The 48,026-nt window shown below is 30.1% G+C and carries 41 protein-coding genes; 23 read left to right on the plus strand and 18 right to left on the minus strand.

Going from position 1 to position 48,026, the window contains the following annotated elements; all coding sequences use genetic code 11:
• Window positions 1-31: 31 nt before the first annotated feature.
• Both N5D46_RS10995 and N5D46_RS11000 read left to right on the plus strand, forming a co-directional pair.
• Entirely contained in the window at window positions 32-1,006 is a 975-nt protein-coding gene (locus tag N5D46_RS10995; RefSeq protein WP_115002064.1) for a bile acid:sodium symporter family protein, read from the plus strand.
• Complete coding sequence (locus N5D46_RS11000) at window positions 987-2,078, plus strand: DUF3810 family protein (RefSeq protein WP_125350350.1); 1,092 nt, start codon at window positions 987-989, stop codon at window positions 2,076-2,078. The genes N5D46_RS10995 and N5D46_RS11000 overlap by 20 nt, the downstream gene beginning before the upstream one ends.
• 33 nt (window positions 2,079-2,111) lie before the next feature.
• On the opposite strand, the gene N5D46_RS11005 is transcribed toward N5D46_RS11000, so the two are convergent.
• Window positions 2,112-2,780, minus strand: coding sequence for a head GIN domain-containing protein (locus N5D46_RS11005; RefSeq protein ID WP_038331627.1), 669 nt, complete (start codon window positions 2,778-2,780; stop codon window positions 2,112-2,114).
• Between the two features lie 88 nt (window positions 2,781-2,868).
• The gene (pepT, locus tag N5D46_RS11010) at window positions 2,869-4,110 is read right to left on the minus strand and encodes a peptidase T (RefSeq protein WP_115000674.1); all 1,242 of its coding nucleotides are present in this window, start codon (window positions 4,108-4,110) and stop codon (window positions 2,869-2,871) included.
• A gap of 64 nt (window positions 4,111-4,174) precedes the next feature.
• Here pepT and N5D46_RS11015 point away from each other — a divergent pair, with 64 nt between their 5' ends.
• Window positions 4,175-5,041: a hydroxymethylglutaryl-CoA lyase gene (locus N5D46_RS11015; RefSeq protein WP_280049968.1), complete on the plus strand. Its 867-nt coding sequence runs from the start codon at window positions 4,175-4,177 to the stop codon at window positions 5,039-5,041.
• Between the two features lie 137 nt (window positions 5,042-5,178).
• Window positions 5,179-6,549 (plus strand): peptidylprolyl isomerase, encoded by a 1,371-nt coding sequence (locus N5D46_RS11020; RefSeq protein WP_244958045.1) that lies wholly within the window; start codon window positions 5,179-5,181, stop codon window positions 6,547-6,549.
• 58 nt (window positions 6,550-6,607) lie between these two features.
• On the opposite strand, the gene N5D46_RS11025 is transcribed toward N5D46_RS11020, so the two are convergent.
• Window positions 6,608-7,150: a lipocalin family protein gene (locus N5D46_RS11025; RefSeq protein WP_038331617.1), complete on the minus strand. Its 543-nt coding sequence runs from the start codon at window positions 7,148-7,150 to the stop codon at window positions 6,608-6,610.
• Window positions 7,151-7,273: 123 nt separating this feature from the next.
• Between N5D46_RS11025 and N5D46_RS11030 the strand changes: the two genes are divergently transcribed.
• The 3 genes from N5D46_RS11030 to N5D46_RS11040 all read left to right on the plus strand — a co-directional run bounded on the left by N5D46_RS11030 (window position 7,274) and on the right by N5D46_RS11040 (window position 8,822).
• The gene (locus N5D46_RS11030) at window positions 7,274-7,639 is read left to right on the plus strand and encodes a hypothetical protein (protein ID WP_280037575.1); all 366 of its coding nucleotides are present in this window, start codon (window positions 7,274-7,276) and stop codon (window positions 7,637-7,639) included.
• Between the two features lie 63 nt (window positions 7,640-7,702).
• A complete protein-coding gene (locus tag N5D46_RS11035; RefSeq protein WP_280037574.1) occupies window positions 7,703-8,065 on the plus strand; it encodes a DUF2147 domain-containing protein in 363 nt (120 codons plus the stop codon).
• 49 nt (window positions 8,066-8,114) lie between these two features.
• A complete protein-coding gene (locus N5D46_RS11040) occupies window positions 8,115-8,822 on the plus strand; it encodes an alpha/beta hydrolase (RefSeq protein WP_280049969.1) in 708 nt (235 codons plus the stop codon).
• Window positions 8,823-8,865: 43 nt separating this feature from the next.
• Here the strand turns inward: N5D46_RS11040 and N5D46_RS11045 are convergent, their stop codons facing one another.
• From N5D46_RS11045 to N5D46_RS11095, 11 genes are all read right to left on the minus strand, one after another.
• Window positions 8,866-9,312, minus strand: a complete 447-nt coding sequence (locus tag N5D46_RS11045) for a hypothetical protein (RefSeq protein WP_038331602.1) — start codon at window positions 9,310-9,312, stop codon at window positions 8,866-8,868.
• Window positions 9,313-9,602: 290 nt separating this feature from the next.
• The gene (locus tag N5D46_RS11050) at window positions 9,603-10,454 is read right to left on the minus strand and encodes a carboxylesterase family protein (protein ID WP_219034585.1); all 852 of its coding nucleotides are present in this window, start codon (window positions 10,452-10,454) and stop codon (window positions 9,603-9,605) included.
• Window positions 10,455-10,557: 103 nt separating this feature from the next.
• Window positions 10,558-12,012 (minus strand): glycoside hydrolase family 30 protein, encoded by a 1,455-nt coding sequence (locus N5D46_RS11055; protein ID WP_280049970.1) that lies wholly within the window; start codon window positions 12,010-12,012, stop codon window positions 10,558-10,560.
• Window positions 12,013-12,017: 5 nt separating this feature from the next.
• Window positions 12,018-12,857 (minus strand): endonuclease/exonuclease/phosphatase family protein, encoded by an 840-nt coding sequence (locus N5D46_RS11060; RefSeq protein WP_280037569.1) that lies wholly within the window; start codon window positions 12,855-12,857, stop codon window positions 12,018-12,020.
• Between the two features lie 88 nt (window positions 12,858-12,945).
• Window positions 12,946-15,192: a glycoside hydrolase family 3 N-terminal domain-containing protein gene (locus N5D46_RS11065; RefSeq protein WP_280049971.1), complete on the minus strand. Its 2,247-nt coding sequence runs from the start codon at window positions 15,190-15,192 to the stop codon at window positions 12,946-12,948.
• A 10-nt stretch (window positions 15,193-15,202) separates the two neighbouring features.
• Window positions 15,203-16,543: a glucoamylase family protein gene (locus tag N5D46_RS11070; protein ID WP_280049972.1), complete on the minus strand. Its 1,341-nt coding sequence runs from the start codon at window positions 16,541-16,543 to the stop codon at window positions 15,203-15,205.
• A complete protein-coding gene (locus N5D46_RS11075; RefSeq protein WP_280049973.1) occupies window positions 16,543-17,976 on the minus strand; it encodes a RagB/SusD family nutrient uptake outer membrane protein in 1,434 nt (477 codons plus the stop codon). The genes N5D46_RS11070 and N5D46_RS11075 overlap by 1 nt, the downstream gene beginning before the upstream one ends.
• A gap of 19 nt (window positions 17,977-17,995) precedes the next feature.
• Complete coding sequence (locus tag N5D46_RS11080) at window positions 17,996-20,926, minus strand: SusC/RagA family TonB-linked outer membrane protein (RefSeq protein WP_280049974.1); 2,931 nt, start codon at window positions 20,924-20,926, stop codon at window positions 17,996-17,998.
• A gap of 178 nt (window positions 20,927-21,104) precedes the next feature.
• Window positions 21,105-23,822 carry a hypothetical protein gene (locus N5D46_RS11085; protein WP_219034577.1) on the minus strand — a complete coding sequence of 906 codons (2,718 nt, stop codon included), beginning with the start codon at window positions 23,820-23,822 and terminating at the stop codon, window positions 21,105-21,107.
• Window positions 23,823-23,882: 60 nt separating this feature from the next.
• The gene (gene lipB, locus N5D46_RS11090) at window positions 23,883-24,596 is read right to left on the minus strand and encodes a lipoyl(octanoyl) transferase LipB (protein WP_280049975.1); all 714 of its coding nucleotides are present in this window, start codon (window positions 24,594-24,596) and stop codon (window positions 23,883-23,885) included.
• A 51-nt stretch (window positions 24,597-24,647) separates the two neighbouring features.
• Window positions 24,648-25,490, minus strand: a complete 843-nt coding sequence (locus N5D46_RS11095; protein ID WP_280037564.1) for a hypothetical protein — start codon at window positions 25,488-25,490, stop codon at window positions 24,648-24,650.
• Window positions 25,491-25,654: 164 nt separating this feature from the next.
• On the opposite strand from N5D46_RS11095, the gene N5D46_RS11100 reads away from it, so the two are divergent.
• Both N5D46_RS11100 and N5D46_RS11105 read left to right on the plus strand, forming a co-directional pair.
• On the plus strand, window positions 25,655-27,823 hold the full coding sequence (locus tag N5D46_RS11100; RefSeq protein ID WP_280049976.1) for a S46 family peptidase: 2,169 nt from the start codon (window positions 25,655-25,657) through the stop codon (window positions 27,821-27,823).
• A 145-nt stretch (window positions 27,824-27,968) separates the two neighbouring features.
• On the plus strand, window positions 27,969-29,117 hold the full coding sequence (locus tag N5D46_RS11105; protein WP_280049977.1) for an AI-2E family transporter: 1,149 nt from the start codon (window positions 27,969-27,971) through the stop codon (window positions 29,115-29,117).
• Window positions 29,118-29,221: 104 nt separating this feature from the next.
• Here N5D46_RS11105 and N5D46_RS11110 read toward each other — a convergent pair whose 3' ends face one another.
• The 4 genes from N5D46_RS11110 to N5D46_RS11125 all read right to left on the minus strand — a co-directional run bounded on the left by N5D46_RS11110 (window position 29,222) and on the right by N5D46_RS11125 (window position 34,329).
• Window positions 29,222-29,797, minus strand: a complete 576-nt coding sequence (locus N5D46_RS11110; protein WP_280049978.1) for a phosphatase PAP2 family protein — start codon at window positions 29,795-29,797, stop codon at window positions 29,222-29,224.
• Window positions 29,797-30,351, minus strand: coding sequence for a twin-arginine translocase TatA/TatE family subunit (locus tag N5D46_RS11115; protein WP_236688155.1), 555 nt, complete (start codon window positions 30,349-30,351; stop codon window positions 29,797-29,799). Before N5D46_RS11115 ends, N5D46_RS11110 begins: the two co-directional genes overlap by 1 nt.
• A 92-nt stretch (window positions 30,352-30,443) precedes the next feature.
• Window positions 30,444-33,359 (minus strand): protein translocase subunit SecD, encoded by a 2,916-nt coding sequence (gene secD / locus N5D46_RS11120; protein ID WP_280049979.1) that lies wholly within the window; start codon window positions 33,357-33,359, stop codon window positions 30,444-30,446.
• A gap of 121 nt (window positions 33,360-33,480) precedes the next feature.
• A complete protein-coding gene (locus N5D46_RS11125; protein ID WP_280049980.1) occupies window positions 33,481-34,329 on the minus strand; it encodes a hypothetical protein in 849 nt (282 codons plus the stop codon).
• A 124-nt stretch (window positions 34,330-34,453) separates the two neighbouring features.
• Between N5D46_RS11125 and N5D46_RS11130 the strand changes: the two genes are divergently transcribed.
• The 14 genes from N5D46_RS11130 to N5D46_RS11195 form a co-directional block, all read left to right on the plus strand.
• A complete protein-coding gene (locus N5D46_RS11130; RefSeq protein WP_280049981.1) occupies window positions 34,454-35,671 on the plus strand; it encodes an MFS transporter in 1,218 nt (405 codons plus the stop codon).
• A gap of 37 nt (window positions 35,672-35,708) precedes the next feature.
• Window positions 35,709-36,275, plus strand: a complete 567-nt coding sequence (locus N5D46_RS11135) for a cob(I)yrinic acid a,c-diamide adenosyltransferase (RefSeq protein WP_125350685.1) — start codon at window positions 35,709-35,711, stop codon at window positions 36,273-36,275.
• Complete coding sequence (locus N5D46_RS11140) at window positions 36,268-36,900, plus strand: thiamine diphosphokinase (protein ID WP_280049982.1); 633 nt, start codon at window positions 36,268-36,270, stop codon at window positions 36,898-36,900. The genes N5D46_RS11135 and N5D46_RS11140 overlap by 8 nt, the downstream gene beginning before the upstream one ends.
• A gap of 65 nt (window positions 36,901-36,965) precedes the next feature.
• Window positions 36,966-37,700, plus strand: a complete 735-nt coding sequence (locus N5D46_RS11145) for an SIMPL domain-containing protein (RefSeq protein WP_280049983.1) — start codon at window positions 36,966-36,968, stop codon at window positions 37,698-37,700.
• Window positions 37,701-38,165: 465 nt separating this feature from the next.
• The gene (gene mnmE / locus N5D46_RS11150) at window positions 38,166-39,563 is read left to right on the plus strand and encodes a tRNA uridine-5-carboxymethylaminomethyl(34) synthesis GTPase MnmE (RefSeq protein WP_115000468.1); all 1,398 of its coding nucleotides are present in this window, start codon (window positions 38,166-38,168) and stop codon (window positions 39,561-39,563) included.
• A 268-nt stretch (window positions 39,564-39,831) separates the two neighbouring features.
• Window positions 39,832-40,212 carry a helix-turn-helix domain-containing protein gene (locus N5D46_RS11155; RefSeq protein ID WP_280049984.1) on the plus strand — a complete coding sequence of 127 codons (381 nt, stop codon included), beginning with the start codon at window positions 39,832-39,834 and terminating at the stop codon, window positions 40,210-40,212.
• A 44-nt stretch (window positions 40,213-40,256) separates the two neighbouring features.
• Window positions 40,257-41,390: a site-specific integrase gene (locus tag N5D46_RS11160; protein ID WP_280049985.1), complete on the plus strand. Its 1,134-nt coding sequence runs from the start codon at window positions 40,257-40,259 to the stop codon at window positions 41,388-41,390.
• Window positions 41,387-42,406 carry a hypothetical protein gene (locus tag N5D46_RS11165; protein WP_280049986.1) on the plus strand — a complete coding sequence of 340 codons (1,020 nt, stop codon included), beginning with the start codon at window positions 41,387-41,389 and terminating at the stop codon, window positions 42,404-42,406. The genes N5D46_RS11160 and N5D46_RS11165 overlap by 4 nt, the downstream gene beginning before the upstream one ends.
• A 67-nt stretch (window positions 42,407-42,473) precedes the next feature.
• Window positions 42,474-42,830: a helix-turn-helix domain-containing protein gene (locus tag N5D46_RS11170; RefSeq protein ID WP_280049987.1), complete on the plus strand. Its 357-nt coding sequence runs from the start codon at window positions 42,474-42,476 to the stop codon at window positions 42,828-42,830.
• Window positions 42,830-44,425 carry a phage/plasmid primase, P4 family gene (locus N5D46_RS11175; protein WP_280049988.1) on the plus strand — a complete coding sequence of 532 codons (1,596 nt, stop codon included), beginning with the start codon at window positions 42,830-42,832 and terminating at the stop codon, window positions 44,423-44,425. Before N5D46_RS11170 ends, N5D46_RS11175 begins: the two co-directional genes overlap by 1 nt.
• Window positions 44,425-45,441 carry a DUF6371 domain-containing protein gene (locus N5D46_RS11180; RefSeq protein ID WP_280049989.1) on the plus strand — a complete coding sequence of 339 codons (1,017 nt, stop codon included), beginning with the start codon at window positions 44,425-44,427 and terminating at the stop codon, window positions 45,439-45,441. Before N5D46_RS11175 ends, N5D46_RS11180 begins: the two co-directional genes overlap by 1 nt.
• A gap of 137 nt (window positions 45,442-45,578) precedes the next feature.
• The gene (locus tag N5D46_RS11185) at window positions 45,579-45,788 is read left to right on the plus strand and encodes a hypothetical protein (protein ID WP_280049990.1); all 210 of its coding nucleotides are present in this window, start codon (window positions 45,579-45,581) and stop codon (window positions 45,786-45,788) included.
• Entirely contained in the window at window positions 45,772-46,866 is a 1,095-nt protein-coding gene (locus N5D46_RS11190) for a heavy metal-binding domain-containing protein (RefSeq protein WP_280049991.1), read from the plus strand. The genes N5D46_RS11185 and N5D46_RS11190 overlap by 17 nt, the downstream gene beginning before the upstream one ends.
• Window positions 46,867-46,869: 3 nt before the next feature.
• Window positions 46,870-48,026, plus strand: a 1,157-nt coding sequence (locus N5D46_RS11195) for a hypothetical protein (protein WP_280049992.1), incomplete at its 3' end; no start/stop codon positions are given.

A 48,026-nucleotide genomic window follows, 5' to 3' on the forward strand; every position in this document is an offset into this window, starting at 1 on the left:
ATTTATTATTTTTGTTTAAATTTTATTGATTTTGAAAATTCTAAATAAATTACCCGACCCTTTTATTCTGTTTTTATTCGTTGCCATTGTTGTCGCATATTTTTTCCCAGATATTAGTTTGTGGTCTTACAAGGATTTCAATCTGAATACAATAATTGATATTGGAGTTATCTTAGTATTCTTTTTTTATGGATTAAAACTTAATTGGAAAGAAGTTTTTAAAGATTTAGCAAATTGGAAAATGCATGTCTTGATTCAATCCATCACATTTATATTTTTTCCATTATTAGTCTTGTGTTTCTATCCTTTCATAAAAAATTACCCAATTTATTTTACTCTGTATGTCGCAATATTTTATTTAGCCGCGTTACCAAGTACAGTTTCTTCGTCAGTTGTAATGGTTTCTATTGCGAAAGGAAATATACCAAGTGCTATCTTTAACGCAAGTATTTCTGGACTAATAGGTATTGTTGTTACACCGCTTTGGATGAGTTTGTTTTTATCAAAAAGTAATGGTGAATTTGATTTATTAGGAACTTTTTTGGATTTAGTTCTTAAAATTATTTTACCTGTTTTTATCGGAGCTCTTCTTCAACCTTATTTAGGGTTCTTTTACAATAAATATAAAAAGCAATTCGGTAATTTAGATAAACTAACCATTGTACTTATTGTTTACAACAGTTTTAGTCATACTTTTTTGGATGGATTATTTACAAAATTAGGCGTTCTTCCGTTGTTGGCAGTTTTCATAATTGTAGTTGCGTTATTCTTTTTCTTTTTCAAACTTTCAAAATGGATTGGTAAGAAAATGAATTTTAATCGAGAAGATGATATCACAATTCAATTTTGTTCGACTAAAAAATCATTGGTTCATGGCTCGGTAATTGCAGCAGTTATTTTTACGGGAGATATCGGTATTTATTTGATTCCGGTTATGCTTTACCACACTTTTCAGTTAATTTATATCAGTTATATCGCTAATCAATATGCTAAAGAAGTTGAATAAAACTTATCGAAGTATCCTTATTTTTCTATTTCAAATTATTTTATTTTCGATACTATTTTCAATCGAAAGCGTTGATGATTTCATCGTCAATCATCTTACATTTCCAATTTCAGGATTTATTGCAAAAATTACGAATTCAGTTCATTTTCCTGTTGGAGAATTGTTTTATTTAATCATTGGAATAATCGGTTTTGTATTGATTTTTAAATTGATTCGAAGTTTTTTCAAATCGAAAGAAAAAGTTTCGCATTCAATTTATTGCATTATGATTTTTGTAAACTGTATCTATTTTATTTACACGTTTGCTTGGAGCGTGATGTACAAAAAACAAACGTTAACTATTGACAAAGAAAAAATCATTATTCAACCTAAAATTCTGAAAGAAATCTATTGCTACGAGCTTGATAAAGCAATATCAGCAAGAAATTTAATCGAACACAATGATTCAACAACAACGATAAAATTCAAATCTAATTTAAAAGATTATAATCAAGAATTTTTTGCTTTACAACACCAAGTAAATAATGTAAAATGGTTAAAAAATTATCGATTATTAAAAGATACACAATACAAATTATCTTGGATTTCGGAAATGCAAAATTATATGGGTATTTTGGGATACTATAACCCTTTTACGGCAGAAGCAAATCTGAACAGATACAATACAAATTTGAAACAACCTGCAACACTTTTCCACGAATATGGACACCAAATGGGATTTGCATCAGAAAGTGAAGCTAATTTTTTAGCTTATTATTTAGGTACAAAATCTAGAAATCCTGAAATTAATTATTCGTTTTATTATAAAAGTATTTATACGCTTTTAGGTGCTATTTACAAATCTGATCCGTATTTTGTGAAAATGGAATTGGATAATATGCATTCTAAAATAAAGCAAGACAGAAAAGCCGAATTAAAACATTATTTGAAATATGAAGGTGTTACGAGCGATACTTTTTCTGAGTTAAATAATCAGTTTTTGAAGGCTAATAATCAAGAAGGAACTATAAGTTATAGCAAATATGTCGAATTGATTTATTTGTTATATCAGACAAAAAAAGCAACGAATTAATCGTTGCTTTTATATTATTGTTAAAGTTCTAAATCATTTAAAATTAATTTTTCCACCAGCTAATTTTTTCTGATTACGTTGCGTTGGATTACCATAAATATCAATCACTCCTCCTGCTCTAGTTTTTGCATCTACAGATTTCTCCGCTCTCGCTTCTATTACTCCTCCTGCATTTGTTGTTAAACTTGCTGTATCAGAATTTAATGTTTTCGAATAATATTTCCCTCCAGAATTTGCAATTACAGTCTGAAATTCAGTATCACCAGTTAAAATTACTTCAGCACCAGAATTTATTTTGACTTCTAATTTTGATGTTTCGATTGGTAATTTGATAGATGAACCTTCGTTAGATGTCAAATACAATGCTTGTGATTTTACAACATCATCAGAATAAATGCGAGAACCTTGACTTGCCTGAATTTCGTATAATGATTTGTAATAAACCTTAACCGTTGCTTCTCCTCCTTGCATCAATTTGGTTCCTGTCATTTTCAATTTCAGTTCACCTTTGTTATTCTCAACTTGAACATCACTCGCATTAACTCCATCTATTTTTACTAAGTTTTCGTTTGATGAAATTAATTCAACTGGAATTTTATCATAAACTTTTAAGATATTAAAATCTCCAACATTTATCTCTTCTTGCGCAAATGCAAAAGTTGAACAAAATATAGCGGCTGCTGATAATACGATATTTTTCATAAAAAAAGTTTTCTAATATGATTTGAAATTATGCAAAATTTAAACCAAAAAAGAAAACTTAAGTTATTTTTAAGATATATTGTAAGAATTATTTCGCTCCTTCAGCTGTTAATTCTGCAATACGTACAATAATTTCTGTTGCTTTTTCCATAGATTCTACCGGAACATATTCGTAAGGTCCGTGGAAATTATGACCTCCAGCAAAGATATTAGGACAAGGTAATCCCATAAAAGATAAACGAGCACCATCTGTACCTCCACGAATTGGTTTGATGTTTGGCGTAACTCCACAATCTTTCAAAGCTTGTTCAGCAATTTCAACAGATTGGAATTTCTCTTTTACTTTCTCAATCATATTAAAATATTGATCAGAAACTTCTGCTGTAATTACTTCATGATCAAAACGCTCTTGAATATCAGCAGCAATTTGTAAAAATAAAGCTTTACGCGCTTCATATTGCTCCATATCGTGGTCACGGATAATGTAAACCATTTTTGCTTCAGATACATTTCCTGTAATTTTAGCTAAATGAAAGAATCCTTCGCGACCATCAGTTAATTCAGGAACTTCGTCGTTTGGTAATTGCGCAGCAAACTCCATTGCAATATTAGATGCATTAATCATCTTATCTTTTGCATAACCTGGGTGAACAGATTTACCTTTGATTGTAACAATTCCAGATGCAGCATTAAAGTTTTCGTACTCTAATTCTCCAATTTCAGAACCATCCATTGTGTAACCCCATTCAGCACCAAATTTCTCTACATTAAAGAAATCTGCACCGCGACCAACCTCTTCGTCAGGTGTAAATCCAATAGCAATACGTCCATGTTTAATTTCTGGATGAGCAATCAAATATTCTGCAGCTGTTACAATTTCAGCAACACCAGCTTTATCATCAGCACCTAATAATGTTGTACCATCAGTTGTAATGATTGTTTGACCTTTATATTGAGATAATTCAGGGAACTCGTTTGGTGATAAAATCATTGATTCGTTCAATTTGATATCTCCACCATCGTAATTTTCCCAAATTTGAGGTTGTACATTTTCTCCAGAAAAATCTGGCGATGTATCCATATGAGAAACAAAACCAATAGTAGGCACTTCGTGATCAACTGTAGAAGGAACATATCCAAAAACATACCCGTTTTCATCTATTGAAACATCTTCTAAACCGATTTGTTTTAACTCTTCAACCAAATAATTTGCTAAATCCCATTGACGGTCTGTACTTGGAAATTTATCTAAAAAAGCTTCACTTTCAGTGTAAGTTTTAACATATTTCAAAAAGCGTGTTACCAACTTTTCTCTCCATTCTGTTTGCATTGCGTTTTAATTTTTGTCAAAATTACTAAATTATCTACCTTTAAGGCGCAAATAAACCAAAAAAATGAGTGAGCTAACTTTTAAAATTATTGAATGTCCTCGTGATGCAATGCAAGGACGCAAAGATTTTATTCCAACTGATAAGAAAATCGATTACTTAAATCGTTTATTGACTGTTGGTTTTGAAGCGATAGATTGTGGAAGTTTTGTTTCGCCAAAAGCGATTCCACAGATGGCGGACACAAAAGAAGTTTTAGATAATATTGATAAAACCAATTCAAAATCGAAATTATCTGTTGTTGTTGCCAATAAAAGTGGCGCAATGAAAGCTGCAGAACACGAAAAAGTGAATATTATTGGATTTCCTTTTTCTATTTCAGAGAATTTTCAACAATTCAACACGAATAAAAGTCGTGAAGAAGCGTTTGAAATGGTGAAAGAAATCAACCAAATCTCAAATGATAATGGTAAACATATGTTAATTTATCTTTCGATGGCGTTTGGAAACCCTTATGGAGAAACTTGGAATGAAGAAATCGTAAAAGAATGGTCTAAAAAAATGGCGGATATCGGAATTTCTTCAATCAATTTATCAGATACAATTGGTGTTGCAGACGAAAAAACAATTGTTGATTTGTTCCAAAATTTGATTCCTCATTATCCAGAAATTGAATTTGGCGCACATTTTCATACCGTTTATACCGAATGGCATTCCAAAGTACAAGCCGCTTATGATAATGGTTGTCGTCGTTTTGATGGCGCTATAAAAGGTTTGGGCGGATGTCCAATGTCAAAAAGTGATATGGTCGGAAATATGCCAACTGAGAAGTTAATTAGTTTCGCAAATGAGCACAAAGAAAAACATGGTTTGAATCTTTTTGATTTCGAATCTGCTTGGAATGTTTCTTTGCGTACATTTGGCTTAGTTTAATCTTAACAATAAACTAAAAAATCAATTCTTTTGTTAAAGGAAATTAAAATATGTTGGACTTTAACAAAAAAAGTTAAATTTGCTCATCGGTAAGTTTTTTTATCGAGCTTAGAATAATAAAAATGAAATTAAAGTATATGAAATTTAAATCGAGTATGATGTTGCTAATTGCAGCATTATTTACGGTAAATACTTTTGCACAAACAGCAAAACCAACACCAAAACGTCTTGCTAAAGTAGATGGTATAGCTGCTGTTGTCGGAGATCAGATTGTTTTAGAGTCTGATGTAGATCGAGATTATTTAATGTCAAAACAACAAGGGATGCAAGTCGAAGACAAATGCGATTTCCTAAACGACATTATGTTAGACAAAATGTTGGTTGATCGTGCAAAACAAGATACTTTAATCAAAGTGACACAAGATGAGGTAACTCGTCAATTAAATAGCCAAATCGAAGGTTGGATTGCTCAAGCTGGAGGAGAAAAACAAATTTTAGACTATTTCGGATTCCGTACAATGGCGGAAATGAAAAACGAAACTAAATATATCGTTGAAGATAATATTTATGCGCGTAACAAAAGAGAAATGGTTGTAAAAGGTGCTGATGCAACACCAGAAGAAGTTCGTATGTTTTTCGAAAAACACCAAGGTGAATTACCAGACGTGAAAGACGAAGTTTCGATTAGCCATATTGTAACTTATCCTGAAGTTTCACAAGAAAATCAACAAAAGATTATCGATCAATTAAAAGAAATCAAAAAAGAAATTGAAGAAGGTGCCTCTTTTGCAACGAAAGCAATTTTATATTCAGAAGATCCAGGTTCCGCAAGTAACGGAGGTGAATACAAAAAAGTTTCTCGTGGTAAAATGGTAAAAGAGTTTGATGCGGTTGCGTTTAACTTACAAGAAGGTGAAATTTCTGATCCATTCAAAACTGATTTTGGATATCATATTATTAAGTTAGAAAAACGTCGTGGACAAGAATTAGATTTGCGTCATATCTTGATTACGTTGAAACCAACGGAAGAAGAAATAAAAAAGGCTTATAATAAATTAGATTCGATTCGAGTTTTAATTAACGACGGAAAAATGACATTTAAAGATGCTGCATTAAGATTTTCTGATGATAAATACACAAAATTTAACTCAGGAAATATCATGAACCAAAATTCTGGTGACGATCGTTTCGAGAAAATGGCTTTACCTCTACCAATGTTTACAGCGATTGCAACATTGAATGAAGGAGATATTTCTCAAGTTTTCGAAGATGATTTTGATAACAGAAAAGCTTTAAGAATCTTAAAAATCAATAAATTTTATCCAGAGCATAAAATCAATTACCAAGATGATTACTATAGAATTCAAAAATTTGCAGTTCAAGATAAAGAACGTACATTGTTGATGGATTGGGTAAAACGTCAAGTTGGTGATGCTTACATTAAAATTGGAAAAGAATACCAAAGTTGTAATTTCCCGATCGATTGGGAAAAGAAAAACCAAAAATAATAGAACAAAAAACCTCGAGAATTTCTCGAGGTTTTTTTATGTCTAAAAATAAATAATCTTATTTCGCAATCGGAACTTGAGAAGGCCAAATTAATTTACTTGGATCAAACCCTACTTTCTTTGCCGAATCAGAAAATCTGTCTTTTACCTTATCCGAAATCTCTTTCTTACGTGATAGAATCCATAACTTTTTATAATCTTCACTTGCAACTAATACATTATTGTAATCTTTATCAAAATCGATAACATATAATTTCTTTGCAAAAATTGGTAAAAACGTAGTCGAGAACAACCCAACATTTTCGATGTCTTGCGTTGCAATTCCTTCAATCTTTTCCCACCCTTTTTTCTTTGCATTATATCCTCGCACAATTACTTCTAACTGTCCATTTTCTTCGTTCAAATTAAAACGATGCGTCACATTTGTTTGTCCTTTTTGCGCTTTATTTTCTAAACGTGCAATTTCGTACCAACGTCCTAAAAATCCACCTAAATCAAAATTTTGAGCAGGTTTGTATTTTACATTTTTCTTATTGTGATTAACGATATATGCTGTTGTCCCTAACGCCAATGCTGCAAGGGCTAATTTCTTAAAATTCATTTTACTAAAACTTAGGTTGCAAATGTATCAATAATATTAAAGTTGAAAAAATATGATTTCAAATTTTGAATTAATTAAACTTTCATTTAACTTTATTAAAATTAATTTTAATATTATAAAAAAATGAAAAATGTACTATTGTTACTTTCGGTGTTCTTTGTAAGCATTGGAACTTTTGCACAAGAAAAAACAACAGAAGAAAAGGCTACTGAGTTAACAGAAAGAATGAAGGAACAAATTGGGTTTAGCGATGAAACTAAAGAAAAAGTTCAGAGCGTCAACTTAGATTTTGTAAAAAAGACAGAAGAAATAAAAGCAGGAAGCTCTAGTAAACTGACTAAAGTTAAGGAATTAAAAACTGCTGATGAAGAACGAGATGCCAAGTTGAAAGAAGTCTTAACCGAAGAAGAATATAAGAAGTTCAAAGACAAAAAGACGGATAACAGAAAAGAAATGAAAGAGCGTTTTATAGCGAATCGAAGTAAATAAGTTTAGTTAGTAAACACCTTGTTTAAAAAGCAAGGTGTTTTTCAGTTTTTAAATCCAGTAGTAATGAGAGTAATTATCATTTTTATTGCATTTTTGTTCTTAGGTTTCGGTTCTGGTAATTTAGATGCTATCATCGGACAATGGGAAAATCCTGATGGAACTAGAAGAGTCGAGATTTTTAAAAGTAAAGACTGTTATTTGGGGAAAATTGTATGGTTAAAAGTTAAAGAGCCTAAAGCAAAACCAGGAGACATCATTTTTAAAGATATTCAATTTAAAAACCCGCATTGGAATGGTAAAATCACACTGCCAACAGAGAGCCGGATTTTTGATATGGAGCTTCGGTTAGTCTCTGAAAATAAATTAGAAATAAAAGCTTCTTATAAAAATATGAGTCGCAAAAAAGTTTGGAAGCGAGTATTTTAGACTTGTTTTTTAGGCGAAAAATAGTATATTTGTTAGTAAAGTTTTAGCCATGAAAAATTCTACTTTTTTAAGACCAAGTTTAGTTGTCATTGGGATTGCATCTATTCGCTATGACAAAAGAGGAATCGGAGAAAGTTCTATTGCTAATTTGGACGAGTCTAAACTTACATTTGATGATTACGTTGAGGACGCAAGTAATTGGGTAACTTTCTTAAAAAAAGATAAAAGATTTGGTTCTATTTCAATAGCTGGACACAGCGAAGGTTCATTAATTGGAATGCTTGCATCTTCAAAAAATATCGACAAATTCATCTCGATTTCTGGTGCAGGAGAATCTATTGACCAAATACTTAAGAAACAATTAAATCTACTTCCTGAACAATTAAAAACCGAATCGTATGCTATTATAGATTCTTTGAAAAATGGAAATACTGTAAATAATATTAATCCTAATTTATCTTCATTATTTCGTAAAAGTGTACAACCTTATTTAATTTCTTGGATTAAATATAATCCTGTAAATGAAATCAATAAATTAACTATTCCTTTTTTAGTGATTCAAGGTGATATGGATATTCAAGTTGATACGGAGAACGCTAAAAACCTATCTCCTAAATCTGCTGTTATTATCAAAGTGATGAATCACGTTTTAAAAAACGTAACATCAAAAGAAGATTTATCTTCTTACAATAACCCAGAACTTCCAATAAATACAGAATTAGTCGAAGTCATTTCTAATTTTATCTTCAAAAAATAACCATAAAAGACAAAGCAATTAGCTTTGTCTTTTTATTTAAAAATTAACAAGCAGTTCCTCCTTCAAAGTCAACTGTTTTTGTTTGTTGATCAGATTTTCGAGTAATTTTCATTGTTCCATTAGCTAAAGCTGAATCAGATTCAATATTTTGTTCTCCAATTTTTGCATGAATTTCGATAATGTAATCATCATTTTCTAAACGCAGCGTATATCCATTTTCGTTTTCAGTAGATTTGGTATCGTCATTTTTAGAAGAAAAAACTTCTCTTTTTCCATTGATTGAAATATAATTTACCCAAGTCAACTCGTCTTTAGAACTTGTTTGTAAATAGATTTCGTCTTTCATTTTACTTCCTTTTTTATAATATTCGGTCACGCAACCTACTCCATAATCTGATTCGGCAACCGAAAGTTTATCAACAACAATTTCATTTTTTGAAGAAGTTTTAAGATTAGTTTTGAGTTCTTTTTTCTCGCAAGAGTTCAACATTAGAATTGCAAAAATTAAAACGAAACATTTTATTAATTTATACATAATTAGCTTATTAAAAATTATAACTTTGATTCTTTTTTCTTAATCTACATCAATTTAAAACAATAATTGTATTTCTAAATTTACAATTCTTATTTGTGATTCGTAACAAAGGAGTTTAAAGATTATACAGATTTTTCATAGTATAAAGTTGGTTAGGTTATTTAACAAAGAGCAGAAGAAATTTTGCTCTTTGTTTGTTTTATATTTATAATCATTAAATAATTTATCATGTACTTATATTTTTATTAGTCAACAATTATTCGATTATTTACTTTTTTATTTCCAATTATTGATTGATTAATAAAATTGAAAACTTCGTCTAAATATTGCTTTCTTAATCCAGACCATTCATGTTTTCCTGAATTAGAGAAAATAGCAAAAGATGCCTGACTATATTTTCTATTCAAATCTTCTAAAGTAGCAGAACCATTTAAAGGAAAAAACCCTTGTTGATTATCCAAACAACTTCTGTGTGGCGCATTGTAAGCTGGTACAACATCATCGCTTAAACCATGTACATAAACTGTTGGCAAAACACTCGATTTTGTAACATAACGATTGTCTACAATCGCTCCTGCATAACTTACTAATCCATCAATTTTAACTTGATTGAATTGATTTCCGTACCATAAATCTCTCAAATAATAAGCATTTAGAATAGTCTCCGCTCCTGCACTACTTCCTCCTAAAATTAATTTATTAATCGAGAATTTAAGTTCTTTTGAATTATTTTGAATAAAATTTAGCGCAGTTAAAACATCAAAAGAGGCTTCTTTAAAAATCATCAACTTTTCTTGTTTTGGCAAATCACACCCAAAACCAGCCGAAGAATTTGCCAATAATCTATACGAGATAGAAACAGCTACGAAACCTCTTTCTTGAGCATCTTTCATTCGTTCAATTTCTTCTTTATCCGCTCTTGTTCCTCCTGAAAATCCGCCTCCGTGTACCCAAGCAAATACATTATAGGTTTGATTCTCTTTATAGTTTTTCGGATAATAAATATCAAACGCTAAATTATTTTTTTTATCATATACTATCGTTTTCTGCGCATATGTATAACTTATCATTAAAAATAAGGCAACTAAATATTTCATTTTCTTCTATTTTAAATAAAAATTGCTTGACTTTAACTTCTTACGTTGTCAATTTGTCAAGCAATTTACTATAAATAATTTTCCCTTTAATTATTCTATTTTTTTACGAAATAATGATTGTGCTAATCGAATGTTCTTGCGAATTTACCTCAACAGCTTCTCCTTCTATCCATAAATTATATTGATAAGGTTTATCTGTTTGATTCATCACAACCACCACAACTTTTCCGTCTTTGTTTACAAAAGAAGTCGTCATTAAATCTGAACGATTAGACGATGCTGCAATTCTTTGCGCACCTGGACGAATAAATTTTGAGAATTGACCAATGTAGTAAAACGAATTTGTATACGTAACTTGTCCATTTCTAGTATCACCATGAATTGGTGCAAAACAGAAATTTCCTACGTGATTTGGTCCTCCTTTTTCATCCAACAAAACATTCCAATCTGTCCAAGCAACTGTTCCGGAGTTAAAATCGTTGATCATATTGTAACCATATTTTTCACCCAATGCCCAATTTCCCATTTGATTGTAATCAAATTGTTCTTTACAACCTTCTGTAAAAATTAGATTAACATTCGGGAAAGCTTCGTGAGTTAACGCTACATTATTGAATAAATTCACGCTTCCGTTCCATGTTTCGTACCAGTGAAAACCAACTCCCCAAACATATTTAGCAGCTTCAGGATCATTCAAAATAGTTGAAGCACGCTGGTAAATTAAATCACGGTTATGATCCCACACAATAATTTTTTTGTCTTTTAATCCTTTTTGGTGAAAAGTCGGACCTAAATTATTTTTCAAGAAATCACGTTCTTCTTCAGCTGTATAAATACACGATTCCCATGTTTGCGTTGCCATTGGTTCGTTCTGAATAGAAACTCCCCAAATTGGTAAACCAATTTTCTCATAATTCTCGATAAATTTCACAAAATAGTTAGCCCAAGTTTGGTAATATTCAGGTTTCAAAGAACCTCCTTTTAACATACTGTTATTCGTTTTCATCCAAGCTGGCGGACTCCAAGGACTTGCATATAAACGATAAGCATCTTTCATTTCTGCTTTTGCCATTTTAATCATCGGAATTTTATAATTCAAATCATGTGCAATGTCAAAAGTTTTTAACTCATTATCATTATCTTTTACATACGTGTAACTATCGCTCGAAAAATCACTCGAATTTATTGTTGTTCTAATCAACGAATAACCAATTCCTTCTTTTTCGCTATAATAAGCTTTGATAATTTCTTGTTGCGTTTTCTTTGGCAATTTTGCTAAAACTTCCGCAGAAGCATCTGTGATTGCACCTCCAATTCCTTCAAATTTTTGGAATTTACGTTTTGGATCAATAAAAATCGCAATATCCGTTTCTTTTGGTTGCGGAAATTTTTTGACTGCTACTTTATCTGTTGATTTTGTAATTCGTTGATTGGTATTTTTTGCAGTTGTATATATTTCGATTTTCTTATTCGATAGTTTAAAATCTTGCGCATTTACTGCAAAATAATTTAACAGCAAACCTGCAATAACAGGATATTTCAAATGTGATTTTGTCATAATTATTATTGAATTAAAAATTTAGCTAAAATTGGTAAATGATCTGATGGATATTTGAAATCATAGAAATCATCAATCGTATTGAAACTTTTACACGTTACTTTTGGATTCTTTTTGTAAAAAATGTAATCTAAAATTTCTGTTCCTTTTACATTGAATTTGAAATCTTCCCATGTAAAATCTGGTCCATAAACCATTTGCGCATTAAGGCGAGTATCTAAATATTTGTTTTGAATATATTTTACAGAGGCATCATCATGATTCATGTTAAAGTCTCCCATAAAAAATGCTGGATAATCTTTTTTACTTGTTAAATCATGAATTAATTGATCGATTAATTCTAATGATTTTTGACGCGCAACTTTTCCAACGTGATCAAAATGAGTATTGATTACCCAAAATTTCTTTTTTGTTTTCTTGTCTTGAAATAATCCGTAAGTGATAATTCTGTTGTATGCTGCATCCCAACCTTTTGATTCTTTTTCTGGCGTTTCTGACAACCACATCGTTTTTTGTTCTAAAACTTTGTATTGATCTTTTTTGTAAAAAATCGCCGAATATTCAGCATTTTTATCACTTGAACGAGGTTCTCCGATAAAATCTAATTGTGAATCATTTTGTTTGATAAAATCTAGTTGAGGAACTTGCGCTTCTTGTACACCAACAAAATCAGCATCATAATATTTGATTAAATCAACCAATTTTTGTTTGCGAATATTCCAATGATTTGCGCCATCATCAACAGAAGCTAATCTAATATTGTAAGACATAATTGATATATTTTGTTGAGCAAAACCTATCATTGTCATGATTAAAACTAAACTTAAACTAATATATTTTTTCATGTGTGAATTTTTGTAAAAATCCAAGTAAGCACTTACATACTTACTTGGTTGAGAAATAAAACTAAATTTCTAACTATATATGAGGAATTTAATCAACTAAAGTAAAACTTGTTTTAAGTGAAGCGTTAGAATCTCCTCCAACAAAAATGTCGAAATCTCCTGCTTCTGCAACATAGTTCATATTGATATCGTGGAATTTTAAATCTTCTGGAGTTAATGTAAACGTAATTGTTTTTGTTTCTCCTTTCTTAATCATGACTTTATCAAAACCTTTCAATTCACGAACTGGACGCGTTACACTTCCTACTAAATCGCGAACATATAATTGTACCACTTCTTCTCCATCGTAGTTTCCTGTATTTTTAACATTTACAGTTACTTTGATTTCATCTTTTCCATTTTTCATTATCGATTTATTCAACTTCAAGTTACTATAATCAAACGTTGTATAACTTAAACCGTAACCAAATGGATATAAAGGCGAATTTGGAGAATCTGTATAACGAGATTTATATTTTTGCTCTACATCACTTTCTCCTAAATAAGGACGACCTGTATTTTTTTGATTGTAATGAATTGGAATTTGACCAACAGAGCGAGGGAATGTCATAGGTGTTTTAGCCGAAGGATTATATTTACCGTATAAAACATCTGTAATCGCTAAACCTCCCATTGTTCCTGGATACCATGCATATAAAATTGCATCCATATTATCATTCTCCCAAGAAATTGTCATTGGACGACCAGACATTAAAACTAAAACAATTGGCTTACCAAGTTTCTTTAATTCTTTTAATAATTCTTTCTGATTTCCTGGTAAATCTATATTTGTTTGAGAAGCCGCTTCACCTGTTTGATTCTCGTTTTCTCCCATAACCGCAACAATTACATCCGAGTTTTTCGCTACATTAATTGCTTCTTGAAAACCATCAGTTTTAGATGAATTAAGTTCTGTTCCTTGTGCATAAGTAATTTTTGCATTTTTACCTAAAACATCATTCAAACCTTCCCAAACAGACCATGCTTTTCCATAACGATCTCCACGTGCAGCCCAGTTTCCAATGATATTTTTCTCATCTTTTACTAATGGACCAATAACTGCAACTTTTTGAGATTCTTTTAATGGTAAAATTTGTTTCTCATTCTTTAATAAAACCATTGATTTACGAGCAACGTCACGAGCTTCATTTAAAAACTCTTGTTTCATTACCGTTTCTTTCTCACGTTTTGAATTTGAATAACGATATGGATCTTCGAAAAGTCCTAAGTCATATTTTGCTTCCAAAATTCTACGAACTGCAGTATCAATCACATCTTGTTTTACTTTTACTTCTTTTACCAATTTTGGTAAATGATTAAGAAAAGCACCACTCATCATATCCATTTCAATACCTGCTTCAACCGATTTTAGAGTTGCTTCTTCCAAATCTTTTGCAATTCCATGAGGAACTAACTCCTGAATCGCAGTATAATCTGTTACAACAAACCCTTTATAATTCCACTCTTTACGCAAAATTTGATCGTACAAATATTTACTTGCTGTAGAAGGAACTCCTCCAATTTCGTTGAAAGACGTCATGAAAGATCCAGCACCTGCATCAACAGTCGCTTTGAAAGGCGGCAAAATATAATCTCTTAAGAAACGATCAGAAATTTCTACCGAACCATAATCGCGACCAGCCTGCGCTAAAGCATATCCTGCAAAGTGTTTTGTACACGCTAAAACGGTATTTAAATCATATAAACTTTTACCTTGAAAACCATTAACACGCGCTATTGCAATTTTACTTCCTAAGAAAGTGTCTTCACCTGCACCTTCAGAAACACGTCCCCAACGAGGATCAAAACCGATATCAACCATCGGAGCAAAAGTCCAATGAACTCCACCTGCAGCTGTTTCTTCAGCAGCAATTCGAGCCGATTTTTCAATTGCTTTTAAATCCCAAGAAGAAGCTTCACCAAGTGGAATTGGGAAAATAGTTTCGTAACCATGAATTACATCGTATCCAAAAATTAATGGAATTCCAAGACGTGTTTCTTCAACAGCTATTTTTTGTAATTTTTTAGTAATATCTGTTGTCGTTGCGTTAAACACGGACCCCATCATACCTTGTTTCGTGTATTTTATATAATTTTTATCAATTGCAGATCCTGTAACATCACCTCCGTCATAGGTATATTGTACCATCTGACCTACTTTGTCATCAATCGTCATTTGACTCATCACATAATCAATAAATTCTGATTTCGATTTTGATTTATCAAACTTTATTTTTTGCGCATAAGTATTGAATGCTAATCCTAAGAAAGCAATTGAATAAATTAGTTTTTTCATTTTTTTGATTTTAATTCGAGGCTGTTGTTTTGAATTTCAATTTATCTAAACCTCTTTGTACATCTTCATTTTGCATAAACAATTTCCACAATAATCCAGAGCGATAATTCTCTATCATTGGTGTAATTGTTCCTTGATCTATCGCCAAATATTTTGTAATCACTCGATCATTTTTTACATCAACCGCATCATACGGACCTGCTACTCCAATCAAGCTTTTGTTTTGTTTTTCGTAAATAAACTTCAAGAAATCCATAGATTCTTTCGGTGTATATGGGAAAGACGATAACGCAGCTGTAGGCGTAATTACATTATTGTCATTTAATGGAGAATGTGCTGTATAACCTTCTGTTCCATCTGGATTGAAGGTATAACTTGCCGTTAATCCCCACATATTTTTTTTGTACTTCTTGAAACTTTCCTTTTTTTGTTGATTGTAGATGTAATGAATCTTTGCTTGATTTTTCACTACTTTTCCATAATCAATACCAATTCCATCTATTAAATTGTTTGGATTAAGTCCAATAAATGAATATTGTGCCCAAAATAAAGGTCCAACATTTTTATTAGCTCCGTTATGCTTTACAATTAATGGAACTCCGTATGCAGAATCATTTGATTTTATATCACCATTTCTCGTCCAACCGCTGTAATAAACTTCTGAATTGATAGAATGTTTTGGAGAAGCCGCAGCAATAACATACGTAATCATGGTTTCATCAAATCCTTTTAAAGGAAAATTGATTTTCCATTCGTAATTTGGAGACCAATGCCAGTACAACACATTTTCTCCTCGTGTATAAAAATTGAAATCGATTTCTTTCCAAAGTTGATCAGCTAATTGCGAAATCTCTATTTCTTTCTCATTTTTAGAATCTTTGAAATACTCTTTCAAACAAATTAACCCCTGAGCAAGAAATGCAGTTTCTACCAAATCACCTCCGTTATCGTATGTACTAAAAGCTTTTACTTTTCCTGTTTCGCCATTCAACCAATGTGGCCAAGCACCATGAAAACGATCTGCTTTTTGTAAAAATTTCAATCCTGTTAAAATTCGTTCAGTTGCTTCTTTTCTTGGAATAAATTCGCGATCAATACCAACAATTAAGCTCATTAATCCAAATCCTGTTCCTCCTGTTGTAATGATGTTTGAATCATTTTCTGGATAAAAACCATCAGGATGAAAACGTTCGCGAGCTAATTTCGAATGAGGTTCAGCATAATCCCAAAAATATTGAATCGTCTGTTTCTGAACTTTATCTAACAGCTTATTTTCTTGTTTTGTTTGAGCAAAAGCACTTGCGCCACATAAAAGAGCGCAAGTAACTATTGTTTTATTTAATTTAACCATTACCAACCAGGGTTTTGAGTCATTGTTGGAGTTTGAATAATTTGTCCATTTGGAATAGGAAACAATTCGTGTTTTCCAGTAACGAAAGTTTTACCATTTTTCGCCATCATTTCTTTTGCTTGACCAGTACGAACTAAATCAAACCAACGATCATGCTCAAATGCTAATTCTAAACGTCTTTCGTTCCAGATTTTTAAACGCAATTGATCTTTAGACATACTTGCCACTGGAGCTAATTTAACACGTGTTCTAACGCGATTAAGAGGTGTTAAAGCGTCTTGACCAATCTCGTTTGCTGCTTCAGCTTGAATTAATAAAACTTCAGAAAAACGAATTACACGGATATTTTTGTCACCATCAGCAGAACCAAGATTCGCACTTGAATACGCTTTTTCGTTATACATCGGGTTTTCTACAGAAGTTGGAACTAAACGACCGTCATATAAAGTTTCACCTCTAAAAATGATTGTAGCATCGCGACGAATTGCATCTCCTTCAGCATTAAAAGCATCTAATAAATTTTGAGAAGGAACATTGAATCCCCATCCCCAACCTCCAGTACCACGAGCACCTTGAGTTTCTGAATATTGTTGAACACCATGCGCAACAGCATCTCCACGAGCTTGAATTTCAAATAAAGATTCTTTACCGTTCTCAGTTTCTTTTCTCCAAGTTGTTGCGTAATCACTTTCTAAATCGTAAATACCAGAATTAACAACAGTTGTAGCCATATCATATGCTTGTTGATTTTTTCCCTGATATAAATATACTTTTGCTAATAAAGCTTGAGCAGCTCCTTTTGTTGCACGTCCTAAATCTTTTGCAGCATACTCATTTTTAGTAGGAAGTTTTGATATTGCATCTAATAAATCTGCTTCAATGTATGCATAAACTTCTGCTTTTGGTTTACGTAGTGCATAAGATGCAGGTACATCTAATTCTTGTATCACAGTATCTCCAAACATACGAACCAAATAGAAATAAGAAACAGCTCTCAAAAATTTTGCTTCCCCAATTAATCTATTTTTTTCTGCATCTGTAATTGATGATTCTGTCGTATATTTTATTGAATATGACGCTCTACCAATTGTTTTATAAAAACGTTTCCACATTGCTTCGATAGAACCTGTTGTAGAACTATGTAATAATTCGTCTAAATCTCGTTTATCTCCACCATTATCTGTAGAAGAACTTCCTTTATCTGCATTATCAGAAATCATTTCAGTAACTCCTAACCAAGAGAATGCATAATCCCAATCTGTAAACATTCCGTAAATACCATTCACATATTTTTCTGGAGATTGAGAAGCTTGATCATCAATTGCAATATTTTCTTGAGAATCAACATTCAAAAAATCACTTGTACAAGAACTTAATGTTCCGATTGAAAGAATAGAAGCTAATGTTACTATTTTAAATATATTTTTTTTCATTTTTTTAAAATTTTCTAGATTAGAATTCTACGTTTAATCCAACTAAAAATGTTCTAACATTTGGATATGCAGAGAAATCCATTCCTGTTGTTCCATAAGGACTTCCATCGTAACGTTTTCCTTTTACATTATCTAAAGTTAATTCCGGTGTAAATCCTGAATACTTCGTAATCATGAATACATTTTGTGCACTAACATATAATCTTAAGTTTCTGATAAAATCAATTTTATCTCTGAAATTATATCCTATTGTCATATTACTTAATTTGAAGTAATTACCTTTCTCTAAATAATAAGAAGAAGCAACTTGATCACGCTCTGCTCCAGGATGAGAATTTGTACTACCAGCTCCTGTCCAACGATCATTGAACATATCAACTGTTATATTTTCTCCTCCTAAACGTGTGTTTTTGATACCATTGTAAATTTTATTACCACCAGCTCCATAACCACTAATCGTTAAATCGAAGTTTTTATATTCTAAACTAACATTAATTCCGTAGTTATATTTTGGAATATATGATCCCATAAATTTTTTATCACGATCATCAATAACTCCATCTCCATTTTGGTCTTTGTAACGTAAATGTCCTGGGCGAGCACTTGATAAATGAGCATTGCTATTTATTTCATCTTGTGTTTGCCAAACACCTTCTACTTCATATAACCAGAAAGAACCCAGTGGTTGACCAGCTTCTAAACGTTTTGCAATTTGTCCATTTCCTAAAGAACCCCCTGTCATTCCAGAATATCCTTCTTTAACAGACTTCACTTCATTTTCGTTGTAGTTGAAGTTACCACCAATCGAATATCTTAATCCTCCAGCTGTTTCATTACGATAATTTAAAGCAATTTCAAAACCTTGATTTACTACTTTTGCTGCATGATCATAAAAATCTTTTTCATAAGGAGATGAACCTATCTGTTTAATATTTAAGATGGCATTTTTCGTTGTCTTATTGTAATAATCTAAACTTCCTGATAATTTACCTTTCAATAACTCGAAATCTAGACCAGCACTCCATTCATCTACAATTTCCCATGAAATATCATAAGCAGGCGAACCGATATAAGCTCCATAAATTAAATCTTGACCTGGTCCAAATACATAATTCGCATTATCACTACCTGTAGAAGTTGTAATTGTTGTATAGTTGTATGGCACATCTGCATTACCTAAACGTCCCCAACCTCCACGAAGTTTTAAGAAAGAAATTACATTACTATCTTTTAAGAACTCTTCATTAGAAATATTCCAAGCAGCAGAAACAGAAGGGAAAGTTCCCCAATATTTTTCGTTTTGTTTAAACTGGCTTGAACCATCTCTACGAATAATTCCAGAAACGTAGTATTTATTTGCGTAATTATATTGTAAACGAGCAAAATAAGAAGCATAAGCAATTGGAGTATAATTATTTTGATCCATTGCAGCTTTGTATTGTCCAGAAGCATGATGAGCTGACCAATATTGTTCTTTATCAGGAACATCATATACTGTGATATCTGAATATTGACCAATACCCATTTTTTCAGCAGAAACTCCCGCAACAACATTGAACGAATGATCTCCAAATTTGCGATCAAATGTTACAAAATTTTCCCATGACCATCTAAATGTTTCTACATTAATTAGATTTAGAGAGTTATTCATATAAGTTGAACTTGCTGGATTTTTCGCTTTTAAATCTTCAAATTCAGCAGCAGTTCTAATTGGATTACCTGCAATCCATCTTTCTTTAATTGGATTAAATTCTCTGTATTTGTACCAATATTTTGTTCCTCCAGCACGAGAAGTTACAGTTAAACCTTTTGCTAATTTTAGTTCAGCTTCAATATTTCCTTGAAGCGTAGTAGAATTAGCTTTTTGATTATCATAGAATAAAGTAGACATTGGATTACCATGAGAGTTCAAATTACTTGTCACCTCTCCTGGTTTTGCAACGTATGTTACTTCTCCTGTAGTTGTATTAAAAATAGGTAAACCCCATCTTCCGTTATCATATTTTACAGGAACTAATGGTGACTGACGGTAAGCTGTATCAAATGCTCCATATGGTTTAGGAACTTCTCTAGAAAATGTAGCGCTAACGTTTTGTTTAATCTTTAAAACTCCATCAAACAATTTGTAATCGTTGTTACTACGAACAGTTGTTCTTTTGAAGTTATTTCCTTCTAAAATTCCTTTCTCTTCGAAATTATTAATACTGAACATGTAATTAATATTTTCTCCAGCACCAGCCAACGAAACATTATTACTAACTAACTGTCCTGTGGTTAACATTTCATCAAACCAATTCGTGTTATATTGTTGATTTGTAGAAATCAAAGAACCTCCTGTTGCTTTTCTTTGCTCGTTAAAATAAGTTATGTACTGATTAGCATCAGCCATATCTACCATATTCATAGTATTTCTTACTCCAATATATGAATCATAGTTAACTCTTATCTTTCCTGTTTTACCACGTTTAGTTGTTACAACAACAACACCGTTTGCACCACGAACTCCATAAATAGCTGAAGATGCTGCATCTTTTAAAACATCAATTTTTTCAATGTCATTTGGATTAATATTATTAATATTTGGAACAATTAACCCATCCACAACATACAAAGGAGCTTTACCTCCCAAAGCTGTACCCATTCCACGAACCAAAACAGTTGGTGTACCTCCTGGAGTATCCGTATTAATAATATTAACACCAGCTAATTTACCCTGCAAAGACTGCATGGCAGTTGTACTTGCAATTTGCGTAATGTCTTTAGCATTAGCTGATGAAACAGCTGATGTAAGATCTGATTTCTTAACAGTACCATACCCAACCACAACGGCTTGATCTAGTATAATAGAATCACTTTCAAAAGGATCTCCTATCTGTATAGAATCGTTAGTAACTTGGGCATTTACACAGAAAGACCCGAGAATAAATAATGGAAGAAAATATTTTTTCATTCTATTTCAATAAATGGTTATTTCAAAAATAGAATGTTTTAACACTTGATTAACAAGTAATAATTTTAGTTAGAATAATTTTCTAAAAAAATAAAATATATAATACTAAATACCAAATAATTATAAATCATTACATTTACAACATGATGTAGTTATGATGTAATTTATTTTCCGATATTTAAAAATTAATCATATACTTATTTAGGTTTATTTCAGAAGGAATTTGCATTTTTTTGCGTAATCTATATCGTTGTAGTTCTACTGATCGATAATTAAGGTGCATTAAAGGAGCAATCTCTTTGGTTGATAAATTCATTCGAAGGAATACACACAGTTTTAAGTCTTTCGCAGTTAAATTAGAATACTTGTCAGCTAATCTCTTAATAAAATCTTGGTGAATTTCCTGAATATTTAATTCGAAATTTTGCCATTCATTTCTGTTGTAACTATATTCCGAAAACGTTTTCTCAAATTTCTTTTTTAATTTTTTATTGATTTCATTCATTTCCAATTGAGAAAACAATTGATTAATTTCTAGGATCATAGCACGTTGATTAGCTAATTTCAAAGCTTGTCCTGCCAATTCTGTAGATTTCGTTTGTAAAGAAGTTTCTAAATGTTGTTTTTCTTTATGATGATTTAATTCTTTCAACTCTTGTTGATGTTTCATTTCCATCAAATTCAATTCATATTCAAATTGCTTTTGTTTAATTCTGAAACTTTGTTTCAACTTCATTCTGTTATACTTATAAATAGCCAGAATCGATCCAACAATTAATAAAATATAAAATAATATCATCAAATTTGATAAATACCAAATCTTTTTAACCCTAAAATCAAAATGATTCAACTCAACAAAATTTCCATCTTTTAAAGCATAAATTGACAATTGATATGAACCACTTTCTAATTGTTTATAATTAATTATTGGCTGATTAAGTGGTTGAATTTTAGAGTTATTTAATTGATAATATAATTGATAATTCGCAAAATCATCATTCACAATTGAAACATAAAAATCTATATAATTATTTGAATACTCAATATTAGGCTCATTATTCAAAACCGTTTGATTGATTTTTGCTTTAATTTTAATCTTTGGTAATTCACGACGTATAGATTTTAAATCATATTTCAATAATCCGTTTTCGAGGTTAATATATAAAAACTGATCGTTGATTTTAGCCGTTAAATTGTCATCAACCAATTTTCCATCATACAATTTTTTGGGAATTAAATAATGAATCAATTTATTCTGTTCCACTTTAGAATAATACAGAATATTATCCGCTTCAACTAAATAACGATTCTCTTTTAAATAACGAATTCGATTAATATTCTTTAATTTTGAATCTAAATTCTCGTCAGAAAATAAATTTTTATTTATATCATAACGGACTAAATGTTGATCATCAATCAATACAAAAACCTTGTTATCTTCGAGAATAGTTTGCGGATTAACTAATTTTTTATGTTGGTAAAATATCTCCTTACCTGTTCTATTTTTAAGATCAAATAAATATAAACCACCATTTTTTCCAGTTCCTAAAATTTTATTTTCGACAATAACAAAATCAATAATAGGAATAGTTAAACTAGAAACTTTAGTAGATTCTTTATGAGAACCTTGTATATATTCATTGATTCCCGTAAAAGATGATTGATATAATTTATTTCCATTTTTGATCAATTTAAAACCTCCATTTGTAGAAGAAATCTTATTCAATAGTCCTGAATAAATGTAAGTTCCCCAACTATCCGAAACATAAATTGTATTATCAATATTTGTTATATTCCAAATTAAACCTTTTTCGAGAACTGAATTTGTTTGGTTTGAAGTATTTGAATAATTATAAAATCCATGATTTGTTCCCAGCAAAATATTATCCTTATAAAAGTCGAACGAAAAAACATTTCCTAAATGACCATTGTAATCATATAAAAGTTGAGTTTTGTTTTTCAATTCTATTTTCGAAATACCTTTGTCCGTTCCAAGCCAAGCATTTCCTTTAGAATCTATTCTTATATTTTGGATTGTATTACTGATTAACCCAGAGTTTTGATTGTAATTTTTGTAAGAATTAGTTTTTAAATCATATACATAAATCCCATTATTTGATGTTCCAATGATTAATTTATCTTCTAATCGAATCATTTTTAACACTAAATAATTCTTTAGCATTTTATTGAATTCCACATTGAACTCTTGTAAACCAGCTGTTTTGTTGTACTTGAAAATTCCTTCTGTTAATGTACCAACTAAATAATCATTATCATATTTTTCTATTCCATGAATTACAATTGATTTACCTTTTTCAATTTCAAATAACGGCTCAAAATGTCCATTATTAAATTCGAAAATACCTTTAGAAATAGTCGCTACTAACATTTTACCTTTCACCAGATAAACGTAAGAAGAAAGCGCAGGTAATTTGTATCGTTTAACTGTTTTACCATCAAATTGAAAAAGATAATTGAACGATTGAAAATAAATAGAACGATTATGATAAAATATTTTCCAGATTTCTTCTTGTTCTAATCCTTCAAAACTTTTGAATTTATCTGAAATTGAAATGTAAACTTTCTTTCCTTCAATCGTTTTCCAATATCCAAAATTATTTAATGCACCTGAATACAATACATTATTCATTGTAAAAACAGAACGTATAATTGTTAAGCTATTTGGCGAATATTTTTCCCAAAAATTACCGTCATATTCTAAGATATTTCTATTGTTCGCAAAATATACTTTTCCTTGCTTGTTATTTTCTGTAATATCCCAAATAGGCGATTCGCCCAAATATTCGCTTTTAGAATAATTCGAAATAATTGGCGCAAACGATTGAGATTTGCTATAAGTGGAAACAAGTAAAAATAGAATAAATAAGCTTCTCATTGTGCAATAAAAAAGACCGTAAAAACGGTCTTTAAAAATAGATTATATTTTTGAATTATCTTATTTAAATTCTACATCAAAAACTTCTGCAAAATGTTTTTTTGTAAACGCTTTCACTTCGTTCATATCTACCTGATGTCCAAGTTCTCTTTCCAATGAAGCAACAGCTTTATCCTGAATTCCACATGGAACGATGTATTCAAAATAACGCAAATCTGTATTCACATTTAGTGCAAAACCATGCATCGTTACCCAACGTGAAGCCTTAACACCCATTGCACAAATTTTTCGAGCAAAAGGTCGACCTACATCCAACCAAACGCCAGTTTCTCCTTGAGAACGCTCACCTTTTAGTCCATATTCGGCAATAGTTTTGATAATCACTTCCTCCAAATTGCGCATATACAAATGAATATCTGGCTTGAAGTTATCCAAATCCATAATAGGATAACCAACTAATTGTTGCGGTCCATGATAGGTAATATCTCCACCACGATTGGTTTTCACAAAAGTTGCATTTATTTCGTTTAATTTATCACTCGAAGCCAACATATTTTCTAAATGTCCACTTTTTCCAAGCGTATAAACGTGCGGATGTTCTACAAAAAGTAAATGATTTCTAGTATTTTTAAAATCTGAACTTCCCTCCTTTTCTTGCGCTCTATTATATTGTTTTACGGCTATATTCTCTGCTAAAAGACTTTCTTGATAATCCCAAATCTCTTGGTAATCTCTGTTAATTCCTAAATCTTGGAATTCGACAATTTGTTTCATTTCACAATGTGTTTCGAATGTCAAATTTACGAAGGATTTCAAAAATTATCATTAATCTTCAAGCTCTACTTTAAAATTTCCTAAACTAGGATTATTAAGGATTTCTTCTAATGTATATTCCTTTATAAATGTTTTTCCATCTAAAGTAAACATTGCATCAGTAATATTTAAAGATTTTATTTTCTTAGAAAAAGTATATTTATATTTAAACTTAATTTGTTTCAACATTCCTAAAAAAATCGCTTTTTCTTCATCATTATCAAAGTTCTGTTTATCAAAATCTTTTGAAAATTTTTCAGCATCAATTGTTTTAGAGAAAGATTTTCCATCGAAAGCATATGTTGAGCTTGTCATCATCGCCATAGGATTATCACTAAATAAAGGTTCATCGACTAATTGTTTTGATTTTCTCTTTCTCTTTTTCTTTTGACTTAATTCATCTGTAATTCTTTTTTCTTCTTTTATATTGATACCTGCAAAAGTTTCTTCAATAATTTTTGAATTTGAATTAAATTCTTCTGCAGATTTAGATTTATTAATCATTTCTATTGCAAATTTATCTCTCAAGTCTAATCGAAATTTAAAAAAATCAATTGCAGATAAATCATCTTTATATAAGTCAAATTTTTCGGTTTGTTTTCTGAATTTTTCTCCACCTTTTTCTTGTAATAACTGAACAAATTCATAATATGAATACTCATTATTCGAAATTTGATTCATCTCAATCTTATCATCAATATTACTTGAATTCATCATTGCTCCAATTTGAGGTATATCTATTTTTTGAAAATAATCAAACTCACCTTTTTCATTTACAACAACTTCCTCAGAAATTGTACATGAAGTTAAAGTAGCTAAAGCTAATAATAGTGTAAATATTTTACTGAAATTCATATATAAATTGTTAATTTTTGTTAAAAATAATTGATTTTGTCCAATAAAAAAAACTGAATAAACACCTCTAAAAATAATGGTTTTGAGCAATACATTAACGATTGAATAAAAATCTTTATCTTTGGAATTCTTAGAAATCGGTAGAATAAAATAATCAAATAAAAATGAAGAAACTATTCGTTAAAGGATCTATTTTAATGGCTTTGTTTGCAAACTTTAGTGTTTTTGCACAACAAGGTGGTGGAATGTGGATTCCAACAGAATTGAATGAAAAGGAAATGAAAGACATGGGATTGAAAATCTCATCAAAAGACATTTTCAGTACTGGAGATAAAAGTATCAACAATGCAGTTGCTCACTTTGGTGGCGGTTGTACATCAGAAGTTATTTCTCCAAATGGTTTACTACTAACTAATCATCACTGTGGTTATGGAGAAATCCAAGCACATTCATCTTTAGAAAATGATTATTTAACAGATGGTTTTTGGGCTAAAGAGCTGAAAGACGAATTACCAAACGAAGGTTTAACAGCGACTTTTATTGTAGACATTAAAGATGTAACTACAGCCATTTTAGCTGGTGTTAATGATAATATGTCGGAGGAAGATCGTAACAAAATCATCAAGAAAAACATTGAAGATTTTAATGCTAAAAGCAAGACAGAATCTTATCGTTCAGTATTTATTAAGCCTTTTTACAAAGGAAATAAATATTACCAATTTACGACAGAAACATACAAAGATATTCGTTTAGTTGGTGCGCCGCCATCTGCAATTGGGAAATACGGAAATGATACAGATAACTGGGTTTGGCCACGTCATACAGGAGATTTTTCGATGTTTAGGATTTATGCAGATAAAAACAACAAACCTGCTGATTATTCTCCAGACAATGTTCCGTACAAACCAAAACATTTCTTACCAATTAATATTTCAGGAATTAGCGAAGACGATTTCACGTTTGTATATGGTTTCCCAGGTGCAACGGACGAATATTTACCAGCATCTTCTATCCAGCAAATAAAAGATGTGATTGATCCTGCGCGTATCAATGTGCGTACAATTGCGTTATCTCATATCGATAAAAAAATGCGTGAAGACGATGCAACTCGTATCGCTTATGCATCTAAACAAGCGCGTATTTCGAATTCACACAAAAAATGGGTTGGTGAAGTTTTAGGACTTAATCGTTCGAAAGCTGTAGAAAAACGTCAACAATACGAGCAAGAATTTATGAATCGTATTGCAAAAAATCCAAAATTAAAAGGTGAATATTCGAATATTATTTCTGAATTAAATCAAGTTAATAAAGCAAATCAAGATTATAATTTAGCGTACACAATGTATTCTGAAACGTTTTTCTCAAATTCAGAAACATTCAGAATGGCATTAACATTAAACAATATTTTGAATGCGGTTGGGCAAAAAAATTATGCCGAAACTAAAGCAAAAGCGTTGAATACTGTTGCGTCTATGCACAAGGATTATAATCCTGAATTAGACAAAACTATTTCTTCTGATTTGGCAGATAATTATTTCAAAGTTGTTCCTCAAAATTTATTACCAACTACAACTGCTGCAAATATCAAAACGGCTTTAGGAAATTCGGTAATCAATGGAACGAAAAAAATTAATGGTCAATCTGTTTTAGGAAATATCAAAGCATTAGCTGAAAATGATGCTGAGTTTATCAAAGCCTTAAAAGAAGATGCTTTAATTGCTCAAATTCGTTTAATTTTAGATGCAAATCAAACGAAAGTAACGCCTACATATTTAGCGAATCAAGATAAAATCAACAAGTTGATGCGTACGTATATGAAAGCGCAAATGGATGTATTTACAGACAAGAAAATCTTCCCAGATGCAAATTCAACTTTACGTGTAACTTACGGAAAAGTTGATGGTTACCAACCTCGCGATGCGGTTTATTACGAACCTGTAACGCACATGGAAGGTGTAATGGAAAAATATATTCCGGGAGATTATGAGTATGATTTACCAAAACAAATGTTAAGTTTATACGATAAAAAAGATTACGGAAAATACGCCGATAAAAACGGAAAATTACCTGTAAACTTTATTGCAACAAACCATACAACTGGTGGTAATTCTGGTTCTCCTGCATTGAATGCAAAAGGAGAATTAATCGGATTGAATTTTGACCGTGTTTGGGAAGGAACAATGTCAGATTTAAATTATGATCCAGAGATTTGTCGTAATATTATGGTGGACTCTCGTTATATTTTGTGGGTAGTTGACAAGTATGCTAATGCGCAACGTTTGATTGATGAAATGACTATCGTTGACGAAAGCAAAAATGCAAAGAAAAAATAATATTTTTCACTATATTCTGAAAACCACGTTTTTATAACGTGGTTTTTTTATTGAAATAAACGTAAGATTCAAATAAAATCTTAAGAAATAAAACTATATTTATACAACTTATCTAAAAAATTGTCAAAATAAAACACTTATAATTATGGAAGTCATTAGAAAATGGCCTTTTTATTTAAAACTAACTTGCACATTATTGTCAATCATTTGTTTAACATTTATTTCAATAATAGGTAAAGGAATTTTAGTTCCATTAATATTAGGCTTCTTAATTTCAATATTATTAGCACCCGTTTGTTCATTTTTCGAAAGATATTTACGCATTCCACGTGTTATTTCAAGTATCATTACCACCTTGCTTTTTGCAGCATTTATCTTAGGAATTTTCTATTTGATTGCTATACAAATGGCTGAAATAGCAAATGAATGGCCTACGTTTCAGAAACAAATCATAGAAGCATTTATGAATTTGCAAGATTGGATTCACCATACCTTTGGTGTTAATTCGCATGCGCAAATGGAATATTTGACAAAGAATGTCAAAACCACTATCGAAACGAGTACAATTGTAATCGAAAAAGTAATTTCGATTGTTTCATCGATGGCTGTTACAGTTTTGTTCACCTTTTTATACATTGTTTTCTTGTTGATTTATCGTCGTCATTTGGTAAAATTCTTATATTACGCATTCAATTCAAATACACACGACCAGGTTTATAATGTCATTACATCTATTCAAAAAATGGTCAAACAATATTTGATTGGCTTATTTTTACAAATGTTAGTCGTATCAATTTTATCTTTTATTGCATTTTCTATTCTTGGACTTAAATACAAATTTGTTTTAGCTATTTTAACTGGTGTTCTAAATGTTGTTCCCTATGTAGGAATTGTTATTTCATTAATTTTAACGCTAATAATCACATTTGCCACAATGTCAGCTTCAAAATTGTTCTTTGTTTTAATTGCATTTATTGCAATTCATGCAATTGATGGAAATGTAGTGATGCCAAAAATTGTAGGTTCTAAAGTAAAAATTAATTCTTTGATTGTGATTATTGGATTAGTAATTGGAGAAATGACGTGGGGAATTATGGGCATGCTATTATCGATTCCAATACTTGCGTTGATGAAAATTGTTTTTGATAATGTGACTGAATTAAAACCTTGGGGTTATCTTTTGGGTGATGAAGATTCTACAGAAATTGATGATGATTTAAATACATTTTTAGCCAAAAAGAAAGCTAAAAAATCAAAGAAAAAAACAAATAAGTTGGACGAGAATTTGGAGTAATCTGATTTCTATTTTACATAATTGGATTGCTGACTATTATTTTATCCATTAAAAAAGTCTATAACAAATTGTTATAGACTTTTTTTGTATTTATTATTATGAATCTAATTCTTCTTCAAATATTTTTTTTCTAAGAAATAATACAATTTCAAGAAAAGAATCGAGAAAAATATTCCGATTAGTGTTCCGAAAAATATATCTCCTGTGAAATGTACCCCGACATAAACTCTACTGTAAGCAACCATTAACGCCCAAACAAGTAAGACATAAAGTAACCATTTGTAATAGCGTCTCAAAAGTATTCCAATAAAAATTGCAATCGCCATATGATTAGATGCATGCGCCGAAGTAAAACCGTATCTACCTCTACCCTCGCAATCTATCGGGCGAAATAATCCTTGAATCGACTCGGTGTAACATGGACGAAAACGTTGAAAAGAATTTTTCAAGATATTTGTAAATTGATCTGCACACGCTATCATCAGTGCAATACAAACTCCAGCCAATAAGGTTTTTTTCCAACCAAGTTTTACATAAAGTAAGATGAGAAAGATGACATACAACGGAATCCATGTTTTTTTATCGGTTACTAATAACCAAAACCAATCCCATTTTTCATTCCCTAAATTATTGAAATACAAAAATATTTGTACGTCCCAATCAAAATAATCTTGTATCATTACCTACTTACTGATCCGCCTAAACCTAATGCTTCGTCTACAGATTTTGGTTCTACAACAACCGCAGGTTCTTCCACAATTGGCTCAACCACATTTTCTATAACGGGTTCTGTTGTTTCTTGCACATCCAATTCCAAATCCTGTACAGGATCTACAGCTTTCATAGTTGGTGCATCATCTTTCAACGCTGCATTTACTGTATTGTCTTGATGAATAGCTTGATGCATTTCATCTACTGGATTACGAACTTCATCAAATGATTTCTGAAAATCTTCCATTGGATTAATTTTCGCAAAAGAATCTTTGACTTCATTCATTGGATTTAACTCTTTTATGGTATTCTGAATCTCTTTTGTAGGATCAACATCCTGAACAGGATTCATAATCTCTTGCTTGATATCTTCAGATGCTTCTTTTAATTTGCGCACAGCAGTTCCCAAACCACGAGCAATTTCTGGAATTTTATCTGGTCCAAAAATCACTACAGCAACCACCATAATAATCACGACTTCCTGGAAGTCTAAAAACGCTGGGTATATTACTAAACTATTCACTAAACAAATGTATAAAATCTAAATTTAGTAGAAGAAAAAAAGCCATCAAATTTCTTTGATGGCTTTCTTAAAATTTATTTAAAATTTGAATCTTATTTATTCATTTGACCTTTTTTAGTAAAGTCGTACAATAAAGGAGATGCAACGAAAATAGACGAGAATGTACCAATTACGATACCGATTAATTTCGCAAACATAAATCCTTTGATTGATTCTCCACCAAATGCAAAGATGATTAATACGATTAAGAACGTTGATAAAGACGTATTAATTGTACGTGATAATGTTTCTGAAGTAGAAATATTAATAATATCGTACAAGTTGTGGTTTTTCTCAACTGTTAAATTCTCACGAATACGATCCAAGATAATAATCGAGTCATTCATCGAATAACCAATTACCGTCAAAATCGCCGCGATAAACGCTTGGTCGATCTCCATGTTGAAAGGTAAAATTCCTTTGAATAAAGAGAAAACTCCTAACACAATAACCACGTCATGCGCTAAAGCAATGATAGTTGATAATGAGAATTGCCAACGTTTGAACATCACGATTAAGTAGAAGAAAATTGCAACTAATGCTAAAGAAACCGCTATGTAAGAAGCTCTTGTTGTATCATCGGCAATTGTAGGACCTACTTTTGCAGAAGACATTAAACCTATTGTAGCATTATCTTCAGAGAAATCTTTTTCAGACATATTTGCTGGTAGATAAGATTTAAGACCTGTATATAATTTGTCTTTGATCTCGTCATCTACATTTGTTCCGTCTTCGTCAGCTTTGTATGCTGTTGTAATTTTTACTTGATTTTGACCACCATACGTTTTCACCTGTGGTATCATTTTTTCACCATCTAACACGAAAACATCACCCAAACTTTCAGAAATTTGTTGAGGATCTACATGTTTATCAAAACGAACTGTATATGTACGTCCACCTTGGAATTCGATACCCATATCAAATCCTTTTGTGAAAATAGAAATTAAAGCAACTACTGTTAAAACAATTGAAATCGCATAAGAGATTTTTCTTGTTTTTAATAAGTCAACTTTAATGTTTTGTAACCAGTGCGCTGTAAATGATGTATAAAAAGGAACAGATTTTCCTTTTACTAAACGTCCTTCTACAAAGTAACGTGTAATAAAAATCGCTGTAAATGTTGATGTAAAAATACCAATCATAAACGTTGTTGCGAAACCTACAACAGGACCTTTACCAAAGAAGAATAAAATTAATGCTGTGATAAATGATGTCGAGTTGGCATCGATAATTGCAGAGAAAGCTCCTTTCCATGAATAAGCGAAATCTACTGCTTGACGTAATGATTTTCCTTTTCTTAATTCTTCTTTTACACGTTCGTAAATCAAGATATTCGCGTCCATTCCTGTTACCAATGTCAAGATAATCCCGGCAATACCTGGTAAAGATAATGTAGCTTTTAGCGATACTAAGAATCCTAATAAGAATAATAAGTTAATGATTAAAGCAACGTTAGCATAGATACCTGCACGGCTGTAGTAAAATACCATCCAGATTAATACTAATGCAAATGCACAACCGAAAGCGATTAACGAACTGTTAATTGCTTCTTGTCCTAATGATGGACCAACAACCTCTGCAGAAACAATTTTAGATGAAGCTGGTAAAGAACCTGCTTGTAAAATGTTTGCTAAATCTTTTGCTTCGTCAATTGTAAAGTTTCCAGAAATAACAGAGTTACCTCCTGTAATTTGATTACTGATATTTGGCGCAGAATATACCATATTGTCTAACACAATTGCAACACCTTGACCTGGTTGTCCAGGACCTGCAGGTTTCAACTCGTCTGTAATACGAGACCACTCTTGTGCTCCGACTTGATTCATTTGCATTGTAACAACAGGCTCATTTGTAAGAGAACCAGGATTACGTTCACCAGCAGCAGAAACTACTTTATCTCCTTCAATTAATGGTTCTTGCGTTCCATTTTTACCTTTTAAGACATAAAACTCTAATAATTTAGGAGCAGATTTATCATTTGCTTGTTTACCTAAATCCATTGGCTTATTCGCCCAAGAGTATTTATATCCTCTAATGTTTGCTGGTAATCCAGGTACAAAACCTTTGTCTTGCATCACACGGTTTACAACAGCAGTATCTTTTACATTCACAACAAAACTTGCGTTAGAACCAGCTGGTTGCATAACTTCTGCTAAAGTTTTGATTGTTTCTCCTTTCTCATTTTTTACATTATATTTCTCTGTATTAACGCTAGAAAAATATTGTAAAACTGTAGGATCTTGACGAACAACTTGCCAAAACTCTAATTTTGCTGTAGATTGTAATAATTTTTTTACACGGTCAGTGTCAGAAACACCTGGTAATTCTACCAAGATACGTCCATCACCTTTATCACCTAAACGTTGAATTACTGGCTCAACAACACCAAATTGATTAATACGAGAGCTAATTACATCATAAGCTGTTGCAACTTTAGCTTCGATATCTTTACGGATTACTTCTTTTACCTGATCGTCAGAAGCATTGTACGCAATTTTATCCGCATTGTTTTTGTTTCCAAACAAATCTGCAGCTGCGTATTTTGTTCCTCCTTTTATTTTATCAAATTCTTGAAAAAATAATTCGACATAAGGTACGTTACCGTTTGTTTTTTGAGCTTTATCTGTAGCATCCAAAGCCGTTGCCAACATAGGGTTTTGACTTTTCGCTGATAAATTCTCGATTAAATCTCTTTCAGAAACTTGTAAAATTACGTTGATACCACCTTTCAAATCTAATCCTAAATTGATTTCATTGTTTTTGGCATACCCATAATCGTACTTAATAATTCCCAAATCAAGAGGATGCTGAGCCAAGCTATCTAAAATTCTTGGTTCGTCTTCTGGCTTACTCGCCAAGCGCGCCGCCTCATGCTCCACTTTAGTTGTGTACCAAGTATAACTTAGTTGTCTGATACACAAGAGACTTAAAATAATTGCAAATGCTGCAATGAGCCATCTTCCTCGCATAATGTTTAATTGATAAATAAATTTTGACGGACAAATATAATAGTCTTGAAAATACTTTCACAATTTTTTAAGAATAAATCGAAAATCGATGTCCGTATTTCGAAATTCTTTATTCAAAAAATTAGATTTCCTTTTGATATTTGTAGATGTAAATTGACGCTTTATTGGAGTCATCATCATTATCTTCGCACAAATACAAGGTATAATTCTTTCCAGATTCTTTATACAACGCTAAACCTTCGATTTTCTTATCATCCGAAATTTTTTGCCAACGCGTAACTTCCATCGCAACCAAATCTAATTCGCCAATAATAGAACCTTTTATTTCTCCATTAAACTGAGTTGTACTTTTAGATTCCACAGTTGCTGTAAACAAAACTTTTCCATCTACCAAAATAGCATCAGAAAAAGTAGTCGTTTCATTGTTGATTTTAGGTAAAGTTATTGGAAAAAAGTCAATTGATTTTCCTCTCAAATCATTTATCTTGCCTCCCACTCTATAAATTCCGTTTATGCCAGCAGGACCATTTCCTCTGTTGAAAAAATATGTACAATGTCCATCTGTAATAATTCCTTCGATGTTAAAATCTTTTTTAGATAAATTTGAAACCTTTAAAAATTCATCCAAAAGAAAACTATAATTATCGTTATGTACCTCTTTAGTTTTGATGTTATATGAAATCAAATCGAAACGATTTTCTTTAGAGCCCGATCCAAGAATGTACAAATGATTGTCAAATTTTGTAATCGCTTCAAAATCTGGTTTATCTTTTTTGGTGATATGTTTTGATTTTACTTCTGGATTCAAATCAACTTTATCCACTTCTTTTTTCTTTTTATTGTAAACGTACAAATGTGCTTTATCATCGGAAATCGTGTAAACATGGTGTTTATCAACCACTAATCCAGACGCCGCTCCAAGCCCATTTATGACAATTAAAACCTTAAGAATGAAATTGTAAAACAACATAGATGTAAGATTTATTTTTAAGAGGTTTCAAAAGTAATCAAAGAATATCAGAAACCTTGATAAATAACCATTTTTTTGAAAAAAAAAGAACTTAACTTTGTAGCATTTAAAAGAAAATTGAGAGATGAAAAAAATTCTAAAAATTTACATTGACGCTTACAGCGGACTTTCGAAAGAATCTTGGATGTTAGCCATCGTAATGTTGTTGAACCGAATGGGTTCGATGGTTTTACCATTTTTAGGAATTTATATGATCTCCGAATTAGGATTTTCTTTAGAAAACTCGGGAATAGTTTTGAGTTGTTTTGGAGTTGGTTCTGTAATTGGTTCTTGGCTTGGAGGTTGGATAACAGATAAAATCGGAAACTTTAAAGTACAAGCCATCAGTTTATTTCTGAGTGCTCCGATGTTTTTGATTTTACCTTATTTTAAAACGGTAGAATCTTTTGCTGTTATTATGCTTGTTTTGAGTATTATTAGCGAAATGTTTCGTCCTGCAAATTCAGTTGCCATCACGCGTTATGCTAAGAAAGAAAATATCACTCGTGCTTTTTCGTTGAATAGAATGGCGGTTAATTTAGGTTTCTCAATTGGTCCATCAATGGGAGGTTTTTTATCTAATTATTCGTACGATTTATTATTCTATTGCAATGCAGGAGCTGCCTTGGTTGCAGGAATTGTATTCTTTGTCTTTTTCAATGGACGAAAAGAACGAAATGCTGCTACAGAAAATATTTCTGATAAAACAGTTGTCGAAAAAGAACGTAATGCATACACTGATACACCTTTCTTAGTATTCAATTTATTTTGTGTATTATTCTCTATTGCATTTTTCCAAATCCTAAATACACTTCCATTATTTTACAAAGATGTAGTTCATTTAACACAAACAGAAATTGGATTATTAATGGGATTCAGTGGAATAATCATTGTTGTATTCGAAATGTTATTGATCCATTACACCGAAAAACGATTTTCAGTTACTCAACTTTTAGTTTTTGGTTCATTTGTCACAGCAATTAGTTATTTTATCTTCACATTTAGTCACACATTAGGTATGTTATATTTAGCAATTGGACTAATGTCTATTGGAGAAATGCTTGTTTTACCTTTGATGTCAACGGTAACAGCTTTTCGTTCGCAAAAAAATAACAGAGGAGCTTATATGGGACTAAACGGAATGACAGCAGCGATTGCCTTTATTGTTTCGCCATTTTTAGGAACTCACATTGCTACTGATTATGGTTTTAATACACTTTGGATAATCACCACAGTTATTTTAGTTATCGTAGCTATCGGATATCACTTTTTTACTAAACCACTTTTACCAAAAAATATTTAAGATTTTCTTATCTTCGATAATTATTAGTTGAAATCACATGAAAGTATATACAAAAACAGGAGACAAAGGAACAACAGGTTTATATGGAGGAACACGTGTCTCTAAAAATAGTTTAAAGATTGATTCTTACGGAACAGTTGACGAATTGAACTCTTATTTAGGATTAATTCGTTCATATGAAATTGATCCAGCATTAGAGGAAGAAATTATCATCATCCAAAAAGGTTTATTCAATCTTGGTGCTGAATTAGCAACGCCAGTCGATAAATTATACTTGGCAAATGGTAAACCTCGTATTCCGAAAACCGTTACTGAAGAAGATATTGTTCAATTGGAAGAATGGATTGATGATTTGGAAGGACAATTAGAACAATTGACACATTTTATTCTTCCAGGTGGAAATCAAGCAGCTTCTCATGCACATGTTGCGCGTTGTATTTGTCGTCGTGCAGAACGCTTAACAGTTGGTTTAGCTGAAGAAGAAGAAATCCGCCCAGAATTACAAAAATACTTGAATCGTCTTTCTGATTATCTGTTCGTTTTAGGGCGAAAAATTGCCACAGACAATAATCACGAAGAAGTAAAATGGATTCCAGGTGAATAAAAAAGCGCTTTTATTTTTGAATGGCGAAGTTCCAACTATTCTGCCTGATACATCAAATTATGATATGATTTTTTGTACAGATGGTGCATTTCGTTATTTACAAAAATTACATATAACGCCCGATGTTATTTCGGGCGATTTTGATTCTTTTGAAATCAGTCAGTTTCCTCCTGAAACAGAAGTTATTTCTACTCCAGATCAAAATGACACAGATTTTGCAAAAGCCTTACAAATCATTTTGGATAAAGATTTTGAACAGGTTGATGTTTTTGGAGCAAGTGGTCGTCAACAAGATCATTTTATTGGAAATTTGAATGCGGCTTATCGTTTCAAAGATCAAATCAATATTTTATTTTACGATAATTATAGTCAATATTTTTTCGCAGAAAAAGAAACAAAGTTAGAAGGCTATTTTGGACGAACAATTTCGCTACTCCCCTTTCCTGAATGTAAAAACATTGTCACAAAAGGCTTGGAATATCCGTTGAATAACGAAGATTTAAATTTACTTTCTCGTATAGGAACTCGCAACAAAGCCAATGAAGATGTGGTTACAATTGATTATTCAGAAGGTAATTTAATCATCTTTATCATCGATCAAGAATTTCCTATTTTGATTGCTTAATTTCACTATTTTCAGTGAAATACATCTTTAGTATTTTTTGTACATTTACTGAAAACCAAATTACTATGAATAAATTTTCAGTTATTGTAGCATCTATTTTAGCCGTTGGGTTAATTGCTGCAACATGTATATTAGGAAACGCTTACAAATACAAATTCAGAAGTTCTGAATCGATCAATGTTACTGGAAATGCTTTGAAAGATTTTAATGCCGATTTAGTTAAATGGCGTGCAACGTTTAGTCGAAAAGATTATGATTTACGTGTTGCTTCGGATCAATTAAAAGCTGACCAAACGGTTGTCAAAAACTTTTTGATTTCGCAAGGAATCAATCCAAAAGAAATTGTTTTTGAAGCGGTAAATATTTCAAAAGATTTTCAGTACGGAACAGATGCAAACGGAAATTCGATTAGTCAATTTACTGGTTATAATCTATCTCAAGACGCAACAATCGAATCGAAAGAATTGGATAAAATAGAGAAAGCTTCGCGTGAAATTTCAACTTTAATTAGCCAAGGCATCGAATTGAGTTCATCTAATCCAAATTATTACTACTCGAAATTAGAAGATTTAAAACTTGAATTGATTGCACAAGCTTCTGAAAATGCAAAACAACGCGCTGAAAATATTGCAACAAAATCTGGCACTAGTTTAGGAAAATTAAAACAAGCCGATTTGGGTATTTTTCAGATTACAGGAAAAAATGATAATGAAGAATATTCGGCTGGTGGTTCATTGAATACCACATCTCGCCAAAAAACGGCTCAAATTACTGTGAGAGCAAGTTATAACTCAAATTAAAAAATCAATAAAAAAAAGCTTCTTAATATTAAGAAGCTTTTTTGTCTATTTAAATACTACTGCAAGTAATATCAAAGCAGATATTACAATAAGTACGTCTACAATTTTAATTCTAAAATTACCAATTCCAAAACCTCTTTTTGTAGCATAATTTTTCTTTGATGACATTATAAATTCCAATTTCTAAAAGAAATACTAAAAGTGTGCCAATTATCTATCAAAATCTAATTTTTTATAAGTTGATGATAATTTAGAATCATAGGATTAAAACCATTTGACTAAAAATTTTAATTTCATGATCCTCAAATTCTTTCCCAATAGCATCAGATGTAGCAGTAATTAGTTCAGGTTAAAAAACATCCCTTTTTAAGTATTAATATATTAACAGTAAATATTTTTACATTTTAAAAAATTATCATATAAATTATAATTTTCCAACAACTTATTATGTTGTAAATTTGCCTTATGCTAAACAACGATACAATTTGTGCATTGGCAACTGCCAATGGAATGGGCGCTATAGCGGTTATTCGTATTTCTGGACCAGAATCAATTTCTAAAGTTGCTCAGATTTATCAATCAAAATTTAATTCAACTAAATCTTTGAATGACGCTTCTTCTCATACCATACATTTGGGTTATGTGATGGATGGAGATACCATTGTTGACGAAGCATTATTCTCAATATTTAAAAATCCTCATTCATATACAGGTGAAGATGTCGTAGAAATTTCGACACATGGATCGATTTATATTCAGCAAAAGGTATTGGAATTATTAAATAAAATTGGCATTCGAAATGCCAATCCAGGTGAATATACTTTCAGAGCCTTTTGGAATGGTAAAATGGATTTAACACAAGCAGAAGCTGTTGCTGATCTTATTTCTTCGGATTCTAAGGCTTCGCACGAAATTGCTATCAAACAAATGCGTGGAGGATTCTCTAATCAAATCAAAGATTTAAGAGAACAAATGATCAATTTTGCAGCTTTGATGGAATTAGAATTGGATTTTTCTGAAGAAGATGTTGAATTTGCAGATCGTACACAATTTTATGATTTATTGAATAAATTACAATCCATCTTAAAACGTTTAGCTGATTCTTTTGCTTTTGGAAATGTTATCAAAAATGGAGTACCAGTAGCTATTGTAGGTGCGCCAAATGCAGGTAAATCTACTTTATTAAATGCATTATTAAACGAAGAACGTGCTATTGTTTCGGATATCGAAGGAACAACTCGTGATACCATTGAAGAAACCATTTATATTGACGGTGTTGGGTTCCGTTTTATTGACACAGCTGGTATTCGTGAAGCTGGAGATACAATAGAGCGTATTGGAATCGAAAAAACGTTCGAAAAAATCGACAATGCTTCTATTATTATTTATCTATATGATGCTAATATTACTGCTGATAATCAAATTGCGAATCAGTTAGATGATTTGCAACGTAGAGGAAAAATCTTGTTTAATGTTGCCAATAAAATTGATGTAAACAATAACGAATCAGCTATTTCTGATGCTATCAAACAAGAGTTTAAAGATGTTGTTCATTTAGAAATTTCAGCTAAAGATCAATATAATATCGAAGCATTGAAAGAAAATCTGATTCATCAAATCAAATTGAAAGGAACAAATCAGGATGACACAATCGTTACGAACTCTCGTCACTTAGAAGCATTACAAAACACACTTTCTCAAATTGGAAAGATCAAACAAGGAATGGACATGGGACTTCCTGGGGATTTGTTAGCAATGGATATCCGTGAAGCTTTAACATATTTGGGACATATTACAGGTGAAATAGATGTGGATCAAGATATATTAGGGACGATATTTGGCAAGTTTTGTATCGGAAAGTAACCTCATCAAAACAAACATATTAGAAATATATACAAAACCTCTTAAAACATTGATTTTAGGAGGTTTTTTAATACTTCAAAGATACAAAAGAATAAATATGTTATATGTTTATTATAGTTATTTGTATCAAAAATTTGTACCTTATTTGTACCTTTGATAAAATTAGCAGAAAAATTTGAGTAAAAATTGGCATTTTGGGCGAAATAAAGTCCCTTAAATACTCTTATTTCTCCTTAATGGATTTTATATACTTTTAAAAATAGGCTAAATGAGTAGTACAAATATTAAGATATTAAAACAATGCTTGAATTGTGGAAATATGTTTGAAGCACAAAAAACCACAACTAAATATTGTTCTCATAAATGCAATTCAAAACATTATAAATTAAGAAAGAGATTAGAGCTGAAAAAAGAAATTGAAATTGATACAAAAGAGAAAATCAATAAAAATTTCAAAGCTAAAACAACTCAAATTGATTTATTGAATATTAAAGATAAAGACTATCTTTCTGTTAGAGAAGTTGCTTATCTTATGAATTGCAATACAAAGACGATTTATAGATTAATAAAATCCAAAAGAATTAAATCAACCAATCTAAATGAAAGGTTAACAAGAATTAAAAAATCAGAAGTAGAAAAACTTTTTTAAAAGTTTTATAAAATCATACATAATCAACATTATCTACATAAACTATGGCAATAAAAGTAACTTTAAGAAAGAAACCCTTAAAAAATGGAAAACTTTCTTTGTATTTAGACTTCTATCCTTCTATTATTAGAAATGGAAAGTCAACAAGAAGAGAATTTTTAGGTTTATCTATTTATGAGAATCCAAAAGGACAATTAGAAAAAAATAACAATAGAAATACTCTTGCTATTGCAGAAGAAATCGCTACAAAAAGAAGTATCGAATTGAATCGACCTGAGATTTATAATGATATGGAAAAGGCTCAACTTGAAAAGAAAAATAAAGAGAGCCAAAACTTTATTGATTACATTAAAAAGATAGCAGACAGAAGACATGGTTCAAACTATCAAAATTGGATTTCTGCTATAATGTATTTAGAACATTATACAAATGGCAAATTATTATTTAAGGATATAACTTTGACATTTGCAGAAGATTATAAGCATTTCTTATTAACTACAAATAGTTTAAAAAGAAAGGATACTAAACTTTCTCAAAATACTGCATTATCATATTTCACAAAATTCAAAACAGCTTTAAAACAAGCTTTTATAGATGAAATATTGAGTACAGATATAAATTCAAGGATTAAGAACATTAAAGAACAAGAAACGAATCGAACGTACTTAACGATTGAAGAATTAAATAAATTAGCGAATACAGAATGTAAAAATGATTTACTAAAAAGAGCTTCTATATTTTCTGCATTAACTGGATTAAGGTTTTCAGATGTAAAAAATTTAAGTTGGAAAAATGTCTATAAAACTAATGATGAATACTATATCAACTTTATCCAAAAAAAGACAGAAGGAGTTGAGTATTCTCCAATTTCTGAACAAGCTTTTACTCTTTTAGGAGAAAGACAAAAAGATTCAGAGAAAGTATTCAATGGATTAAAATATTCTGCTTACCTCAACAAACAATTAACTGATTGGTTAAAAGATGCCGAAATAACAAAGGATATAACCTTTCATAGTTTTAGGCATACATACGCAACTTTACAATTAGCAAATGGTACTGATTTATTTACCATTTCTAAAATGTTAGGACATAAAAACCTTAAAACAACACAGATTTATGCTAAAATTGTAAACGAATCAAAAAAACAAACCACTAATAAAATTATACTTGAATTATGAAAGATTTAGATGTTGATTTAAAAAAACTTTTTAAACATAAACTACTTACTCATACCTATTATAACCCTTTATTAAATAAAGAGGAATCAAATTATCAGACAGAAAAAATCATTAACAATGAAAAATATTTTGATTTATTGTTTGAGGAATATTTAAAAATTGAAGAAAAAGCTTTTGATAATACATTTTATAGATTTTCAAAATATGGTACTGAAAATAATATTGAGAACATAGAAAAATCATCTAAAAAAGGAAAAGAAGCTTTCTTAAAAGGAGATGATATGTCTAAGTATTATATTCAAGATTATACTAAACATAAAACAATTAGTATTATTGATAATGTATTTTCAAAGTATAGTATTTATGAAAGAGAATTTTTAAATTACTTAAAGACAGAAAAATCAAATACCAAATCAACTTTTAAATCGATATACAACTTAGTATCTAAAATTGAAAACTTAAACATTAAGTATGATGTTATATTCAACTTAATTAATTCTGATTTAAATAGAGATATTGTAATTCAAGAAACTGGTTTAGTTTATTCTAAATTTTCAGAATTAGAAATTGAGAAGTTGAAAACCCAATGGGCTATTGCTAAAGGTAAATTAAATATTAAACTTTCTGAATATTTAGTTGAGATTGAATCTAATATAAACAATCATAATTATATTGCTGAGGATACTGATACAACAAATAGTCTTAGAGAATTGTTAACCAATTATGATGAATATATTGAATGGAATGAATTTTTTAAGAATTTGAATGATTATACAAATTTCCTCGATTTATTTACTAAGTATTTTGAAGGTAAAGAATATAATAAAGAGATTATTATTCATTTAAAAACTGGTGCAAAAACAAAATTCAATAAAAAACTTAATCTTATACAAAAAAAACACTCAGAAGAAAATAAATTAATCAATGATACAAAATATCTAACTTTTCTTAGACAAATAGAGCATTTCAAAGATGTTGATGATTTAAAAATTATATATAAAGCTATCCAAAGATAGAATCCCAAAATAATCCCAAAATCCCAACAAATCCCATTCTCAACTTTGTACCATAACATAAAAAAATATGGATTTACAAACAATTACTTTTAATGAATTGCCGAATGCAATGTCATTATTATTAGAGAAAATGAATGGATTAGAAAAACAATTAAAAGAATCGGCTCGATTCAATCAACCAACCATTTCAGATGAAGAAATAATTCTTGATGCAAATGAAGTTGCTCAATTATTAAAAGTTACAATTGGGACAATTAGAACAAAAACTTCTAACGGAGAAATTCCTTCAATGAAAAGATTAGGTAAAAACTATTATCTAAAAAGTGAAATCATTGAATATTTGAAGCAAGGTAAAAAGTTATCTTTTCAAGAAATCGAGGAGCAAGCTAATCAGTATTTATTAACTAAAAAAGGCTCAAACTAATGGAAGTTAATAAAACAAATAATCAGGCAAACTTAGAATCTGAATTAAACTTTGCTCCTTCGGATTTACCTAAAGATACGAATAATATAATAAGCACTATTGTTTCAGGCGTTAATAAGCACAAAATTACTCCAGCAATTGAACATTCTCAGTTGTATGAAGAGATATTGAAAGAGATTAAACCAATAGATTTTAAAGCAATTGTTTTTCCAAAATTAAAGGATTATGAAGAGCATTTAAAAGGTTTAGAAGTTGATTCTCCAGATTATAAAAAGGTTAAAGAATTAATTAAAAAATGTAAATTATTACAAAAGCATTATGTAATGGTTTCTATTGATGAACTTAAAAAACTCATCAAAAAAAATCGATTCGGACTATCCAAACACAATGGTAATATATATGCTTACAATGGTAATTTTTGGCAAAAAGTTGAAAAAGAAGAATTTCAAAACTTTCTTAAAAATGTAGCTTTAAAATTTGGAGTTGAAAAATATGATGCAAAGTATCATAGAACAATAGATGAATTACACAAACAATTTTTAGCAGATAGTTATTATAAAGCACCTCAACAAGATGCGAACAAAGTTCTCATTAATTTAAAGAATGGCACTTTTGAATTATCAGGTAAAAAGAAGTTTCTTAGAGATTTCAATCAGAATGATTTTCTTACTTATCAATTGAATTTCAATTATGATAAAGATGCTAAAAGTCCTTTGTTTAATAATTATTTGGATAAAGTTTTACCAAATAAAGATGTTCAAAAACTATTAGCTGAATATATTGGAAGTATCTTTTTAAAGAATGGTAATTCGTTATTAAAGATTGAAAAAGTAATGTTGTTATATGGCTCAGGTGCAAATGGAAAATCTGTATTTTATGAAGTGATTACTGCATTGATAGGAAAAGAAAATATTACATCTTATAGCTTACAATCGCTAACAAATGAAACTGGTTATCAAAGAGCAAAATTAGAAAATGTACTATTAAATTACGCACCTGAAATAAGTTCTAAGATGAATCCAACCATTTTTAAACAATTGGCATCAGGAGAAGAAGTTGAAGCTCGTTTACCTTATGGAGAACCATTTATTATGAGTAATTATGCTAAATTTTTATTCAATTGTAATGAACTACCTAAAGAAACTGAACAAACTAAAGGATTTTTCAGAAGGTTTATCATTGTTCCTTTTAACGTAACTATTCCTGAAGAAGAACAAGATAAAAGTTTACATACCCAAATCATTGACAATGAATTATCAGGTATTTTAAATTGGGCTTTAGAAGGTTTAGAAAGATTAATTGAACAACAAGGGTTTACGCAAGTAGATGAAGTAAATGAAATGCTTAAGCAATTCAAATTAGAATCTGATTCAGTTGCAATGTTTATTGATGAAGATTACAAGAAAACAACGGATAAGCCGATATTAATATCTGAGTTATATAAAAGATATAGAGAATTTTGTTCAGAAGGTGGTTTTTCATCTGTTAATTCTAAAAATTTCAAGAATCGATTAGATGCTTTAAATATTGAAATCAAACGTACTTCAGCAGGTAATATGGTATATGTTGAATTTAATAAAGAATGTCCTTTCTAATGAGTAATTATAGATTTCAATTTATGAAGGGTAAGAAAGAATCTTGCCCTTCTTGTAACGAAAAGAGAACTTACAGAAGATATGTTGATACAGAAACTGGAGAGGTTTTACCTTTAGAATATGGTCGTTGTGATAGGGAATCTAAATGTGGTTATTATTTGAATCCTTATACAGATAAATACCATTTGAAAGGGAATGATTATAGTTTTAATTACAATTATTACAACATTCAACTAGTAAAACCAATAGTAAACTATTACATACCTCAACACGTTTTAGATGTAACTAAATCGGATTATGATTGTAATACGTTTATTCAAAACTTACTTTGCAACTTATCTTATCCATTTAATTATGATGAGGTTTATCAATTAATCGAATTGTATCAATTAGGCACAATTACAGAAGGATATATGAGAGGAGCAATTACTTTTCCATTTATAGATATTAATCTAAATGTAAATGCAATACAATGTAAAAAATTCAACATTGCAAATAATACAATCAAAACAGATTTTATACATACAATTCTATCGAAAAAATATGATAAGGAAAAGATAGATTTACCTCAATGGATTGAAGATTATGAATTAAATGATTCTAAGGTTAGATGCTTGTTTGGAGAACATTTATTGAATAAATACCCTCATAACCCAATTGCATTGGTTGAAGCTCCTAAAACGGCTTTAATTGGCTCTATTTACTTTGGTTTACCTGATAACCCTAATAACTATCTTTGGTTAGCAGTTTACAATAAATCAAGTTTGAACTATGCTAAATGTAAAGCCCTAAAAAATAGAAAAGTTGTTTTATTTCCTGATACTTCTAAAGATGCTATTACTTTCAACGAATGGAAAGAAAAGACTGAGAAAATTCAAGAACAATTACCAAATTCAACTTTTGAAGTTTCTGAAATGTTAGAGCAATTGGCTACTGATAAGCAAAAAGAGAAAGGAATTGATTTAGCAGATATTTTAACCAATTACGATTGGAAAACATTCCGAAATCTAAATTAATGTAGATAATGTAAAAAATGTATGTTTTTAAAAAACCTCATCAGATTATTTTGATGAGGTTTAGTTTTACGGAAAACCGTATTTGATTATTCAAATATTTGATTATTTTTACTCCTAAATCTTAACATAAAAAACAAATGGATACACTTATAATCATAGTTTTAGGTATTATAGTTGGATTAACAATTAACTATTATTTAGTAAAAGGTGCAGTAGAAAATGAAATGTCTGAATTTGAAATACAGAAATATAGAAAACAACAAGATATAGAATATCAAATCAAAACAACTAATGATATTTTGAGAAAGATTTTAAGAAAAATTGATACTAATGAAAAGAATAACTAATTATAAAGACGTACTTGTGTTAACAACCTCATCTATTGAAGGTTATAAAATACTTGAATATAAGAAACCAGTTTCTTCTCACGTTGTAACTGGTGTTAATATCTTTAATGATTTTTTTGGAGGACTTTCAGATGTTTTTGGAGGTCGTTCAAATGAATTTCAAAATCAATTAAGTAGTATTTATAATGAAAGTATTACTAAACTTCAACAAGAAGCTTTTAGACTTGGCTGTAATTGTATCATTGGTTTAAAAGTTGACATAGATGAGATTTCAGGAAAGGGAAAATCAATGTTTATGATTACTTCTATTGGTACAGCGATATTAATTGAAAATATATCTTCAAAAGAAATAACTAATTCAAGAATACTTTCAGTTGATGAATTAAATAATTTATTAAATAAAGAAAGGATTTTAATTGAACTTAAAGAAAATAAACTTGGTATAAATTCTGACATTTGGGAATCTTTAATAAGTAACCAAATAGAAGAGGCTTTTGATTCATTATTAGATAAATATAAAAAATACATTGAAAGTTATGCCACTAATGATAACGAATTTTATCTTTATGAATCAAATTTTCTTAGGTTCATTGAGGTATTAGATACAGAATTTGTTTGTGATAAATTATATACTTCAATAGCTGAAAATAATAATGCAAATTATATTAAACATTGTTATGATTTAATTCAAAATAATTACATCATTCATTTTCCTTCAATAACTAAGTTATTAGACAATGATAATATTACATTCAAAAAAACAGCAGTTTCATTAACTCAGTATGATAAACAAAATTATAATTCTGAAAATATTATTGAAATTCAGAATCTTGTAAATAGTATTGAAAACAATATTAAAGAATATGTTGAGTATTCTTATAAGAAAAAAAATATATTTTCTTCAGAAGAAATTGAAATTTGGAAGTGCCAATGCGGTAATACAAATAACAAAGATGAAGAATATTGTTTAGGTTGTAATACAAACAAATATGGCTTTACTCACCAATCTTACAACAACTACACTGCTATTACTAATTTGAAATGGAAATTACGAATATTAGAAGAAAGACTTGAATAAACGATGAATATTAAATTAATTGAGGAATGCTATGAAAATAAATATGGAATTGATTTAAAAACTCTTCATTATAATACTTTATACCATAAAAGAAAAGAGCTAAATGAAATCCTAATAAACTATAATAAGGATAATATTCATAGGTTAAAAAATATAATTTTTGATGATGGAATAAGCACTTCTTTTGAAGTTATAGTTCATAATAATTTATTGTATCTGTTAGGCGATAAATCTTGTTATCCGTGTGGAAATATTATTCATAGTAGTTCTGATACATTTTGGGTGCCTGTTTACATTTTACCAAATAATAACAAAATACAAATTACTCGAGATGTATTAAATTCTTCAGTTTTGTATTTTTTATCATCTTACGACTATATAAATCAAATAGAAGCAACTTTATTTAACACTTATATAACTGATTATTTATATTCATTTTCAGATAACATATGGTGTGGAAGGACAGATTTAAAATCTTTAATAAGCTCCTATAATAGGATTAGTAGTAAAGAGATATTTTTGTTATTAAAAAAATATGATTTATTAACTCCATTTGAATTCATCGTAGGTTCTTTTATTTTAAACTATGAAGTATCATTTAAAGAAGTATATATTTTTTTAATCAAATACAGAAAACAAACATATTTAGATTATTATTGTAATCAAAAATTCAATTATGCTAAAAGTTCAAATGAAATAATATCAGATGAAGATTTTTATACATATGCTTTTCAGTTAGATGAAAATGAAGTAAAAGATTTTTTTAATTACAATTTCATTATTGAAAATTTATTCATAGATAATATTATTAACATAGATATTAATGATTTACTTGAAATAAATATAAGTGGAAGGTATTGTTTGGAAGAATATGGAAGAGATTTACAAATAGCTAATGAAAAGTATAAAAACAAACTCCAACAAGAATTCAATATATCAGATGAATTTAAAACAAATTTCAATAAACAATTTATTTCAAGACTTAAAGAAATAGAAAAATACATCAGAAATTCAAAAGGTTTTAAAGACGTTGGAAGTTATTATAAAGAAATACAAGTATTAAATTATTTCAAAGATAGTTTACCACAATACAAAATTGTATCTCAGTATTCACCTAAGTGGTTAGGTCGACAAAGATTTGATGTATTTATTAAAGAATT

It is taken from the genome of Empedobacter sp. GD03865 (assembly GCF_029840775.1).
Lineage (GTDB): Bacteria > Bacteroidota > Bacteroidia > Flavobacteriales > Weeksellaceae > Empedobacter > Empedobacter falsenii_B.

What these genes read in the sequence shown, in the direction of transcription:
- N5D46_RS11000 (WP_125350350.1), top strand. Translation starts at nt 987, where the DNA reads ATGCTAAAGAAGTTGAATAAAACTTATCGAAGTATCCTTATTTTTCTA.
- N5D46_RS11005 (WP_038331627.1), bottom strand. Translation starts at nt 2,780, where the DNA reads ATGAAAAATATCGTATTATCAGCAGCCGCTATATTTTGTTCAACTTTT.
- pepT (WP_115000674.1), bottom strand. Translation starts at nt 4,110, where the DNA reads ATGCAAACAGAATGGAGAGAAAAGTTGGTAACACGCTTTTTGAAATAT.
- N5D46_RS11015 (WP_280049968.1), top strand. Translation starts at nt 4,175, where the DNA reads ATGAGTGAGCTAACTTTTAAAATTATTGAATGTCCTCGTGATGCAATG.
- N5D46_RS11020 (WP_244958045.1), top strand. Translation starts at nt 5,179, where the DNA reads ATGAAATTTAAATCGAGTATGATGTTGCTAATTGCAGCATTATTTACG.
- N5D46_RS11025 (WP_038331617.1), bottom strand. Translation starts at nt 7,150, where the DNA reads ATGAATTTTAAGAAATTAGCCCTTGCAGCATTGGCGTTAGGGACAACA.
- N5D46_RS11030 (WP_280037575.1), top strand. Translation starts at nt 7,274, where the DNA reads ATGAAAAATGTACTATTGTTACTTTCGGTGTTCTTTGTAAGCATTGGA.
- N5D46_RS11035 (WP_280037574.1), top strand. Translation starts at nt 7,703, where the DNA reads ATGAGAGTAATTATCATTTTTATTGCATTTTTGTTCTTAGGTTTCGGT.
- N5D46_RS11040 (WP_280049969.1), top strand. Translation starts at nt 8,115, where the DNA reads ATGAAAAATTCTACTTTTTTAAGACCAAGTTTAGTTGTCATTGGGATT.
- N5D46_RS11045 (WP_038331602.1), bottom strand. Translation starts at nt 9,312, where the DNA reads ATGTTGAACTCTTGCGAGAAAAAAGAACTCAAAACTAATCTTAAAACT.
- N5D46_RS11050 (WP_219034585.1), bottom strand. Translation starts at nt 10,454, where the DNA reads ATGAAATATTTAGTTGCCTTATTTTTAATGATAAGTTATACATATGCG.
- N5D46_RS11055 (WP_280049970.1), bottom strand. Translation starts at nt 12,012, where the DNA reads ATGACAAAATCACATTTGAAATATCCTGTTATTGCAGGTTTGCTGTTA.
- N5D46_RS11060 (WP_280037569.1), bottom strand. Translation starts at nt 12,857, where the DNA reads ATGAAAAAATATATTAGTTTAAGTTTAGTTTTAATCATGACAATGATA.
- N5D46_RS11065 (WP_280049971.1), bottom strand. Translation starts at nt 15,192, where the DNA reads ATGAAAAAACTAATTTATTCAATTGCTTTCTTAGGATTAGCATTCAAT.
- N5D46_RS11070 (WP_280049972.1), bottom strand. Translation starts at nt 16,543, where the DNA reads ATGGTTAAATTAAATAAAACAATAGTTACTTGCGCTCTTTTATGTGGC.
- N5D46_RS11075 (WP_280049973.1), bottom strand. Translation starts at nt 17,976, where the DNA reads ATGAAAAAAAATATATTTAAAATAGTAACATTAGCTTCTATTCTTTCA.
- N5D46_RS11080 (WP_280049974.1), bottom strand. Translation starts at nt 20,926, where the DNA reads ATGAAAAAATATTTTCTTCCATTATTTATTCTCGGGTCTTTCTGTGTA.
- N5D46_RS11085 (WP_219034577.1), bottom strand. Translation starts at nt 23,822, where the DNA reads ATGAGAAGCTTATTTATTCTATTTTTACTTGTTTCCACTTATAGCAAA.
- lipB (WP_280049975.1), bottom strand. Translation starts at nt 24,596, where the DNA reads ATGAAACAAATTGTCGAATTCCAAGATTTAGGAATTAACAGAGATTAC.
- N5D46_RS11095 (WP_280037564.1), bottom strand. Translation starts at nt 25,490, where the DNA reads ATGAATTTCAGTAAAATATTTACACTATTATTAGCTTTAGCTACTTTA.
- N5D46_RS11100 (WP_280049976.1), top strand. Translation starts at nt 25,655, where the DNA reads ATGAAGAAACTATTCGTTAAAGGATCTATTTTAATGGCTTTGTTTGCA.
- N5D46_RS11105 (WP_280049977.1), top strand. Translation starts at nt 27,969, where the DNA reads ATGGAAGTCATTAGAAAATGGCCTTTTTATTTAAAACTAACTTGCACA.
- N5D46_RS11110 (WP_280049978.1), bottom strand. Translation starts at nt 29,797, where the DNA reads ATGATACAAGATTATTTTGATTGGGACGTACAAATATTTTTGTATTTC.
- secD (WP_280049979.1), bottom strand. Translation starts at nt 33,359, where the DNA reads ATGCGAGGAAGATGGCTCATTGCAGCATTTGCAATTATTTTAAGTCTC.
- N5D46_RS11125 (WP_280049980.1), bottom strand. Translation starts at nt 34,329, where the DNA reads ATGTTGTTTTACAATTTCATTCTTAAGGTTTTAATTGTCATAAATGGG.
- N5D46_RS11130 (WP_280049981.1), top strand. Translation starts at nt 34,454, where the DNA reads ATGAAAAAAATTCTAAAAATTTACATTGACGCTTACAGCGGACTTTCG.
- N5D46_RS11135 (WP_125350685.1), top strand. Translation starts at nt 35,709, where the DNA reads ATGAAAGTATATACAAAAACAGGAGACAAAGGAACAACAGGTTTATAT.
- N5D46_RS11145 (WP_280049983.1), top strand. Translation starts at nt 36,966, where the DNA reads ATGAATAAATTTTCAGTTATTGTAGCATCTATTTTAGCCGTTGGGTTA.
- mnmE (WP_115000468.1), top strand. Translation starts at nt 38,166, where the DNA reads ATGCTAAACAACGATACAATTTGTGCATTGGCAACTGCCAATGGAATG.
- N5D46_RS11155 (WP_280049984.1), top strand. Translation starts at nt 39,832, where the DNA reads ATGAGTAGTACAAATATTAAGATATTAAAACAATGCTTGAATTGTGGA.
- N5D46_RS11160 (WP_280049985.1), top strand. Translation starts at nt 40,257, where the DNA reads ATGGCAATAAAAGTAACTTTAAGAAAGAAACCCTTAAAAAATGGAAAA.
- N5D46_RS11165 (WP_280049986.1), top strand. Translation starts at nt 41,387, where the DNA reads ATGAAAGATTTAGATGTTGATTTAAAAAAACTTTTTAAACATAAACTA.
- N5D46_RS11170 (WP_280049987.1), top strand. Translation starts at nt 42,474, where the DNA reads ATGGATTTACAAACAATTACTTTTAATGAATTGCCGAATGCAATGTCA.
- N5D46_RS11175 (WP_280049988.1), top strand. Translation starts at nt 42,830, where the DNA reads ATGGAAGTTAATAAAACAAATAATCAGGCAAACTTAGAATCTGAATTA.
- N5D46_RS11180 (WP_280049989.1), top strand. Translation starts at nt 44,425, where the DNA reads ATGAGTAATTATAGATTTCAATTTATGAAGGGTAAGAAAGAATCTTGC.
- N5D46_RS11185 (WP_280049990.1), top strand. Translation starts at nt 45,579, where the DNA reads ATGGATACACTTATAATCATAGTTTTAGGTATTATAGTTGGATTAACA.
- N5D46_RS11190 (WP_280049991.1), top strand. Translation starts at nt 45,772, where the DNA reads ATGAAAAGAATAACTAATTATAAAGACGTACTTGTGTTAACAACCTCA.